This window comes from Micromonospora sp. NPDC007220 (assembly GCF_040634035.1).
Lineage (GTDB): Bacteria > Actinomycetota > Actinomycetes > Mycobacteriales > Micromonosporaceae > Micromonospora > Micromonospora reichwaldensis.
In genome coordinates, this window is the sequence record NZ_JBEYEU010000038.1 from 1 (window position 1) to 40,658 (window position 40,658).

At 73.6% G+C, this 40,658-nt stretch carries 38 protein-coding genes; 19 read left to right on the forward strand and 19 right to left on the reverse strand.

Translation table 11 applies throughout. The annotated features are described in order from the left end of the window. The first annotated feature begins 203 nt into the window (after positions 1-203). Genes ABZ573_RS30610 through ABZ573_RS30620 form a run of 3 tightly spaced genes read left to right on the forward strand, consistent with a single transcriptional unit; the run spans position 204 to position 2,081 of the window. Positions 204-1,106: an AraC family transcriptional regulator gene (locus ABZ573_RS30610; protein ID WP_327030964.1), complete on the forward strand. Its 903-nt coding sequence runs from the start codon at positions 204-206 to the stop codon at positions 1,104-1,106. Positions 1,107-1,113: 7 nt separating this feature from the next. Continuing rightward, positions 1,114-1,569: an Rrf2 family transcriptional regulator gene (locus ABZ573_RS30615; protein WP_121398934.1), complete on the forward strand. Its 456-nt coding sequence runs from the start codon at positions 1,114-1,116 to the stop codon at positions 1,567-1,569. After that, positions 1,569-2,081 carry a GNAT family N-acetyltransferase gene (locus tag ABZ573_RS30620; protein WP_358122520.1) on the forward strand — a complete coding sequence of 171 codons (513 nt, stop codon included), beginning with the start codon at positions 1,569-1,571 and terminating at the stop codon, positions 2,079-2,081. The genes ABZ573_RS30615 and ABZ573_RS30620 overlap by 1 nt, the downstream gene beginning before the upstream one ends. A 41-nt stretch (positions 2,082-2,122) precedes the next feature. Here the strand turns inward: ABZ573_RS30620 and ABZ573_RS30625 are convergent, their stop codons facing one another. After that, positions 2,123-2,671 (reverse strand): flavin reductase family protein, encoded by a 549-nt coding sequence (locus ABZ573_RS30625; protein ID WP_358122557.1) that lies wholly within the window; start codon positions 2,669-2,671, stop codon positions 2,123-2,125. A gap of 346 nt (positions 2,672-3,017) precedes the next feature. Here ABZ573_RS30625 and ABZ573_RS30630 point away from each other — a divergent pair, with 346 nt between their 5' ends. Then, positions 3,018-3,197, forward strand: a complete 180-nt coding sequence (locus ABZ573_RS30630) for a DUF4236 domain-containing protein (RefSeq protein WP_007075522.1) — start codon at positions 3,018-3,020, stop codon at positions 3,195-3,197. A 57-nt stretch (positions 3,198-3,254) separates the two neighbouring features. Here the strand turns inward: ABZ573_RS30630 and ABZ573_RS30635 are convergent, their stop codons facing one another. Next, entirely contained in the window at positions 3,255-4,145 is an 891-nt protein-coding gene (locus ABZ573_RS30635; protein ID WP_358122522.1) for a hypothetical protein, read from the reverse strand. Positions 4,146-4,327: 182 nt separating this feature from the next. Next, positions 4,328-4,849: a VOC family protein gene (locus ABZ573_RS30640; RefSeq protein ID WP_151457290.1), complete on the reverse strand. Its 522-nt coding sequence runs from the start codon at positions 4,847-4,849 to the stop codon at positions 4,328-4,330. Between the two features lie 50 nt (positions 4,850-4,899). Here ABZ573_RS30640 and ABZ573_RS30645 point away from each other — a divergent pair, with 50 nt between their 5' ends. Next, positions 4,900-5,361: a MarR family transcriptional regulator gene (locus tag ABZ573_RS30645; RefSeq protein ID WP_132240103.1), complete on the forward strand. Its 462-nt coding sequence runs from the start codon at positions 4,900-4,902 to the stop codon at positions 5,359-5,361. 57 nt (positions 5,362-5,418) lie between these two features. After that, positions 5,419-6,981 carry a tetratricopeptide repeat protein gene (locus ABZ573_RS30650; protein WP_151457291.1) on the forward strand — a complete coding sequence of 521 codons (1,563 nt, stop codon included), beginning with the start codon at positions 5,419-5,421 and terminating at the stop codon, positions 6,979-6,981. A 125-nt stretch (positions 6,982-7,106) separates the two neighbouring features. Here the strand turns inward: ABZ573_RS30650 and ABZ573_RS30655 are convergent, their stop codons facing one another. Together ABZ573_RS30655 and ABZ573_RS30660 are read right to left on the reverse strand one after the other, a co-directional pair. Continuing rightward, complete coding sequence (locus ABZ573_RS30655) at positions 7,107-8,609, reverse strand: ATP-binding protein (RefSeq protein WP_358122560.1); 1,503 nt, start codon at positions 8,607-8,609, stop codon at positions 7,107-7,109. A 53-nt stretch (positions 8,610-8,662) separates the two neighbouring features. Beyond that, the gene (locus ABZ573_RS30660; protein WP_132240027.1) at positions 8,663-9,319 is read right to left on the reverse strand and encodes a response regulator transcription factor; all 657 of its coding nucleotides are present in this window, start codon (positions 9,317-9,319) and stop codon (positions 8,663-8,665) included. 94 nt (positions 9,320-9,413) lie between these two features. Between ABZ573_RS30660 and ABZ573_RS30665 the strand changes: the two genes are divergently transcribed. After that, positions 9,414-10,523, forward strand: a complete 1,110-nt coding sequence (locus ABZ573_RS30665; RefSeq protein ID WP_358122525.1) for a sigma-E factor regulatory protein RseB domain-containing protein — start codon at positions 9,414-9,416, stop codon at positions 10,521-10,523. A 171-nt stretch (positions 10,524-10,694) separates the two neighbouring features. Further along, on the forward strand, positions 10,695-13,001 hold the full coding sequence (locus ABZ573_RS30670; protein WP_327030958.1) for an ATP-binding domain-containing protein: 2,307 nt from the start codon (positions 10,695-10,697) through the stop codon (positions 12,999-13,001). Positions 13,002-13,068: 67 nt separating this feature from the next. Here ABZ573_RS30670 and ABZ573_RS30675 read toward each other — a convergent pair whose 3' ends face one another. Beyond that, complete coding sequence (locus ABZ573_RS30675) at positions 13,069-13,476, reverse strand: hypothetical protein (RefSeq protein WP_151457334.1); 408 nt, start codon at positions 13,474-13,476, stop codon at positions 13,069-13,071. A gap of 386 nt (positions 13,477-13,862) precedes the next feature. On the opposite strand from ABZ573_RS30675, the gene ABZ573_RS30680 reads away from it, so the two are divergent. Then, positions 13,863-14,267: a hypothetical protein gene (locus ABZ573_RS30680; RefSeq protein WP_151455875.1), complete on the forward strand. Its 405-nt coding sequence runs from the start codon at positions 13,863-13,865 to the stop codon at positions 14,265-14,267. 69 nt (positions 14,268-14,336) lie between these two features. Here the strand turns inward: ABZ573_RS30680 and ABZ573_RS30685 are convergent, their stop codons facing one another. Further along, a complete protein-coding gene (locus tag ABZ573_RS30685; protein ID WP_327030957.1) occupies positions 14,337-15,302 on the reverse strand; it encodes a sporulation protein in 966 nt (321 codons plus the stop codon). Between the two features lie 328 nt (positions 15,303-15,630). On the opposite strand from ABZ573_RS30685, the gene ABZ573_RS30690 reads away from it, so the two are divergent. Continuing rightward, positions 15,631-16,065 carry a pyridoxamine 5'-phosphate oxidase family protein gene (locus ABZ573_RS30690; RefSeq protein WP_358122528.1) on the forward strand — a complete coding sequence of 145 codons (435 nt, stop codon included), beginning with the start codon at positions 15,631-15,633 and terminating at the stop codon, positions 16,063-16,065. Positions 16,066-16,182: 117 nt separating this feature from the next. On the opposite strand, the gene ABZ573_RS30695 is transcribed toward ABZ573_RS30690, so the two are convergent. Next, complete coding sequence (locus ABZ573_RS30695; protein WP_358122530.1) at positions 16,183-16,788, reverse strand: TetR family transcriptional regulator; 606 nt, start codon at positions 16,786-16,788, stop codon at positions 16,183-16,185. Positions 16,789-16,888: 100 nt separating this feature from the next. Here ABZ573_RS30695 and ABZ573_RS30700 point away from each other — a divergent pair, with 100 nt between their 5' ends. After that, a complete protein-coding gene (locus ABZ573_RS30700; RefSeq protein WP_358122532.1) occupies positions 16,889-18,055 on the forward strand; it encodes an FAD-dependent oxidoreductase in 1,167 nt (388 codons plus the stop codon). A 17-nt stretch (positions 18,056-18,072) separates the two neighbouring features. On the opposite strand, the gene ABZ573_RS30705 is transcribed toward ABZ573_RS30700, so the two are convergent. Together ABZ573_RS30705 and ABZ573_RS30710 are read right to left on the reverse strand one after the other, a co-directional pair. Then, complete coding sequence (locus tag ABZ573_RS30705) at positions 18,073-18,849, reverse strand: DeoR/GlpR family DNA-binding transcription regulator (protein WP_327030954.1); 777 nt, start codon at positions 18,847-18,849, stop codon at positions 18,073-18,075. A 22-nt stretch (positions 18,850-18,871) separates the two neighbouring features. Next, positions 18,872-20,893 (reverse strand): beta-galactosidase, encoded by a 2,022-nt coding sequence (locus tag ABZ573_RS30710; RefSeq protein ID WP_358122534.1) that lies wholly within the window; start codon positions 20,891-20,893, stop codon positions 18,872-18,874. 271 nt (positions 20,894-21,164) lie between these two features. Between ABZ573_RS30710 and ABZ573_RS30715 the strand changes: the two genes are divergently transcribed. From ABZ573_RS30715 to ABZ573_RS30730, 4 genes are read left to right on the forward strand one after another with little or no spacing between them, the layout of a single operon-like run. Further along, on the forward strand, positions 21,165-22,490 hold the full coding sequence (locus ABZ573_RS30715) for an ABC transporter substrate-binding protein (RefSeq protein ID WP_151455869.1): 1,326 nt from the start codon (positions 21,165-21,167) through the stop codon (positions 22,488-22,490). Positions 22,491-22,511: 21 nt separating this feature from the next. Continuing rightward, positions 22,512-23,468, forward strand: a complete 957-nt coding sequence (locus tag ABZ573_RS30720) for a sugar ABC transporter permease (RefSeq protein ID WP_358122536.1) — start codon at positions 22,512-22,514, stop codon at positions 23,466-23,468. Then, a complete protein-coding gene (locus ABZ573_RS30725; protein WP_358122538.1) occupies positions 23,465-24,376 on the forward strand; it encodes a carbohydrate ABC transporter permease in 912 nt (303 codons plus the stop codon). The genes ABZ573_RS30720 and ABZ573_RS30725 overlap by 4 nt, the downstream gene beginning before the upstream one ends. Next, complete coding sequence (locus ABZ573_RS30730; protein WP_358122540.1) at positions 24,373-26,514, forward strand: alpha-galactosidase; 2,142 nt, start codon at positions 24,373-24,375, stop codon at positions 26,512-26,514. The genes ABZ573_RS30725 and ABZ573_RS30730 overlap by 4 nt, the downstream gene beginning before the upstream one ends. A 90-nt stretch (positions 26,515-26,604) precedes the next feature. Here the strand turns inward: ABZ573_RS30730 and ABZ573_RS30735 are convergent, their stop codons facing one another. Beyond that, positions 26,605-28,392 carry a trypsin-like serine protease gene (locus ABZ573_RS30735; RefSeq protein WP_358122542.1) on the reverse strand — a complete coding sequence of 596 codons (1,788 nt, stop codon included), beginning with the start codon at positions 28,390-28,392 and terminating at the stop codon, positions 26,605-26,607. A 493-nt stretch (positions 28,393-28,885) separates the two neighbouring features. Next, positions 28,886-30,274 carry a cellulase family glycosylhydrolase gene (locus ABZ573_RS30740; RefSeq protein WP_327030948.1) on the reverse strand — a complete coding sequence of 463 codons (1,389 nt, stop codon included), beginning with the start codon at positions 30,272-30,274 and terminating at the stop codon, positions 28,886-28,888. 239 nt (positions 30,275-30,513) lie between these two features. Here ABZ573_RS30740 and ABZ573_RS30745 point away from each other — a divergent pair, with 239 nt between their 5' ends. Then, positions 30,514-31,476: a TIGR03557 family F420-dependent LLM class oxidoreductase gene (locus tag ABZ573_RS30745; RefSeq protein ID WP_327030947.1), complete on the forward strand. Its 963-nt coding sequence runs from the start codon at positions 30,514-30,516 to the stop codon at positions 31,474-31,476. Positions 31,477-31,502: 26 nt separating this feature from the next. Next, the gene (locus ABZ573_RS30750) at positions 31,503-32,330 is read left to right on the forward strand and encodes an alpha/beta fold hydrolase (protein ID WP_358122545.1); all 828 of its coding nucleotides are present in this window, start codon (positions 31,503-31,505) and stop codon (positions 32,328-32,330) included. 382 nt (positions 32,331-32,712) lie between these two features. Here ABZ573_RS30750 and ABZ573_RS30755 read toward each other — a convergent pair whose 3' ends face one another. The 7 genes from ABZ573_RS30755 to ABZ573_RS30785 all read right to left on the reverse strand — a co-directional run bounded on the left by ABZ573_RS30755 (position 32,713) and on the right by ABZ573_RS30785 (position 39,368). Continuing rightward, the gene (locus tag ABZ573_RS30755; RefSeq protein ID WP_358122547.1) at positions 32,713-33,486 is read right to left on the reverse strand and encodes a hypothetical protein; all 774 of its coding nucleotides are present in this window, start codon (positions 33,484-33,486) and stop codon (positions 32,713-32,715) included. Between the two features lie 317 nt (positions 33,487-33,803). Then, positions 33,804-34,613 carry an endonuclease/exonuclease/phosphatase family protein gene (locus ABZ573_RS30760; protein ID WP_358122550.1) on the reverse strand — a complete coding sequence of 270 codons (810 nt, stop codon included), beginning with the start codon at positions 34,611-34,613 and terminating at the stop codon, positions 33,804-33,806. An 8-nt stretch (positions 34,614-34,621) separates the two neighbouring features. After that, positions 34,622-36,112: a phosphatase PAP2 family protein gene (locus ABZ573_RS30765; RefSeq protein ID WP_151457565.1), complete on the reverse strand. Its 1,491-nt coding sequence runs from the start codon at positions 36,110-36,112 to the stop codon at positions 34,622-34,624. 79 nt (positions 36,113-36,191) lie between these two features. After that, positions 36,192-37,193, reverse strand: a complete 1,002-nt coding sequence (locus ABZ573_RS30770; protein ID WP_151457564.1) for a YihY/virulence factor BrkB family protein — start codon at positions 37,191-37,193, stop codon at positions 36,192-36,194. After that, positions 37,186-38,193: a diacylglycerol kinase family protein gene (locus ABZ573_RS30775; protein WP_151457563.1), complete on the reverse strand. Its 1,008-nt coding sequence runs from the start codon at positions 38,191-38,193 to the stop codon at positions 37,186-37,188. Before ABZ573_RS30775 ends, ABZ573_RS30770 begins: the two co-directional genes overlap by 8 nt. A gap of 360 nt (positions 38,194-38,553) precedes the next feature. Further along, on the reverse strand, positions 38,554-39,132 hold the full coding sequence (locus ABZ573_RS30780; RefSeq protein ID WP_358122553.1) for a Clp protease N-terminal domain-containing protein: 579 nt from the start codon (positions 39,130-39,132) through the stop codon (positions 38,554-38,556). Further along, positions 39,132-39,368: an HTH domain-containing protein gene (locus ABZ573_RS30785; protein ID WP_089001290.1), complete on the reverse strand. Its 237-nt coding sequence runs from the start codon at positions 39,366-39,368 to the stop codon at positions 39,132-39,134. The genes ABZ573_RS30780 and ABZ573_RS30785 overlap by 1 nt, the downstream gene beginning before the upstream one ends. Before the next feature lie 131 nt (positions 39,369-39,499). Between ABZ573_RS30785 and ABZ573_RS30790 the strand changes: the two genes are divergently transcribed. Both ABZ573_RS30790 and ABZ573_RS30795 read left to right on the forward strand, forming a co-directional pair. Further along, on the forward strand, positions 39,500-39,934 hold the full coding sequence (locus ABZ573_RS30790; RefSeq protein ID WP_151457780.1) for a VOC family protein: 435 nt from the start codon (positions 39,500-39,502) through the stop codon (positions 39,932-39,934). A 109-nt stretch (positions 39,935-40,043) separates the two neighbouring features. Further along, on the forward strand, positions 40,044-40,658 hold a 615-nt coding region (locus ABZ573_RS30795; RefSeq protein ID WP_358122555.1), incomplete at its 3' end, for a protein phosphatase 2C domain-containing protein.

A 40,658-nucleotide genomic window follows, 5' to 3' on the forward strand; every position in this document is an offset into this window, starting at 1 on the left:
TGACGTGTGCTTTGCCGTTCTCCGGGGGGTGGGCCGGGGCGCGGCCCGCCGCCCGCCCGCCCCCCCCGCCCCCCGGCCGGCCGGCGGGCGCCCGCCGGCCGGCCGGCCAGTGGGCCGGGCCCGCAGTGCGACCGGCCGCGCGCGTTACCTGGGAGGCGCTCCCGGGATGCATTGGCCGTCGCTCCGGGCTACCGTCGCAGGCGATGGTCTCTTCCGGTCAGCTCTCCCCCGCTCCGCCCGGCAACCCGGCGACCGCCCCCGCCGAGATCGACACGGTCGCCCTCGGTGACCTCGCCCCCGAGCCGCGCTGGCGTCGTCCGGTGCTGCTGGAGAAGGACCTGCTCGTGCTGACCACGGGCGGACACGGCACGGCCGAGTTGGACTTCCGCGCCCTGCCCTGCCGCCCCGGGACGCTGCTGCGGGTGCGCGCCGGCCAGGTGCTGCGCTGCGCCGGCCCGCAGCTCGACGCGACGGTGGTGCGCTGGGATCCGGCGGCGCTGCGCGGGCTCGACGTCGATCCGGACGCCGTCCCGGCCTGGCTCCAGCTCGCCGGCGAGGACGAGGACGCGGTGATCAACGAGGTGAGCCAGCTGGCGGTGGACTGCCAACGGCACCGGGGACTCGCCGTCGCGCGCGGACTGCTCCGCCACCAGCTCGCCGTGCTGCTGCTCCGGCTGTCGATGCTGCCCGAACGCGCCCACCCGGCGACCCGGGCGGAGGCCGCCACCTTCCATCGGCTGTGCCGCGAGGTCGAACGCGGCTACCAGCACACCCGCCGGGTCGAGGACTACGCCGCCCGGCTGGGCTGCTCGGTGCGTACGCTCACCCGGGCCTGCCTGGCGGTGACCGGGCGCAGCGCCAAGCAGGTGGTCGACGAGCGGGTGGCCCTCCAGGCGAGCCGGCTGCTGGCCGCCACCGACGAGCCGATCGCCCGCATCGGCCGGCGGCTGGGCTTCTCCGAGCCGACGAACTTCGGCCGGTTCTTCACCCGGGAGGTCGGGGTGAGCCCGGGCGCGTTCCGCGCGGCCCGCGAGCAGCCGGTACCCGGGCCGGTCGTCCGGCCCCGCCCGCCCGCCGACGCGACCGGCCGACCGCGCGGGGCATGATGTCGGGGTGCAGATCTCCGCGCGCGGCGACTACGCGGTACGGGCGGCCCTGAGCCTCGCCACCGCGTACCCTCGGCTGCTGTCCACCCAGGCCATCGCCACGGAGCAGGACATGCCGCGCAAGTTCCTGGAGGCCGTCCTGGCCGACCTGCGGCGGGCCGGCATCGTCCGGGCGCAGCGCGGCGCCGAGGGCGGCTACACGTTGGCCCGGCCGCCGCGCGAGGTGACCGTCGGCGCGGTGCTGCGCGCCGTGGAGGGTCCGCTGGCCGGGGTGCGCGGGCTGCGCCCGGAGGAGACCAGCTACGAGGGCGCGGCGGAGAACCTGCCCGGGCTCTGGGTCGCGGTGCGGGCCGCCGTGCGACGGGTGGTCGACGAGGTGAGCCTCGCGGAGATAATCAGTGGCCGGCTGCCCGCCCACGTCCGTAGGTTGACGGCTTTGCCCGACGCCTGGGAGCCGCGCTGATGCCCACCCCCGTCCTGCACACCGACCGCCTGCTGCTGGAGCCCTACCGGCCGGACGACGCCGAGGACGCCGTGTCCCTGCTCGCCGACCCGGAGGTGGGCCGGTTCATGGGCGACGGCCCGCTGAGCGCCGAGGCGGCCGGCGCCCTCTTCGGGCGGATCTTCACGAAGGTCTACGCGGAGGACCTCTTCGACGTCTGGGCGGTGCGCCGGGACGGTCGCTACGTCGGGCACGCCGAGATCAAGCGGACGGACCAGGTCGACGGTCACGAGATCATCTACGCGTTGGCGAAGCCGGCCTGGGGCGCCGGTCTCGGCACGGAGCTGGCCCGGGCCCTGGTCCGCCACGGCTTCGACGCCCTCGGCCTGCCCCGCGTGTACGCGACGGTCGCCGACGCCAACCACGCGTCGCTGTCGCTGCTGGCCAGGATCGGCTTCGTCCACGAACGCGACATCGCCGAGGACGATGGCAGCGTGACCCGCGTGCTCGTCGTCGACCGCGCCCCCGCCTGACCAGGGCCGGCCGGCCGCGCCGTGGGGCGGGCCCGGCCCGGTCAGGGCCGCGCCAGCGGGCCCGTCGTGGTGTAGCCGCCCCGGTGGTGGACCAGCGGGTCCCCGTCCTCGCCGCCGCCGAGCGCGAGCGGCTCGACCACGAAGAGGGTGTGGTCGCCGACCGGCACCCGGTGCACGACCCGGCACAGCAGCCGGGCCAGCGCTCCGGTCAGCAGCGGCACGTCGAACGGCCCCGGCGTCCAGTGCGGATAGGCGGCGAACCGGTCGATCCCGCCGGTGGCGAAGACCCGGGCGGCCTCCCGCTGGTGGGCGCCGAGCAGGTGCACGGCGACGTGCTCGGCCCGGGCGAAGACGGGCCAGCTCGACGAGACGGTCCCGAGGCAGAACGAGACCAGCGGCGGGTCCAGCGAGACCGACGTGAACGACGTGGCCGTGAAGCCGGCCCGTACGGGCCCGCCGGAGGCGTCCGGGTGGGCCGGGGCGACCGCGGTGACGACGGTGACGGTGGCGGCCTGCCGGCGCAGCAGCGCCCGGAACAGGTCCCGGTCCACCGGCAGCAGGTCGGCATCGCCCTGCCTGGACCACTCCACGGTGGTCACGCCGGCTGCGGAGTCGGGTGGGCGCCGGAGGTGCGGGGCAGCCCTCCGTCGACGGGCAGGCGAGCCGCGTGGAGAAGATCGTCCCGCTGCGTCATCGCCCCATGCTGCCGGGGGCCGGGGCCCCGGTCAATGCCCCTATCGGAGGCGGGATCGACGTCGGCCGACACCGCCCCGGACCCCTATTGCCGGCGGGTGGGGTTCGACCCCCTCGGACGCACAGGATTCGTCACCGCCCCTCGACGCCGTCCAGAGCGGACGGACAGGGGTTTCACGATTCGGCGATCCGGGCATGTTCGGGTTCGACAGGGCAGGGAAGGGAATCGAAGGGAGTCCGACGATGGGTCTGATGTTCCGCAAGCGCAAGAAGTACGGTCCGATCATCCTGAACTTCACCGAGAACGGCTTCTCCTCCTGGAGCATCAAGATCGGTCGCTGGTCCTGGAACTCGCGGGCCAAGGCGCACCGGGTCGACCTGCCGGGTCCGCTGTCCTGGAAGCAGGACAAATCCCGGGCGTGAGGTCCCGAGGTCGAGCGGGGTGCCGGTGATCCACCGGCACCCCGCTCGACGTTCGCGTCAGGACGCCGGTCCGTCCCCGTGCGCCGAGACGACCACGTCCCCGCCGAGCCGGCCGTGCTCCGGGTCGCGGGTCGCCTCCCCCGCGTCGAGCAGGCCGGTCAGCGCCCGGACGGCGTCGGACGACCGGTAGACGGTCGCCGTGAGGGCGTGCCGGCGCAGCTCGGTGACCGTACGCGGGCCGGAGCGCGCCAGCTCCGCCAGCAGCTCGCGGCGCAGCGGGCCGGGCTCCGGGGCCGCGACGACGTCGAGCAGCCGCCCCGCCGGGTCGCGGTAGCGCACGCCGGCGGCACCGTCGACCGCCCAGAGCGCCTCCTTGAACGCCTCCAAGCTCTTGTCCGACCCCGTCGCGAAGGCGAGCAGCCGCGCCGGAGCCCCGTCGGCGGGCACCAGTTCCAGCTCGGTCGTCAGCGGGAACCCGGCGTCGGCGAGGGCGGCGCGCGCGGGGGTGCCGACGGCGGTGGCGAGCAGCACGTCCGCCGGCTTGCCGATCGCCGCGGCGGTCAGCACGGCGGGATCGGCGGCGTCGTCGTCCACGACGGACAGCAGGGGCGCGCCGGCCGCGCCGGCCGCCTTGACCGCCACCGGCAGCCGGGCCGGTCCGCCGGGCACGAGGTGCACGGCGACGCCCGCCGGCAGTTCCGCCTCCACGGCGCCGAGCCGGGCCGGCAGCTCCTCGGTGCCGTCGGCGAGCACCAGCACGGTGAGCTGGCGCCCCCGCAGCCGGTCGGCGTGCCGGGCGACCACCCGCAGCGCGGCCTCCGCGGAGCCGGCGTCGCCGCCGGCGTACGCCAGGGCCAGGGTGGCCCGCCGGGCGCGGTGCAGCGCCCCCGGCAGCCAGGTCTCCAGGTGTCGGACGAGCAGCTCGCGCAGGACGGCGTCGGTCGGCATGCTGCCGTTCTACCGCACGCCCGCCCCGGGCCGGGCACAGCTCCCCCCATCCGGGCCGGACGGCGCGGCGCGCGGTCGGGGCGGCGCGCGGTCGGGGCGGCGCGCGGTCGGGGCGGCGCGCGGTCGGCGCGGCGTCCCGCCCCGAGCCGGTCAGGACGGGACGCCGTCGGATCCCGGTCGGGTCAGGCCGGGACGGAGACGCCGACGCCGCCACGGGTCTGGCCGCCGTAGCGCCGCCGCTCGGCGTCCAGGTCGAGCCGGCCGATCCGCTTGCGGGCGGCCAGGGCGGCGTCGTCGAGCCGGTCGGCGGGCACCAGCCAGACGATCTCGAACTCCAGCCCGTCCGGGTCCTGGCCGTAGAGGCTCTTGGTGGTGCCGTGGTCGGACGCGCCGCCCAGGGCGCCGGCGGCGGCCAGCCGCTGGGCGGTCACCTCCAGCTCGTCGAGGGTGTCGACCTCCCAGGCCAGGTGGTAGAGCCCGACGGTGCCGCGGCCGGCGGTGGAGGGGCCGGTGCCCGCGCCGACCTCGAACAGGCCGAGGTCGTGGTCGTTGGTGGAGCCGGGCGCCTGGAGGAAGGCGGCGCCCCGGAAGCCGTCCGGCGTCATCGGGATCGGCCGGAAGCCCAGCACGTCGCGGTAGAAGCCGACGCTGCGGGCGAGGTCACTGACGTAGAGCACGGCGTGGTTCAGACGGTGGATTCCCATGCCACCGACGCTAGCGCGATTTTGTTGAACGTTCAACTATCTGGCGTATGATGGGCGTCATGACCCGCTGGCTGGACCCCGACGAGCAGCGCACCTGGCGCGCGTACCTGACCGCCTCCCGGGCGCTGATGGAGGCGCTGGACCGGGAGCTGCAACGCGACGCCGGGATGCCGCACGCCTACTACGAGATCCTGGTCCGGCTCTCCGAGGCGCCGCAGCGGCGGCTGCGGATGAGCGACCTCGCCGAGGCCAGCGGCTCCTCGCGCAGCCGGCTCTCGCACGCCGTGGCCCGGCTGGAGGCGGCCGGCTGGGTCCGCCGCGAGGAGTGCCCCACCGACCGGCGCGGGCAGATCGCCGTCCTCACCGACGAGGGATTCGCCACCCTCGCCGCCGCCGCACCCGGCCACGTCGAGGGGGTACGCCGGCACCTCTTCGACGCGTTGAGCCCGGCCCAGGTGGACCAGTTGCGTCGGATCAGCGAGACGCTCGCCGCACACCTGACCGGTTCTTGACCAATACACTCCCGCTCGGGTCTTGTACTTACCGTCGTCGGATGAGCACGATGGGGCGTGCCTTACGGCTTCGGTGAACTGACTGACCAGGCGCACCACCTGGTGTCCTCCGGCGACCTCGCCGGTGCCCAACGGCTGCTCGCGGACGCGCTGACCGACGCCGACCCGCGTCCGGCCAACGCCACACCCGAGCTGGCCGAGGCCGCCAGCCTCCAGGCCCGCGTGCTGGTCGCCCTCGGCGAGCCGCACTCGGCCCGGGGCTGGGCCGCCTTCGCGTACGCGGCCGCGACCCGGCTGCACGGGCGCTCCGACCAGCGCACGGTGGCCGCCGCGGCCACCCTCGCGGCGGTGCTGCACCGGGTCGGCAGCTGGTCCCGCGCCGCCCGGCTCTACCAGGAAGTGATCATCGAGCTGACCGCGCTCGACGGTCCCGAGTCGCTGCGGGTGCTCGCCGCCCACGCCGACCTCGCCACCGTGGAGTACGCGCGCGGCCAGTGCCAGGTGGCCCGCGACCGGCTGCTGGACGCCTGGGAGCTGCACCGCGAGGTCTACGGCGACGGGCACCCCAGCGGCATCAAGATGCTGGCCCGGCTCGGGGCGATGCGGCGCGACTGCGGGCAGTTCGCCGAGGCGCACGACAACCTGGCGCTGGCCCGGGAGCTGTGCCGACAGCACCTGCCGGCGGACGACCCGCTGGCCACGCAGGTGGCGGGGCTGGCCAGGGCGGCGGCCAACCCGGACCACGTCTGCGCCGACACCGCACCCGTCGGCCGGGACGGTCCGATCGTGCCATCCGCGCGCACCCCGCCTCCGGGCGACGGGCCGGCGACGGCACAGCACCCCTCGCAGGCGGGCTACCGCCCGGCGGAGCCGGACCCGTACGCCGGGCCGCCGCACGTGGTGCCGACGCCCCGGCAGCCGACGGAGGACCCGCCGCCCGGCTGGTGGCCCCCCGAGGCCGACGCCGGGGACGGGCCGGCCGACAGCGCCGTGCCGCCGGCGGTCGTCCCCCTGGCCAACGGCGCCACCGAGGAGGCCGAGGGGGTGCACCGGGTCCGCCAGCCCGGCGCGCCCGAGGAGCCCTACCAGCCGTCGCGGCTGCTGCCGGTGCCGGTGCACCGCGCGCCGTCCCGGCGCACCAACCGGCTGCTGCCGCTCGCCGTCGGTGGCGTCGCGGTGGTGCTGCTGGGCACGGTGGCGGTGATCACCGGGGTGGCCGGGATGGACGGTGCCCCCGACCCGGCGCCCCCGGCAGCCACCGGCGCACCGGCCTCCACGCGGGCCGGGGACCCGGCCGGCACGGGCGCCCCGTCGGCCGCCGGCCCCACGGCCGGGGCCGTGGCCTCCCCCGGCAGCCCGCCGGGCTCGGTGACGCTGCGGGACAACCGCGACAACGTGGCGCTGCGCTGGACGTACCCGGCCGGCGGCGAGGGCCCGGTGGTCATCTCGGGCGGCCGGGTCGGCCAGGCGCAGACGGCCTTCGCCAACCTGCCCGCCGGCACCACCGCCTTCGTCGTCTACGGACTGAACCGCAGCACCGACTACTGCTTCACGGTCGCGGTCGTGTGGTCGACCGACACGATCGCCCGCGCCCAGCAGGTCTGCACCCGCCGCGGCTGAAGGCCCGTCGCGACTGACGGCCCGCTCCGGCTGACGGGCCGCCGCGCGGGTCCCGGGTGGCGCGGCGCCGATCGTGGGCGCGCCGGGCGGTCCGGCCGGACCATCGCCCGGCGCGGCCCGGTCCGTCAGGGCCGCTCCGGGTCGGGCAGGGCCGGCAGCAGCAGCCGTACCCGCAGCCCCGGACCGCCGTCCCGGCCGGGGTGGGCGTCGGTCAGGACGATGCCGCCGCTGGCCCGGCGGACCAGCTCGCGCACGATGGCCAGCCCGAGGCCGGCGCCGCCGTCGTCCCGGGCGCGGGCGTCGTCGAGCCGGGTGAACCGCCCGAAGACCCGCTCCCGGTCCGCGGCCGGGATCCCCGGCCCGTCGTCGGTCACCGTCACCAGGTGGTACGCCCCGTCGCCAGCGCCGCTGCCGCCCGTTCCCCTGCCGGCCGTCCCGCCGTCCGCCGCTCCCCGGCCGGCCGTCCAGCCGTCCGGCGCTCCCCGGCTGGGCAGCCCGCCGTCCACCGCTCCCCGACCGGCCAGCCCGCCGGCGCCGCCCGCCTCGTCGGCGCCCGGGCCGGCGGTCAGCACCACCTCGCCGTGGGCGTGCCGGACCGCGTTGTCGACCAGGTTGGTGAGGATCCGGCGCAGCTCGTCGGGGTCGCCCTCGGTCCACAGCGGCATCGCCGGCGCGTCGAGGCGCACCGGCGGCGCCGCATACCGGGCGGCCACCGCCGCCAGCAGGGCCCCCAACTCGACCGGCCCGGTGGCCCGTGCCGTCGGCCGCTCGTCGAGCCGGGCCAGCAGGAGCAGGTCGTCGACGAGCCAACCGAGCCGCTCGGTGTCGGCGAGCAGGTTCGCCGACACCGCCGGCCAGTCCGTCCGGTCGGCGAGCCGCCGGGCGACCTCCAGCTCGGTACGGATGTTCGTCAGCGGGCTGCGCAGCTCGTGGGCGGCGTCGGCGACGAACGCCCGCTGCCGGTCCCGGGCGGACTCCAGCCGGCCCAGCATCCCGTTGAGCGTCACCGCCAGCCGGTGGATCTCGTCCTGCGACGCCGGTACGGGCAGCCGCCCGCACCCGTCCCGCCCGGTGATCTCCTCGGCGCCCCGGCGCAGCGCCTCCACCGGGCGCAGGGTCGCGCCGACCACCCGCCAGGCCACGGCGGCCAGCACCGCCACCAGCAGCGGAAAACTCACCAGCAGGATGGTCCGTACGACGTGCGCGCTGTGCCGTACGTCCGCCAGCGACCGGGCCACCAGGACGGTGCGCGGGTCGGCGGCGGTGCCCGCCGGTACGGTCACCACCCGCACCGGCCCGGCCAGGCCGACCCGCTCCCCCGACACCGTCAGCCGCTGCCGCGCGCCGGTGTCGATCCGTTCCGGCGACACCATCGGCACCAACCGGTCGGCGTCGATCGAGGCGGCCCGCACCCTGCCCTCGGCGTCGATCACCTGCACCCGGACCTGTCCGCCGGCCACCGGCAGCGGATCGGGCAGGACCTCCTCGGCGGCGAGCAGCGCGACCGCGTCGGCGGTCTGGAACGCCTCGGTGTCCACGGCGCGTTGCAGGGCCCAGCCCAGCACGGCGAGCAGGACGAGCCCTCCGACGGCCAGTCCCCCCGACACCCCGAGCACCCCGACCACCATCAGCCGCCCGCGCAGCCCGAGCGCGGCACGCAGGCGCCCGCGCGCCCCCCGCGTCACGGGGCGAGCCGATAGCCGGCGCCCCGGACCGTCTCCAGACGCTCCCGGCCGATCTTGCGCCGCAGGTATCCCACGTAGACCTCGACGGCGTTGGGCGCCGTCTCGACGCTGGCGTCCCAGACGTGGTCGAGCAGCTCCGTCTTGGAGACCACCTCGCCGGGGCGGCGCATCAGGTAGTCGAGCAGCGCGAACTCGCGGCTGGTCAGCGCGACCTCGGCGTCGGCCCGGGTCACCCGCCGCCGGGCCGGATCGAGCCGGAGGTCGCCGACCGCGAGGACCGTGGGGCGTTCGGGGGCGCCGCGACGCAACAGGGCCCGCAGCCGGGCCAGCAGCACGACGTACGAGAAGGGCTTGGTGAGGTAGTCGTCGGCCCCGCAGTCCAGCCCGTCGGCCTGGTCGTACTCGCCGTCCTTCGCCGAGAGCATGAGCACCGGGAGCCAGTGCTCCTCGGCGCGCAACCGGCGCACCAGCTCGTAGCCGGAGAGGCCGGGCAGCATCACGTCGAGGATCATCGCGTCGTACCCACCGTGCCGGGCCGCGTCGAGCCCCGCCGGGCCGGTCGCCGCCACGTCCACCGCGAACCCCTCGGCCTGCAGACCCCGTTGCAGGGCGGACGCCAGCCGCGACTCGTCCTCCACCACCAGCAACCGCACGGGGTCAAGGGTGCCACCCGTGCGGGCGGTCGTACGGTCGTCCTCAGCGCCCTCACAGCGTCGGGGAGGCAGGATGTCCGGCAGGAGGTGTCACATGTCCGTCCTGAAGAGCCGTCCCGTCCTACGCTGGCTGGTCCCGGTGACCGCCGTCGTGACCGTCATCGGCGGCGGCGCCGCGCTCGGCACGTTCGCCGCCCAGGCCGAGCCGAGCCTGCCGCCGCGTACCGCCGCCCAACTCCTGGTCGACCTGCAGACCTCCCGGCTGGAGGGGCTCTCCGGCACGGTCGTGCAGCGCGCCGACCTGGGCCTGCCGCCGCTGGCCGGCCTGGTCGCCGGCGACGGCCCGGCCGGCCTGCTGACCGGCACGCACACGCTGCGGGTCTGGCACTCCGGGCCCGACCGGCAGCGCATCGCCCTCGTGGACACGCTCGGCGAGCGGGACGTCATCCGCAACGGCCGCGACGTGTGGGCCTGGAACAGCCGGTCCAACACCGCCACCCACCGCACGCTCCCCGAGGGCGCCGGCGGGACCGGGAGCCCGGAGTTGCCGGTCACCCCCGGGGAGGCGGCCGACCGGGCCCTGGCGGCGATCAGCCCGAGCACCGAGGTGAGCGTCGGCCGGTCCGCCACGGTCGCCGGCCGGGACGCGTACGAGCTGGTGCTCGCCCCGCGCGACGCCGCCTCGCTGGTGTACCAGGTGCGCATCGCCATCGACGCGCGCCAGCACGTGCCGCTGCGCTTCGAGGTCTTCGCCGACGGCAGCGACAAGCCGGCCTTCGAGATGGCCTTCACCCAGGTGTCGTACGCCCGGCCGGACGCCGAGCAGTTCACCTTCAACCCGCCGCCCGGGGTGAAGGTGACCGAGGAGACCGCCGGGAACAAGCCCGCCGACGCGCCCGGGAAGCGACCGGCGCACGGCGAGCGGCCGGACGTGCGTACCGTCGGCGAGAGCTGGGCCACGGTGGTGGTCGCGCGGCTCGACGGTGCCGGCACGCCCGCCGACCGGGCCGGGACCGCCCCCGCCGGGGACGGGTCGACCGGCGACCCGGCGGCGCTGCTCGGCAAGCTGCCGAAGGTCAGCGGCGACTGGGGCAGCGGCCGGCTGCTGACCGGGAAGCTGTTCAGCGCGCTGCTCACCGACGACGGCCGGCTCATCGCCGGAGCGGTGACGCCGGAGCGGCTCTACGAGGTCGCCAGGGGCTGAGGACCGGCAGTCCGGGGGCCCGCCATGCGGCGGGCCCCCGCTGTCTCTCCGGGGCGGCCTGTGGCGTGGCCCGGCGCGCTTGGTCGCGACGGCCGGCGCACGGTATCTTTCTCAGTTCAGGCAACAAAAAGAACGGCCATCGAAAGCCGTTCCGAGAGAGATGCTAACCAAATGGGAGACGGCTTGTCAAGGCATTCCGCCGATTCCGCCGAATTGCAGTCCGATGACGAAATCGGCCGCGAACAGGAATATGTCTCGATGCTCTACCGCCGGCTGGACGAGCTGCGCGAGCAGGCGTCCCGACGGCTGACCGAGGAGCTGCGGGCGACCGGCGGCACCCTCCAGGCCCGCTCCCAGCGCGACAGCGCGGTGCGGATGTACGCCGACCAGGTCGAGCAGCTCTCCGCCGTCGAGAGCGGCCTCTGCTTCGGCCGGCTCGACACCGACGACGGCGGCCCGCACTACATCGGCCGGATCGGCATCTTCGACACCGGCGGCGACTACGACCCGCTGCTGATGGACTGGCGTGCCCCCGCGGCCCGCGCCTTCTATCTCGCCACCGCGGCCAACTCCCAGGGAGTGCGCCGCCGCCGGCACCTGCGCACCCGGGAGCGGAAGGTGATCGCCCTCAACGACGAGGTGCTGGACCTGGAGACCGCCTCCCCCACCGCGCACGAGGAGCTGACCGGCGAGGCGTCGCTGCTCGCCGCGCTCAACGCCGGGCGCACCGGCCGGATGCGCGACATCGTCGAGACCATCCAGGGCGAGCAGGACCGGATCATCCGCGCCGACCTGCCGGGCGTACTGGTCGTGCAGGGTGGCCCCGGCACCGGCAAGACCGCCGTCGCGCTGCACCGCGCGGCGTACCTGCTCTACACCCACCGCGAGCAGCTCTCCACCCGGGGCGTGCTCATGGTCGGCCCGAACGCCACGTTCCTGCGCTACATCTCCCAGGTGCTCCCGGCGCTGGCCGAGACGGGCGTGCTCCTGCGGACGCAGGGCGACCTCTTCCCGGGGGTCAGCGCCCGCCGGGCCGAGCCCGCCGCGACCGCCGCGCTCAAGGGCCGCGCGGTGCTGGTCGAGGTGCTGGCCGCCGCCGTACGGGACCGGCAGTGGGTGCCCGACGAGCCGCTGGAGATCGAGCTGCCGCAGCAGGAGGTGCTGCTGCTCGACCCGGAGACCGTCCGCGCCGCCCGGGAGCGGGTCCGCCGCTCCGAGCGGCCCCACAACCTGGCCCGGGCGCTCTTCGACGTCGAGATCGTCCACGCCCTAGCGGCCCAGGTCGCCGAGCGCATCGGCGCGGACCCGCTGGGCGGGGAGAACCTGCTCGACGAGGCCGACGTGGCGGAGATCCGCCGCGAGCTGCGCGAGGAGCCCGAGGTGCGGGCCGTGCTGGACCAGCTCTGGCCGGTGCTCACCCCGCAGCGCCTGCTCGCCGACCTGTACGCCTCCCCCGACCGGATCGCCGTCGCCGCGCCCATGCTCACCGAGGCCGAGCGGGCCATGCTGCACCGCGAGCCGGGCGGCTGGACGCCGGCCGACGTCCCGCTGCTCGACGAGGCGGCCGAGCTGCTCGGCGAGGACGAGCGGGCCGCCGCCGCCCGCCGGGAGCGGATCCGGGCCCTGCAACGGGAGTACGCCGAGGGCGTGCTGGAGATCGCCCGGGGCTCCCGCTCCATCGACGTGGAGGACGAGGCCGACGGCGGTGAGATCCTCGGCGTCACCGACCTGATCGACGCCGACCGGCTGCTGGAGCGGCAGGAGGAGGCGGACCGGCTGACCACCGCCCAGCGGGCCGCGGCCGACCGGGGCTGGGCGTTCGGGCACGTGATCGTCGACGAGGCACAGGAGCTCTCGCCCATGGCCTGGCGGCTGCTGATGCGCCGCTGCCCGAGCCGCTCGATGACCATCGTCGGCGACGTGGCGCAGACCGGCGCGCTGTCCGGCACCCCGTCCTGGGCCGACGCGCTGGAGCCGTACGTGGCGCAGCGCTGGCGGCTGGAGGAGCTGACGGTCAGCTACCGCACCCCGGCCGAGATCATGGCGGTCGCCGCCGACGTGCTCACCGAGATCGACCCTGCACTGCGCCCACCCCGCTCCGTACGCTCCAGCGGTGTCCCGCCGTGGGACCGCGCGGTGGCACCGGAACGCCTGGCGGCGGAGCTGGTCGCCGCCACCACCGGGGAGGCCGCCGGCCTGGACGACGGCCGGCTCGGGGTGATCGTGCCGGCCGGTCGGGTCGACGAGCTGGGCGCCGCGCTCACCGCCGCCCTGCCCGAGGCGGCCATCGGCGAGGACCCGGAGCTGGAGAGCCGCGTGGTGGTGCTCACCGTCGGCCAGGCCAAGGGCCTCGAATTCGACTCGGTCCTCCTGGTCGACCCCGACCGCATCGTGGCGGAGTCGCCCCGGGGTCGCAGCGACCTCTACGTCGCCCTCACCCGCGCCACCCAACGCCTGGGCATCCTCCGCCCCGCCTGACCCGCCGGCCCCGTTGCGCCCGCCGGCCCCGTTGCGCCCGCCGGCTCCCTGCGACCTGGTCGGCGGGTCACTCCGGGGTGAAGTCGCCGACCTGGCTGGCGGTGCCGGACTGGTCGCTGGTGGAGCCGCCCGCCGGGGTGCTCAGGCCGCCGGTGGTGGCGTCGCCCGTGGTGGTCGGGGCCACCTTGCCCGGGTGCCGCTCCGGCTGGCGTGCCACCCGGCGCACGCTGGCCGGGCCGGCGGTGCCGCCGGTCGTGGTCACGGCGCCCTGACCCCGGGTCGGTCCGCCGTCGCGCAGCACCTCCGGGTCGACCGGAACGTGCGCCGGGTCGTCCGGGTCCTCGTCCTGGATGACCCGCTGCACGTCGGTAGGGGGCACGGTCACCTCGTCGAGAACGCCCTCGCCGTACACACCACCGGCGATCCGCTCCTCGGCCCGCCGGGCGGCGTCCTGTCGCACGTCGTCCTCACGCATGTCCATCACCTCACAGGAGTGGTCGGTCCGACCTGCGTGCCCGCCACCCCCACCGACAAACCCGCCCCACCTGTCGCCCCGCCGTCCCGCCCGCACCCGGCGTCGATCATGCAGTCGTGGTGCCCGTCAGATACCCGTTCAGGCGTTTTGTACCCCACCGCAACTGCATGATCGACGCCGGCTTCGGGGCGGGGCGGGGGTGGGTTTGGTGGGGGTGGGGTGCAGGGAGCGGGGCAGGTATCCGGGGTGCCGGGGGTGTTACTGCCCCCGTCGGGTCGGGTAGACGGCGGGTGCCCCCGCCATGCACGCGAACCGTGCCGTGGCCGACACGCGGTAGCGGGGCGAGGGAACGCAGGTACGACTCATCGCATCCTGAGGAGGACAAGATGAGCACGCAGGCTGCTTCCACCAGGCCGATGAACCGGCCGACGCAGGACGCGCCCAACCGGGCGATGCAGGACCGGGCCATGCAGGACCGGGCCATGCAGGAGACGCCCACCCGCCCGATGCCGATGATGCATGACGGGCACCGGGAGGCCATGCAGGCACCCGGCACGGAGACCAAGCCGTCGCTGCGTACGACCGAGTTCTGGGTCTACATCGCGGCCGTGATCGGCGTGCTGGCCGCCTCGCAGCTGGTCGGCCAGAACTCGACCGGCGTGGACATCTTCCGGGCCGACAACGCCTGGTTCATGATCACGCTGCTGACCATCGGTTACCTGGGTAGCCGCGGTCTGGCCAAGGCCGGCAGCAACTGGCGCAGTGGCGAGGAGCGCAAGGCCCGGCACTGACCGGGCGACGCACCACGGCAACGGTGGCCCTCGGGACTACGGTCCCGGGGGCCACCGTCGTGAGTGGTCCTACTCCTCGAAGCCGCCGAAGTCCTCGCCGTCGCCCTCGAAGGCGTCGCCGATCATGTCTCCGACGATCATTCCCCCGACGGCTCCCATCGCGGCACCGGCGACGACGCCACCCATGCCGACGCCTCGGCCGTGACCGTGCCCGTGACCGTGACCGTGGCCGCCGAAGCCGTGGGCGCCGCGCAGGCTGCCGTAGCGGGAGGTGGTCTCCCGGAGCCAGCCGTCGACGACCTGGACCCAGTCCGTCTTGTCGGCGTCGGCGTGCGAGAGCCGGTAGTGGCCGAAGGCGTCGTGCCCGGGGGTCAGGAACCCGCCGCGCTTGTCGCACTCCAGGATGACCTCGACGCCGTGCGGGCTGGTCACGAAGGTCAGCTCGACCTCGTTGATGGTGCTCGCGTACTGGGGCGAGGCGAAGAACTCGATCTCCTGGTAGAACGGCAGCGTCTGCTGCGTGCCACGGATGTGACCGCGCTCCAGGTCGGCGTGCTTGAACCGGAAGCCGAGCCGCTGGAACGCCTCCAGGATCCGCTCGTGCACCGGCAGCGGGTGCACGTTGACCTGGTCCAGGTCGCCCTTGTCGACCGCCCGGGCGATGGCCAGCTCGGTGCGCAGCCCCATCGTCATGCCGCGCAGCCGCTGGCCGTAGACGTCGGTGATCGGCGTCTCCCACGGGACCGGGAGCTGGAACGGCAGGGAGAGCTGCTGCTTCGGGGCGAGCTGGAACGCGCCGCTGACCGGCAGCCGGTGGAACTCCATCACGCCGGCGTACTCGGTGTCACCGCCCTCGATCTCGACCCGGGTGACCAGGCTGACGACGACCTGCTCGACGTTGGCCGGGGCGTCCCCGCCCTGCAGGTTGACCTGCCCCTCGAGGGTCAGACCGGGGCGGGTGTTCGGGTTGGTCAGGACGGTGTCGACGCTCGGCCCGCCCACTCCGAACGCGCTCAACATCTTCTTGAAGACCATCGGAACTCCCGTGCAAAGACACCGCACTCCACCCTGGAGCCGGTCGCTGACTCGTCGGGACACTACGCGGAAGCGCTGTGAAGTGCCTGTGAGAGTGCACCACGACGGCGCAGACCGCAGGTGGACCGGCATCCCCGCGAGCCTCCCGGTGATCAGGACACCATGGACCCTAAAACGGCGGGATAAGGTCCATGGCGTCCTGATCACCATTGGACGGACCGGGGCGGCGGTGCGGCACCACAGCCCCGCCGCAAGACGCCGTCGGGGTCAGGCACCTCTCGGGCATGCGGCAGATCTGGGCAGGGGGTTGGGCGTGGAGGTTTCGGGCGTGGGGGCGAGCATCGGGCGTACGGGTCTGCCAGAGCCGCAGGCAGCGGTCCCACCGGAGGTCGCGGCTCGCCTGGCCCGGGAGTTGAGAGTCTGGCTGTGCACCCTGCGCCGCGACGGTTCGCCGCACGTGACGCCGGTCTGGTTCGTCTACGTCGATGACACGTGGTGGATCGGTTGCGGGGGCGAGAGCGTCAAGGCCCGCAACGTGGCGGCGGATCCACGGGTGTCGCTGGCCCTGGAGGGCGGGGAAGCCCCCGTCGTGGCCGAGGGTCTCGCCCGGGTGCGCCGAACCGACTTCCCGGACCCGATCGTCAAGGCTTTCGCGACCAAGTACGGAGGGTGGGATATCCGCGAGCCGGTCGCCCCGGAGAGCTTCCGGGTGTTGCTGGAGATCCCCGTACGACGCTGGTTGCTCGCGGGCGTGGCCCGTTGAATTCGGCTCCCCGGGAAGCGGAGCGCGTCGCGCTGATGTCGTAGACGGCTCAGCTCGACAGCGCCGAGCCGTCTGGTAGCCCGCGCATCCGCAGGAGCGGAACGGTCAGGGTGCGGATCACGCCTTCGGGGCGGCGATGGCGGAAAGGTCTCCGGTGAGTGCGGCCACTGCCCGCTGGATTCGAAGCGGGGCCGCTGGATCGGGGCCGCCCGTGAGGGCGACGTGGTGCAGCACGCCGACCACCGCCAGGGCCAGCGCCTCCACGTCGGCGCCGACGGCCACCCGTCCGAGTTGCCGCTCGGCGGCCAGGTAGCCGGCGACGGCACGCTCGACCGCCTGCAGGCCGGCGGTCCCACCGCCCAGCACCGTCTCGACCTGTGTCACCAGGTCGGGCCGGAAGGCCATCAGCCGGGCCAGTGCCAGCAGCGTCTCCATCGGCGTAGCCAGGATGGCCTGGTTGAGGTTGCCGGCGACCGTGCCGGACCCGGCGCGCTCCGGGAGGCCGGCCACCGCGCCGGAGACCACGAAGGACCGGTCGATCCAGTACCCGGCCAGGAAGTCGTCGAAGTTCGCGAAGTGCGCGTAGAGCAGCCCGGTGGCGACGCCGGCCTCGCGCGTCACGGCCCTGCCGGTGAGCCGGCTCGGTCCGTCTCGCACGATCAGCCGCTCGACGGCGGCGAAGAGCTGCTGCCGAATCTCCGGGATGGCTACTCCACGCGGCATGTCCGAAGTCTAGGCGGTGACGCCGTCCCTCGTTGCGCCCGGTATGAGCAGTCGCTCATACTAGTTTGAGCGAACGCTCATTCTGACTCGGGAGTGCTGGATGAAACGTGCAGTGATCGTGGGAGCGGGCATAGCCGGGCTGGCCACCGCGCTGCGACTCGGACGCGACGGATGGCACACGGTCGTGGTGGAACGCGCCCCCGCCCGACGCAGCAGCGGCTACATGGTCAATCTGATAGGCCCGGGCTACGACGCCGCCGAGCGCCTCGGCCTGCTCACCGCGCTGTCCGCGTACGACCTGGGTCTGTTCACCACCGTGCTCGTCCGCGCCGACGGACGGCCCAAGTTCACGGTGCCGTCCAGCCTCGCCGAGGCCGCCCTCGGCAACCGGGCCGTGTCGGTGTTCCGCGGCGACCTGGAGTCGACGCTGTACGAGGCGGTGCGCGACCGCGCCGACATCCGCTTCGGCACCACCGTCACGGCCCTGGAGCAGGACACCGAGCGGGTGCGGGTGGTGCTGAGCGACGGCACCACGGAACACGCCGACCTGCTCGTCGGCGCCGACGGGGTGCACTCCGCCACGCGGACGGCCGCGTTCGGCTCCGGCTTCCAGGTCGATCTGCCGTACGTCGTGGGCGCCTTTCCCCTGGCCGACCCGGTGGCGGGCGTGCCGGACTCCTCAGCCACCACGTTCATCGGCCCGGGACGCACGGCGGCGATCGTCAACCTGGGCCCGCGGCGATCGTCGGCGTTCTTCACGTACCGCAGCGCGGACCCGGCCGCCGACCTGCGGCGCGGAGCGGTGGAGGCGCTCGACGCGGCGTTCGGGGATCTCGGCGGGGGTGTCCCCGACGCGATCCGCCACCTCGGGAAGGACCCGGCCGGCGCCTACTTCGACGCGATCAGCCAGGTGGTGATGCCACGCTGGAGCACCGGCCGGATCGTGCTGCTCGGGGACGCGGCCTGGTGCGTCACGCTCTTCGCCGGGCACGGGGCGACCCTCGCGCTCGCCGGCGCGGACCAGCTCGGCGCCGCCCTGCAACGGCACGACGACGTGCCGGCGGCACTGACCGAGTGGGAGGCGGGACTGCGCCCGGAAGCCATGAAACGGCAGGCGCTCGCCCGTCGAGGAATGCTCCAGTACGCGCCGCCGAGCCGGTTCCACGTGTGGATGGGCGACGTGACCATCCGGGCGATGACCCTCCCGGGTGTGCGCGGTCTCGTCCGGCGCGGCATCGAGCGCGCGAACCGCAAGGCCGTGCCGTGACCACGAGCTCGGGCCGGTCAGTCGATTCCGACGACGATCAGCTCGCCCACCTGGCCCGCTAGCTGGTCGCGCGCCTCCTCGGGCAGCCCGGCGTCGGTGACGAGCACGTCGGCCTCGGAGAGCGGGGCGATGGTGGCCATTCCGATCGTCTCCCACTTGGTGTGGTCGGCCAGCACCACCAGGCGCCGAGCCGCGCCGACCAGGCAGCGGTCGGTGCCCGCCTCCAGCAGGTTCGGCGTGGTGAATCCGGTGCGCGGGCTCATCCCGTGCACGCCGAGGAAGAGCACGTCGACGTTGAGGGCGCTGATCGCCGCCTCGGCCACCGGCCCGGTCAGGGCGTCCGACGGGGTACGGATCCCGCCGGTCAGCACGACCGTCTGGTCGGCACCCGGGTGCTGGTGCAGGGCCTCGGAGACGGGGATGGAGTTGGTCACCACGGTCAGGCCGCGTACGTCGGCCAGCAGGGTGGCCAGCGCGGCGGTCGTGGTGCCGGCGGAGAGCGCGACGGCCATGCCGGGCTCGACCAGGGCGGCGGCCCGTTCGGCGATGGCCCGCTTCTCGGCCCGCTGCCGCAGCGACTTCGCGGCGAAGCCGGGCTCGTCGCCGGGTCCGGGGCCGACCAGGGTCGCGCCGCCGTGGACCTTGTCGACCAGCCCCCGCTCGGCCAGCACCTCCAGGTCGCGCCGGATCGTCATGTCCGAGACGCCGAACCGGCTCACCAACTGGCTGACCCGCACGCCGCCGCGCTGCCGGATCATCTCGAGGATCACGGCCTGTCGCTGTCGGGCCAGCATCCGGAGGACCTCCTTCGCGCCGTCACGCCGCAGACGAGCGGGCCGCCGCGGCGGCGGTCGGCGCCTCGCGGATGACGGCCACCTCGCCGGCCGGCACGACCAGGTCACCGGCGCAGGTCGTGCCTGTCAGCAGTTCCACACCGGTGGCGTCGAGCCGGGCGCCGGCGTCGGTGTGGTTGATGACGAAGAGCCAGGTGCGGTCGCCGGCGCGCCGCCGGACCACCTCCACCTCGGCGGGCACCCGCGCCGCCGGGCGTACCCCCGACTCGGCCACCAGCCGGGCCACCAGCCGGTCCGTCGCCGCCGCGTCCAGCCGGGTGCCGACGTACCAGGCCGCGCCCGCGCCGACCGGGTGCCGGGTCAGCGCCGGCACGCCCGGCAGGGGCCCGTCGGCGTACGCGGCGAGCACCTGCGCGCCCTCGGGATGCAGCCACTCCGTCCACACGTCGGCGACCGAGCCGTCGTCGAGGGTGACCCGCTCCCCCGCCCGCAGCGGGAAGAACTCCTCGACGCGGACGCCCAGCAGTTCCCGGAACGCCCCCGGGTAGCCGCCGAGGCGGATGTGGTCGTGCTCGTCGACGATGCCGCTGAAGTACGTGACCAGGGCGGTCCCGCCGGCCTCGACGTACGCGCGCAGCGCCGCGGCGTGCGCGTCGCGCACCAGGTAGAGGGTGGGCGCCAGCACCAGCCGGTAGCGGGACAGGTCGGTGGCCGGGTGCACGACGTCGGCGGTGATCCCGGCCCGCCACAGCGCGTCGTGCAGCGCGCCGAGGCGGTCGGCGTACGTGACGTCGACGGTGGGGTGCGAGTCGAGCTCGGCACCCCACCACGCCTCGTAGTCGAACAGGATCGCCACCTCGGCGTCGACCCGGCTGCCGCGTACCTCGGCGAGGGCCCGCAGGTCCGCGCCGAGCCGGCACACCTCGCGGAACACCTTGGTCTCCGGGCCGGCGTGCGGCAGCAGCGCGGAGTGGAACTTCTCCGCCCCGGCACGGGAGGCCCGCCACTGGAAGAAGAGCACCCCGTCCGCGCCGCGCGCCACGTGCGCCAGGCTGTTGCGGCGCAACTGGCCGGGGGCCTTGGCGACGTTGCGCGGCTGCCAGTTGACGGCGCTGGTGGAGTGCTCCATGAGCAGCCACGGGTCGCCGCCGGCGACGCCCCGGGTGTGGTCGGCCGCGAGGGCGAGCCCGACGTGGGCGCGCGGGTCGGCGGCGGTGAGGTAGTGGTCGTTGGCGACGACGTCCACGTCGGACGCCCAGGAGTGGTAGTCGAGGTACTTGATGCCGGTGCCGATCATGAAGTTCGTGGTGACCGGCTGGCGGACCAGGCGCGTGAGCACCTCGCGCTCGGCGCGCAGTTGGGCGCGCTGCTCGTCTGAGGAGAAGCGCAGGAAGTCGAGTTGCTGGGTGGGATTGGCGAAGGTCGGCGCCGTGCGCGGCGGGTTGATCTCGGCCCAGTCGCCGTAGCGCTGGCTCCAGAAGGCGGTGCCCCAGGCGTGGTTGAGCCCGTCCAGGTCGCCGTAGCGCTCGCGCAGCCAGCGGCGGAACGCCTCGGCGCTGACGTCGCAGTAGCAGTGCACGTTGTGGCAGCCCAGCTCGTTGGAGACGTGCCACATGACCACGGCGGGGTGGTCGGCGTACCGGGTGGCGAGGGCCTCCACCAGAGCCAGCGACCGCTCGCGGAACACGGGCGAGCTGGGGCAGTACGCCTGCCGGCCGCCCGGCCAGAGGATCGCGCCGTCGGCGCGCCGGGGCAGCGTCTCCGGGTGCCGGTGGGCCAGCCACGGGGGCGGGCTGGCGGTGGCGGTGGCCAGGTCGACCGAGATCCCGCCGCCGTGCAGCACGTCGATCGCCCGGTCCAGCCAGCCGAACTCGTACGCGCCGGGGGCGGGCTCCAGCAGCGCCCAGGAGAAGATCCCCACCGACACCAGGTTGACCCCGGCCCGGCGCATCAGCGCGACGTCCTCGGCCCAGGTGGACTCGGGCCACTGCTCGGGGTTGTAGTCGGCACCGAACCAGATGTCGTCACCCTGCCATCGCCGCATGAATGCAGAGCGTGCCCGGCCGAGGCGGCCAAGTCAACACGTTCCAACATCGATCATCTTTACAACGTTTACCTCTCAACGGCCTTGTCGTGACGGGGTTGTCGGGAGATTGCCGCCCCCTTGACACCGCCCGGAGGACGAGTAGCTTGAGGCGCCACTGGCAATTCGTGTTCGCCAATGTGGATTCGCGATGGATCCGGGTGTGTGTTCACGATTGCCGGGACACCGCCACCGACGGCCCTCGGGCACCTCTTCATCCGCAGGAGGCACCATGTCCCGTCCCCGCACCCGAGCCGAGTACCTCGCCCGGCTCGTACCCCCCTCAGTGGCCGGCCTCAACCGTCGTTCGCTGCTGGCCGGCGCGGCCGGCACCACCGCGCTGCTCGGCACGGGCCTGCTCGCCGGCTGCGGTTCCGACTCCGGCGGCTCCGACGCCAAGACGGTGTCGCTGGGTTCCAACCAGTCCGACCCGAAGCCCAAGGAGGTGATCGCGAAGGTCATGGACGGCTTCCGGACCTCGTCCGGCCTCGAGGTCGCCGTCAACACCGTCGACCACAACACGTTCCAGGAGAACATCAACAACTATCTCCAGGGCAAGCCGGACGACGTGTTCATGTGGTTCGCCGGCTACCGGATGCGCTTCTTCGCCGCCCGGGGCCTCGCCGGTGACCTCAGCGACGTCTGGGGCAAGCTCTCCGGGATGTCCGACGCGTTCCGCAAGGCGTCGACCGGCGACGACGGCAAGCAGTACTTCGTGCCGTCGTCGTACTACCCGTGGGCCGTCTTCTACCGCAAGTCGGTCTGGCAGCAGAACGGCTACCAGGTGCCGAAGACCCTCGACGACCTGACCGCGCTCGCCGGGGAGATGAAGAAGGACGGGCTCACCCCGATCGCCTTCGCCGACAAGGACGGCTGGCCGGCGATGGGCACCTTCGACATCCTCAACCTGCGGATCAACGGCTACCAGTTCCACATCGACCTGATGGCCGGCAAGGAGTCCTGGACCTCCGACAAGGTGAAGAAGGTCTTCGACACCTGGCGCGGCCTGCTGCCCCTGCACCAGCCCGACAGCCTCGGCCGGACCTGGCAGGAGGCCGCCCAGTCGTTGCAGCAGAAGAAGAGCGGCATGTACCTGCTCGGCCTCTTCGTCGGCCAGCAGTTCGACGGCGCCGACCTGGCCGACCTCGACTTCTTCACCTTCCCCGAGATCGACCCGGCGATCGGCGCCAAGGCCCTGGACGCGCCCATCGACGGCTACATGATGGCCCGCAAGCCGAAGCAGGAAGCCAACGCCAGGAAGCTGCTGGAGTACGTCGGCTCGAAGGCGGCCGCGGACATCACCGTCAAGAGCGACCCGAGCACGCTGGTCGCCAACAGCGAGGCCGACACCAGCGGCTACAGCGCCCTGCAGAAGAAGGCCGCCGAGCTGGTCGGCTCGGCCACCGAGATCGCCCAGTTCCTGGACCGCGACACCCGCCCGGACTTCGCCTCCACGGTGATCATCCCGGCGCTCCAGCAGTTCATCAAGGACCCGAAGGACATCGACGGGCTGACGTCGAGCATCGAGAACCAGAAGAAGTCGATCTTCACCGACTGACGGCGAGAGGGTGAGGGCACCGTGTCCGACCTGCCCCTGATCCAAGCGGATCGCGCCGCGCCGCCGCCGGCCGCGGCCACCTCCACGGGTGGTCGCCGCCGGCGCGTACGGCTGCTGTCCCGCACCGACCGCGTGGTCGTCGCGCTCATGGTGGCCGTACCGCTGCTGCTCGTCGTCGGCCTGGTCTGGCTGCCGGCGGGCGCCACCGTGCTGCTCTCCGGCACCGACTGGGACGGCATCGGCCCGGTCTCCGAGATCGAGTGGGTCGGCGGCCGCAACTACGCCGACGTGGTCCAGAACTACCCGCCGTTCGTGCCGGCCGTGCAGAACAACCTGCTCTGGCTGGCGGCGCTGTTCGTGGTGGCCACCCCGTTCGGCATGTTCCTGGCCGTCCTGCTCGACAAGGAGCTGCGCGGCACCCGCTTCTACCAGACCGCGCTCTACCTGCCGGTGGTGCTCTCCCTGGCGCTGATCGGCTTCGTCTGGCAGCTGCTCTACTCCCGCGACCAGGGCCTGGTCAACGCCGTCCTCGGCACCGACGTCGACTGGTACGGCGACCCGGACGTCAACATCTGGGCCGTGCTGGTGGCGGCCGGCTGGCGGCACGTCGGCTACATCATGCTGCTCTACCTGGCCGGGCTGAAGGGCGTCGACCCGTCGCTGCGGGAGGCCGCCGCCGTGGACGGCGCGTCGGAGGGCCGGACGTTCTTCAAGGTGATCTTCCCGGTCCTGCGGCCCATCAACATCATCGTGCTGGTGGTGACGGTGATCGAGTCGCTGCGCGCGTTCGACCTGGTCTGGGTCATCAACAAGGGCCGCAACGGCCTGGAACTGATCTCGGCGCTGGTCACCCAGAACGTGGTGGGCGAGGCGAGCCGGATCGGCTTCGGCTCGGCGCTGGCCACCATCATGCTGGTCGTCTCGCTGGTCTTCATCACCGTCTACCTGGCGACCGTGCTGCGGGAGGGACGCCGATGAGCACCGCGACCGTGCCCCGGGAGGGCCGGACCGCCCCCGCGACCGAACGCCGCCCGCCGCCGCGCCCGGCCCGGGTGGTGCTGCACGTGTTCCTCGCGGCGGTGGCGATCGGTTGGCTCTTCCCGATCCTCTGGGCCGTGCTGACCTCGCTGCGCTCCTACGAGTACACGGCCACCAACGGCTACGTCTCGCTCGGCGGGTGGACCCTCGACAACTACGTCACCGCCTGGCGGACCGCCGAGTTCGGCAAGCACTTCCTCAACTCCGTCTACATCACCGTGCCGGCGGTGCTGCTGACCCTCTTCCTCGCCTCGTGCGTGGCGTTCGTCATCGCCCGGTTCAGCTGGAAGACCAACATCGTCCTGCTCGGCCTGTTCACCGCGGCGAACCTGCTGCCCCAGCAGGCCCTGCTCATCCCGCTGTTCCGGCTCTTCACGCAGGTGCCGCTGCCGGCGTTCATGAGCGACTCGGAGCTGCTCTACGACAGCTACTGGGGGCTGATCCTGGTCAACGTCGCCTTCCAGTGCGGCTTCTGCGTCTTCGTGCTCAGCAACTACATGAAGGCGCTGCCGCGCGACCTCTACGAGGCGGCGATGGTCGACGGGGCGAGCGTCTGGCGGCAGTACTGGCAGGTCACCCTGCCGCTGTGCCGGCCGGCTTTGGCCGCGCTGGCCACCCTGGAGGTGACCTGGATCTACAACGAGTTCTTCTGGGCTACCGTGCTGATGCGCACGGGCGACAAGTTCCCGGTGACGAGTTCGCTCAACAACCTGCGCGGTGAGTTCTTCACCGACAACAACCTGGTCTCGGCCGGCTCGGTGCTGGTCGCGATCCCGACCCTGGTGATCTTCTTCCTCCTGCAGAGGCAGTTCGTCCGGGGCCTGACCCTGGGGGCTTCAAAGGGATGACCATCGTCCACCTACGCCGTGCCCGGACCAGCCTGGTGCTCGACGCGCGCGACCCGGGGCTGCCCCGGGTCGCGCACTGGGGGGCCGACCTCGGCCCCGTCCCCGACGGCGACCTGCCCGCCCTGGTCGACGCCACCGTCGCGCCGGTCGTACGCAGCAGCTTCGACGCGCCGACGGTGCTGTCCCTGCTGCCCGGGGCGTCCGCCGGCTGGGGCGGCCGGCCGGCGCTCGCCGGGCACCGCGAGCGCCGGGACTGGTCCACCGCCTTCCGGCTGACCGGTCTCGACGTCGCCGACGACGGCACCGGCTCCGCCCGGGTCACCGTCCGGGCGTCCGACGGCGGGGCCGGGCTGTCGCTGACCGTCGAGATCGCGCTCGACCCGACCGGCCTGGTGCTGCTGCGGCACCGGCTGCGCAACGACGGCGACACGGCGTACGAGCTGCGGGAGCTGACGCCGGTGCTGCCGGTGCCGGCGGTCGCCACCGAACTGCTCGACCTGACCGGCCGGTGGTGCCGGGAGCGGTCCCCGCAGCGGCACCCGTGGCCGATGGGCGCCTGGGTGCGCGAGGGCCGGCACGGCCGTACCGGGCACGACGCCACCCTGCTGCTGGTCGCCGGCACGGCCGGTTTCGGCTTCGGCCACGGCGAGGTGTGGGCGGTGCACACCGCGTGGAGCGGTGACCACGTGACCGTCGCCGAGCGGCGGCCGACGGGCGAGTCCACCCTCGGCGGCGGCGAGCTGCTCACCCCCGGCGAGGTGCTGCTCGACCCCGGCGGGGAGTACGCCACCCCGCTGCTGTACGCGGTCTTCTCCGCCGACGGGCTGGACGGGCTCAGCGACGTCCTGCACACCCACCTGCGCGCCCGCCCGCAGCACCCGGCCACGCCCCGCCCGGTCACCCTCAACGTCTGGGAGGCCGTCTACTTCGACCACGACCTGGACCGGCTCCGCACGCTGGCCGACCAGGCGGCCGAGGTCGGGGTGGAACGCTTCGTGCTCGACGACGGCTGGTTCCGGGGCCGCCGCCACGACCGCGCCGGCCTCGGCGACTGGTACGTCGACGACACCGTCTGGCCGGACGGCCTGCACCCGCTCATCGACCACGTACGCGGGCACGGGATGCAGTTCGGGCTCTGGGTGGAACCGGAGATGGTCAACCCCGACTCCGAGGTGTTCCGGGCCCACCCGGAGTGGGTGCTGTCGGCACCGGGCCGGCTGCCGCCCGCCTGGCGCCACCAGCAGGTGCTCGACCTGGCCCAGCCGCCGGCGTACACCTACCTGCTGGAGCGGCTGGACGCGCTGCTCACCGCGTACCCCGGCATCGACTACCTCAAGTGGGACCACAACCGGGACCTGACCGAGGCGGGGCACCAGGGCCGCCCCGGGGTGCGCGAGCAGACCCTCGCGGTCTACCGCCTCCTCGACGAGCTGCGCCGCCGCCACCCGGGGGTGGAGATCGAGAGCTGCGCGTCCGGCGGCGCCCGGGTGGACCTGGAGATCCTGCGACGGACCGACCGGGTGTGGGCCAGCGACTGCAACGACGCCCTGGAGCGGCTGGCCATCCAGCGCTGGACGGGGCTGCTGCTCCCGCCCGAGCTGGTCGGCAGCCACATCGGGCCGGAGCGCTCGCACACCACCCAGCGCGTGCACGACCTGGGTTTCCGGGCGGCGACGGCGCTCTTCGGCCACCACGGCATCGAGTGGGACATCGGCGCGATCGACGCGGCACAGCGCGGCGAACTGGCCGCCTGGGTCGCGCTGCACAAGCGGCTCCGCCCGCTGCTGCACGCCGGCCGGGTGGTCCGGGTCGACCACCCGGACCCGGCCGTCTGGGCGCACGGCGTCATCGCCCACGACGGTTCCCACGCGGTGTACGCCGTGGCGCAGCTGGCCACCTCGGTGACCCAGGCGCCCGGGCCGGTCCGACTCCCCGGTCTCGACCCCCGCCGGCGGTACGCGGTGCGGCCCGCCGCCGGAGTGCCGGAGCCCGCGACGCTCCAGCGGGCCGCCCCGGGTTGGCTGGCGAGTGGCCGTGGGGTGACGCTCGGCGGCGCGGTGCTGGCGACCGTCGGGCTCCAACTGCCGGCCCTGCATCCCGAGCAGACCCTGCTGCTGGAGGTCACCGCCGCCGACTGAGCCGGTTCGCGGGCAGCGGTTGTCGTGCACGCCAACGGACGGTGTCCCCCTGCGCAGTGAGGCGCAGGGGGACACCTCAGGCAGAGAGGGTCACTGGCCGTGCAACCTCATGCTCGGCCACCAGCCGTACTCTGCGGGTCCCACGGTCCACGACTGCACCGGCGGGTTGAAGCCGCCGTCGGTCTTCGCGGTGAACGTGTGCAACCCGATGCCGTCGCTGGGGTACTGGTAGAGGACGGCGAGGTCGTCGCGTTTGTCGCCGTTGTAGTCGCCGGAGACAATCTTGATCCTGGCGAACTGGCCGAAGATGGTCGACGTCCAGGAGGCCAGCGGCGCCTCGAAGTTGCCGTCCGCCTTGGCGATCCAGGTGAACAGGCGCAGGCCGTTGTCGTTGAGCAGGACGGCAACGTCGTCGCGGCCGTCCCCGTTGAAGTCGCCGTCCACGACCTTCATCGAGGTGAGCGACGTGAACGGTGCGCTGTTCGGGGTCGACCAGGAGGTGTAACCGGTGCCGAACGTGCCGTCAGCCTTGCCCGGCCAGGTGATCAGCGCCATGGCCGTGCTGTTGTTGTACCGGTAGAAGAGGCTCGCGTCGTCCCGGCCGTCGCCGTTGACGTCACCGGCGAAGACCGAGGTGGTCGTCCAGCTACCGAAGTTGGACGCCTTCCACACCTCGACCGGTTCTTCGAAGCCCCCGTCCGGTCGGGCGATCCAGTTGAACCATCCCTCGTCGCCGTTGGCGTATCCGTAGAAGGCGGTCAGGTCGGTCCGGCCGTCGCCGTTGAAGTCACCGGAGGCCATCTTCATGTTTTCCATGTGGCCGAAGTTGTCGTCCGTCCAGGACCTGATCGGCGCGCTGTACTTGCCGTCCGGTCGGGTGATGAACGTATCCAGGTAGAAGTTGCCCCCGGCGCGCTTCGACATGACGGCGACGTCCCTGACGCCGTCGCCGTCGAAGTCGTCGTTGAAGACCTTGACCTGTTCCTTGTAGGCCCCGTTGCCGCCCGACCACTCGCCGAGCGGCGCGGTGAACGCGCCGGTGGAGGTCGCGGGGAACGTCTGCGGCGCGCCGTCGCCGGTGGCGTACACGTAGAGGAAGTTGATGTCCTCGTACTGGTCGAGCGCCGGGCCCTGCGGGATGTTCGCGGTCAGCCAGGAACCGAGATCGTCGACGCGGGTCTCCACCGCCTCGCGGCGCGTCTCGGTCTCGGCCAGGCACCCGCCCTGCCAGGACGTGTGGTGCAGGGCCACGAGCTGCGGCTGGCCGTTGACCATGCGGACGGTCGGCCCGCCGAGGTCACCGCGGCAGATGGCGGCCTGCCCGCTGCCCAGGATCGCCAGCGTGCCGGCGTTCACGCCCTGCACGGAGAAGGTGCCGGTGTGCAGCTGGTCCGGCACCCAGGTGGTGGCGGTGCGACCGAAGCCGGCCACGGTGAGCTGCTCGCCCACGGTGGGGGCGGCGCCCAGCGGCACCGGAGCCGCGTCGACCCGCGCGGCGAGCCGGACGAGCACCACGTCACGGTTGGGGTGCGGCACGATCCGGAAGACCGGAACGACCGCGCCGCTCGACGCGGTGAGGTCGGAGCGGCCCACGGTCACGGTGGCCGGCTTCGCGGGCGTGCCGGCGACGACCGGCTGGCCGTCGACGCTGAAGCAGCTCTTGGCGGTCAGCACCCACCACGGGTCGACCAGCGCGCCGCTACAGGCCTTGAGGCCTGGCCCCACCTCGATCTTCGCGGCGAACGCGAAGGAGCCGTCGCTGACGGCGGCACCTCCGGTGACCGCCTGGGCCGGCGAGACGCCGAGCAACCCGGCCAGCAGGGCGGTGGCGAGCAGGCCGGCAATCCGGGCTGTCCGCCGACGGTACGACGATGGCACAGACGATCCCTTCCGGATCAACTGGCGGGGGCGATGTACGACAGCGACGACGACAGGCGTCGAAGCGCGACTATGGTGTGCCGGACGACGCTCTCATGGGCGGCCGGCGCGTACAGCCAGGCGTGGCACCATGCAGACTCGTGCCCAACCGTGTGGCTGGGCACGATCGCGAACGATCATGCACGACAAGGACCCCCGTGTCCCTTGCGGACTCGCGACCACCAGAAGGCGATTGCAGGGTCACCGTAGGCATTCCCGCCTTCGGCTGCTGCCCACTCAACGGTGCGGTATCCCACATCGTCGATGTCTTGCGTCGTCTCCGATCCGCCCCTATGGTCAGCGGCCTCCCGGGGGCGGCGCATCGGGCCGGCCAGCCCCGACCCGTCCGGCGCCCTGCGACCGCCCGTGCGGCACCCCGGCTCTTCGCCGATGTCACGAGGAAGAAAGGTGGCCGGGCCCGCGCGGGGCCCGGCCACCGGTGGTACGGGGAATCTCAGCTCGCGGTGCAGGTCACCGCAGGCGTGGCGTTGGTGCCGTTCCAGCTGGCGATGAAGCCGAAGCTGGTACTGGCGCCGGCGCCCAGCCGGCCGTTGTAGTCGGCGTTGCGGGCCGTGACGGTCGACCCGCTGCTGCTCAGGACTGTGCTCCAGGACTGGCTGACGGTCTGGCCGTTGGCGAACGTCCACTTCGTCGTCCAGCCGGTGATCGCCGCCGAGCCGGCGGTCACCTTCACCTCACCCTGGAAGCCACCCTGCCACTGGTTGCTCACCGTGTACGTCGCCGTGCAGCCGCCCGGCGGCGGGGTGCTCGGCGGCGGGGTCGTGGGCGGGGGCGTGGTGGGCGGCGGGGTCGTGGGCGGAGGCGTCGTCGGCGGCGGAGTGGTCGGCGGCGGGGTGCTGCCGAAGACCGTCGCCTCCTTCGCGGTGGCCTTGATCCCGTTCGCCCCGTTGAAGATGCGCTGGCCCCAGGTGCTCAGTGCGGCGGGGTTGAAGTTGGTGACCATGTCGAGGTACTCGACGCCACCGCCGTTGCCGCTCCACGACCAGCCCAGGTAACCGATCCCGTTGGCCTGGCTGTAGGAGAGGATGGTGTCCTCGTCGGGGTTGCCGTCGGAGTGGTCGAAGCCGAACTCGCCGACCACGATCGGCAGCTTGGCGGCGCGGAACCGGCCCAGGTAGTCGCTGATCTCGGCGGCGGTGTCGAAGACGCCGTACATATGGATGGAGAAGACCGTGTTCTTCTGCGGGTCGGCCGCGAACACCGACGCGGCGTTGTCGCGCATGGTGAACGACCAGTCCTGACCCCAGTTCGGGGCGTCGACCATGATGGTGTGCGTCAGGCCGCCCGTACGCAGGCGCTTGATGGCGTTGGCGGTGTCGGTGGCCCAGGTGCCGTAGCCCTGGTTGCCGTACGGCTCGTTGCCGATGTTGACGATGACGTACTTCTCCTGGCCGGCGAGGGCGCTGGAGACGCTGAGCCAGTAGTCGACCGCCTGAGCGAGGGTGGCCGCCCCGCTCTGCTCGCCGTAGCCGGTGGTGTCGTGCACCTCCAGTACGCAGATCAGCCGGTTGGCCTTGCACAGCGAGATGACGTTGGCGACGTCGGCGGTGTCGTTCTTCGCCCACCGCTGGCCGCTGGCCAGCACCACCCGCACCGTGTTCGCCCCGAGCGCCTTGATGTTGGCGAAGGAGCTGGTCTGCTGCTGGTACCAGGTGTGCGCGTGGTTCACGCCACGCATGACGAACTCGCTGCCGTTGGCGTCGTAGAGCTTGCCGTCGGCGACGGAGAAGCCGGTCGCGGCCCGCGCGGGCTGACCGAACGCCAACACGGCGACCAGCAACGCGAGCAGGGCCGCACCGGCGGCGGAGAGTCTCTTCTTCATGGCCTTCCTCAAAGGGAGGACCCCCGCTGCCCAGGTGGGGGTGGGACGTCACAGGGGATGGCGGCTGCAGCCCGACAGCCGCCGCCCGGCTCCCGGCGGCGCAGGGATCAGCGTAGGCCGGTCGGGCCGGTCACGCAATGAACCGGTTAAGCAGCGGACCGCCGACACCGGACGCGAGGGTTGACCCGACCTGGCAGGGGTATCCGGGGATGATCCGCCCGGGTCGGAAGGAGACACCCATGGTCAAGGTCGGCTACACCCTGATGTGCGAGCAGGCCGGTCCGAAGCAACTGGTCGACTACGCGGTGCGGGCGGAGGCGGCCGGCTTCGACCAGCTCGTCATCTCCGACCACTACTACCCCTGGCTGGACTCCCAGGGCCACTCCCCGTACGCCTGGTCCGTGCTCGGCGCGGTCGCGCACGCCACCAGCCGGGCGGAGCTGATGTCCTTCGTCACCTGCCCGATCCGCCGCTACCACCCGGCGGTCGTGGCGCAGAAGGCCAGCACGATCGGGGTCCTCTCGGACGGCCGGTTCACCCTCGGCCTCGGTGCGGGCGAGAACCTCAACGAGCACGTGGTCGGCGGCTGGCCGCACGTGCAGCAGCGGCACGAGATGTTCGAGGAGGCCCTCCAGATCATCCGGCCCCTGCTCAACGGGGAGACGCTGACCTTCTCAGGCAACCACTACGACGTGCCCGACGCCTACGTGTGGGACCGGCCGGCCCGCCCGGTGCCGATGGCCGTCGCCGCCTCCGGCCGCCAGTCGGTCACCCTCGCCGCCGAGTACGGCAACGGCCTCGTCGCGACCGAACCGGACCCGCACATCATCGAGATGTACGACGAGGCCGGCGGCGCCGGGCAGCCCCGCTACGGCCAGGTGGCCATCTGCTACGGCCCGGACGAGGCGGAGTGCCGCAAGATCGTGCACGACCAGTTCCGCTGGTTCGGGATGGGCTGGAAGGTCAACGCCGACCTGCCCGGGCCGGAGTCGTTCGCCGCCGCCACCCAGTTCGTCCGCGAGGAGGACGTGGCCGAGGGGATCTCCTGCGGGCCCGACGTGGACCGGCACGTCGAGGCGTTCCGCAAGTTCGTCGACGCCGGCTTCACCCACGTGGCGATCGTGCAGGTGGGCGGCGAGACGCAGCCGATGTTCCTGGACTGGGCGCAGGAGCAGCTCCTGCCGAGGCTGCGCGAGCTGTGAGGGCGGCACCGGTCCGGCGTCCCCGGGTGACCCCGCCGGGCCGCTTCGGTCCGGCGGAGCTGCGCCTCGCGCTGGCCGCCCCGAAGCCGGCCGCCGGGCTGACCAGCGAGTGGCGGCTGGTCGACGGGATCCGTACGCACACCCGCCGCGCCGGCGACCCCGGCACCGCCGCCACGCCGATCGTGCTGGTGCACGGGCTGGCGGTGTCCCACCGCTACCTGACCCCGCTCGCCCTCGCGCTGGCCGACACCCACCCGGTGTACGCGCCCGACCTGCCCGGCTTCGGGCTGACCGAGCGCCCCGGCCGCGCGTACGACGTGCCCCGGCACGCCGCGCACCTGGCCGCCTGGCTGGCCGCGTACCGGATGCCGCCCGTCTGCCTGCTCGGGCACTCGTTCGGCGCGGAGGTCGTCGCGGCGCTCGCCGCCCGGCACCCCGACGCGGTCGCGGCGGTGGTGCTCGCCGGCCCGACCAGCGACCCGGCCGCCCGGTCCCGGCGGGGACAGTTCGGGCGCTGGCTGGTCGACACCCTGCGGGAGGCGCCGTTGCAGGCGCCGATCCTGCTCCGGGACGTCCTCGACGCCCGCCCCTGGCGGGTCCACGCGACGCTGTCGCACTCGGTGCGCAACGGCATCGAGGCGGACCTGGTCCGCATCGCCGCGCCCACCCTGGTCGTGGCCGGCTCCCGGGACCCGGTCGTGCCGCCGTCCTGGCGCGCGCAGGTGGGCCGGCTGGTGCCGCACGCCCGTACGGTCACCGTGCCGGGCGCCGCGCACAACGTCGTGACCACCGCCCCGGCGCAGGTCGCCGACGCGGTCCGCGCCCTGCTGTCCCCCACACTCACGAACAGGTGACGAGATGCGTATCGGCAACACGGAGATCCGTCCGGCCGGCGGCGGCCTGGGCTGCCTGCTGATGATCCTCTTCTCGATCGTCGCCTCGGTCGTCCTGACCGTGGTGCTCAACCTGCTCCTGTAACCCTGCCCGGGGCTCGCGCTCGGGCTCGGACTCGCGCTCGGGCTCGGACTCGGGCTCCGGCTCGGGCTCGGACTCCCGCTCCGGCTCCCGCTCCCGCTCCCGCTCCGGCTCCGGCTCCGGCTCCGGCTCCGGCTCCGGCTCCGAGATCTTGGTATGGGAGTGCCCCTGGAGGGGCCGTTTCTTGCCAAGATCTCGCTCGGGCACCGCTCGTCGGGCAGCGCTCATCGGGTACCCCGCCGTCGTCACGGCGTCGGCGGGTCAGCCGCGCAGGCCGAGGGCGGTCAGCGCCTCACGGGTCGCCTGGCGAACCGGGTCCACGACGGCGCGGCGCACCCAGCGGACGGCCGGCGACACGGTCGCCCGCCACGCGGCGGCCACTGCCCGACCCACCGGGCGGACGGCGTGCCGCCACAGCCAGCGCGCCCCGAGCACGAAGGGCCGCAGCGTGAGCGCGTAGCACCACCAGAGCAGCCGGCCGGCGGCCCACCACGCCCAGCCGAGCGCGCCGAGCAGCACCCGCCCCACCGCCGCCAGCCACCGCCCGACCGCCGCGAGCCCCGCCACCAGCAGGCGTCCGAGCGGCGCGAGGAGCCGGGCCAGCCAGCGCAGCGGAACCCAGATCAGGTGGTACGCCAGCCAGGCCAGCGGTATCCACACCACCGTCCGGGCCAGCCAGGCCAGCCCCCGTGCGAGCCACACCAACGGCACCCAGACCAGCGTGCGCAGCAGCCAGGCCAGGCCAAGGCCGAGCCACCGCAGCAGCCAGGCCACGCCGCCGCCGAGCCAGCTCAGCGGCACCCACACCAGGATCCGCAGCAGCCAGCCCAGCGGGCGCAGCAGCCAGCGGTCCAGGAACCGACCGAGCGGCGCGAGCAGCCAGCGGTGCAGCCACCGGCCGACGGCGGCGACCACCTCCCAGGCCAGCCGGACGGGCACCACCACGACCAGCGCGATTCCCCGAACGACGGCGACCAGCAACGGGGTGGGTGGGGACCCGGCGTTCCCCGGGTCCGCGCTCGGCGAGTCGATCACCGGCTCACGGTAGTCAGCACCGACAACGCGCCGCCCTCCCGGCCCTCGGGGGCGGACCGGGGTCGCCCTGCCAGGCCGGGCGGGGCATGCGGTCAGGCCGGGCGGGGCGGGCGGCCAGGCCGGGCGGGGCGGGCGGCCAGGCCGGGCGGGGCGGGCGGCCAGGCCGGGCGGGGCGGGCGGCCAGGCCGGGCGGGGCGGGCGATCAGGCCGGGCGGGGCGGACGGTGAGCGCGGGCGGTCAGGCGCGGGCAGAGCGGTCAGGCCGGGCGGGCACGCGAGGGCAGAGGGTCAGGCCGGGCGTAGGCAGGGGCAGGGCGGTCAGGCGGGGTCGAGGTCCAGGTCCAGGTCCGCCACCACCGGATAGTGGTCGGAGGCGTACTCGGTCTCGCCGCCCCGCGGCACCCGGCAGTCGCGCACCCGGCCGGCGAGCGCCGCTGTGCCGAGCAGGTAGTCCAGCCGCATCCCGGAGAACTCCGCCCCGCCGCCGTGCCGGGTGGGCGCGGTCAGCCCGCCGCCGGGCGCCCTCGCCGTCGCGTACAGATCGACCAGGCCGGCGGCGAGCAGCCGGGCCACCGCGCGGGTCTCCACCGTCCGCCCGTCCCGGCGCAGGTGACGGCGGCGGTACGCGGCCGGGAGCCGGGCGATGCGGTCGGTGTGGTCGGCGACCGGGTCGAGGGTGTTGAGGTCACCGGCCAGCAGCGCCAGCTCCCCCGGCGCGCGGCGCAGCGCGGCGGCGGCCCAGCCCGCCTCGATGCGCCGCCGCAGCCCCGAGTACGGGTCGAGGTGGACGCTCAGCACCGTCAGCGGGCCGGCGGTGGTCGCCACGGTGACCCGCTGCGCGGCATGGTGGAACGGCCGGCGTACCCGGGTCGCGGTGAGGGCGCGCAGCGGCGGGCGCAGCAGCACCGCCACCGGCTGGCCGAAGCAGGAACGGGCCAGGTGGGGACGCATCCCCACCCGGCCCGCGAAGTCGGCGAGCACGTCGCCGGAGTCGAAGTGCCGCAGTTCCTGCAACGCCAGCACGTCCGGCCGCTGGTCGGCGACGACCCGGACCAGCAGGTCCCGACGGTCGGCGCCGCCGGAGTCCCGTCCGCCGGTCCGGATGTTCCAGGTCATCGCCCGCAGCATCGGCGGCGTCAGTCCGCCCGACCGGCCTTGGCCAGCTCGTCGTCGAGGGTGTGCACGTCCTCGGACTCGATGCTCGGCCGGTTGCCCTCGTGGACGTCCTCGTTGGGGCGGAGCACCCAGTAGAGCAGCCCGATCCAGAGGGTGGTGAGGATGATCGCGCCCATGAAGTCGGTGGGGTGGTGCATCCCCCGGTACATCCGGCTGATCGCCACCCCGGTCGGCATCACGACCGCCAGCGCCACGAAGAGCCACCGCCACCACCGGTCGGTACGCGGAAAGACGATCACCGCGATCGCCACCCAGACGCAGAGCGTGGCGGCGATGTGGCCGGACGGGAAGGAGGAGGTCGGCATCGGCCCGTCGAGGTTGCCGACGGGCGGTCGCGGCCGGTCGACCGCGGCGGCGGAGGCGAGGAAGAGGCTCAGCTCGCCGAACATGGTCAGTGCCACGAAGAGCACCGGCCGCCAACGCCGCCACACGGCCAGCACGATCGGGCAGAAGACCAGCGAGATGAGCAGGATGGCGTGGGTGTCGCCGACCTTGCTCCACCAGTAGCTGAAGTCGTCCCGGCCGGGGGTGCGGTGCTCGGCGAACCACCTCGGCACGTCCGTGTCCAGGGTGGCGAAGAAGGTACCGCCGGCGTGGTAGCTGACGAACATGCCGAAGCCGTAGAGCGCGCCGAGGATCAGCACCCAGCCGACGATCAGCTCGAACACGGCGGCCCGGGGGTGCGGCAGCAGGTGCGCCTCGTCGGGGGCGGGCGCCACGTCGTGCGCGGCCTCCGGCTCCAGCCCCTCGGTCAACGCCGGGACCGGCCGGCCGCGCTCCAACCGCCAGAGCCGGAAGGCGTACGCGGTGACGCCGAGCCAGGCGGCGCCGAGCAGCCAGGCCCCCAGCACGTCCGAGACGAAGTGCACGCCCAGCGCGATCCGGGTCAGTCCGATGAGGAAGACGACGAGGGCGACCAGGGCGATCGCGGGCTTGCGCCAGCGGCGCGACATGGCCGGCAGGAAGACCAGCAGCAGCGCCCCGTACGCGACCATCGAGCCGAGCGCGTGGCCGCTGGGGAAGCTGTCCCCGGCGTACGTGCCGATGGGCACGTCCACCTCGGGGCGCAGCCGGTCGACAAGCGTCTTGAGCGCCGGGTCGAGGACGAGGGCGCCGACGCCGGTGACGATCAGGAACACCGCCAGCCGGCCCTGCTTGCGGATCAGCAGGCCGACCACGGCGACCGACACCAGCCAGATGATGACCGCCCGCCCGCCGAGGTCGGTGAGCGCGTTGAGCACGGTCACCAGCGGCCCGTGCGGGGCGACCAGGTCGTTGAGCCACTGGGCCACGCCGTGGTCGACGTCGTGGAGCGGGGACCACCGGGTCCGGACGAGGACGAGGAGAATCCCGAACCCGACCCCGGCACCGAGCACGATCGCCAGTCCGGCGAGCGTACGTTCGGTGAAGTGACCCAAGGGTCGTCGTAACGCCTCTTTGACCGCGCCCACGGCAGCCTCCCTCTCGCTTCTGGCGTGCCGCATTACCCGATCGGCGCTCCGCGTACACCGAGGGATGTCCGATGCGGAGCTAGAGGGAGCTCATCTCGCCCGTGTCGTGGATCTCCTGGCGCTCGGCCTCGGGCTCCCAGAGGTCGGGCTGGGCGGGCTCGCGCGCCCCGATGCGCAGCGCCTCCAGCTGGGCGGCGAAGGAGAGTCCACCGAAGAGCGCCATGCCGGTCAGGTTGGCCCAGAGCAGCAACGCCATCATCCCGGTCAACGCCCCGTACGTCTGGCCGAACCCGCCGCTGAACCGCACGTACGCGGCGAGCAGCAGGCTGGCCAGCCACCACAGCGCGGTGGCGATGCCGGCGCCGAAGAAGAGCCAGGACAGGCCGGGCTGCTTGCGGCGGGGGGCGTGCCGGAAGATCACCGCGACGGCGAGGACGGTCAGGCCCAGGCTGAGCGGCCAGCGCACCACGTTCCAGAGGCCGTTGGCGAACTCGCCCCAGGCGTAGTGTCGCTGCACCGAGTCGCCCATCGGGCCGCCGCCGACGAGGATCAGGAAGCCGGTGAGCGCCGGTACGCCGGCGGTGAGGGCGAGGACGCTGGCGCGGACGTACTTCCACAGCGCGGGCCGGTCCCGCTCCACGCCGTAGATCCGGTTGGCGCCGCGCTCGATCTGGGCCATGGTGGTGGTCAGCGCGACCAGGCCGGTGAGCATGCCGAGGCCGAGCGCCAGCTCCCCGGCGCGTTCGGTGCGGTCTCCCTCGCCGAGCAGCTCGGCCACCATCGGTTCGCTCGCCCCGGGGGTGAGGGCCAGGACCGTGTCGGCGACCACCCGGCCGCCCTCCTCCACGCCGAGTTCGCTGATCAGGCCGGTCAGCGCGATCAGGAACGGCACCACGGCGAGGCAGAGTTGCAGCGCGAAGGCGCGCGAGTGGCTGAACCCGTCGCCGTAGCGGAACCGGATGAACGCGTCGCGCAGCAGGTGCCAGCCGCCCTGCCGGCGCAGTGTGTGCCAGGCGTCGTCGGCGTTGAGTTCCTCGTCGGACATCAGCCGGGTCTCCGGCACGATCCGGGTGCTACTCACGGCGGGCTTCCTCGATCAACTGCTCACCACGCTCGGCGGCCGCCTGCGCGTCCTCGGCCAGGTCGGGATCCTGCGCCGGCTGCGGCACGCAGAGCCACAGCGCCCGCCGCCGGATCTCGGCCTTCAGGGTGCGACCCGGCTCGATGAGATCGCCGTCGAGCTCCCGGGGCTGGGCCCGGTTGCTGGTGATCTCCACCCGCCTGGCCTTGAAGACCTCCATGCGGGGGACGCGGTCCTGCCGGCGTACGACCGCCCAGCCGAGCGCCAGCCATTGCCGCAGCGTGCGCGGGGTGAGCACCGCGACGTCGAGGTAGCCGTCGTCCGGTTCGGCGTCGGTGAGCAGCCGCACCCCGCCCTGGAGGCGGCCGACGTTGGCGACGAGGACGGAGCGGGCCCGGCGGCGGATCGGCTGCTGGTCATCGATGCGGATCGAGACCCGCATCGGTCGGTCGCGCAGGTGCCGGGCGGCCCCCACGACGTACGCCGGCCAGCCGATCCGCTTCTTGGTGGTCTCCGAGGTGTCGGCGAGCATCTGGGCGTCGAAGCCCATGCCGGCCATCACCGTGAAGTAGTGGTCCTCGACCGCGCCGACGTCGAGCAGCCGGCGGCCACGCTCGACGGCGACCTCCAGCCCGGCGGCCAGGTCACCCGAGAGGCCCAGGTTGGCCGCGAGGAGGTTGCCGGTGCCCTGGGGCAGCACGGCGAGCGCCACCTCGGTGCCGACCAGGCCGCTGACGCAGGCCATCACGGTGCCGTCGCCGCCGCAGGCGAAGACGACGTCCACGCCGGCCTCCACCGCCTCCTGCGTCTGGCCGCGGCCCGGGTCCTCGACCGTGGTCTCGAACCACAGCGGCTCGGGCCAGCCGGCCGCCGCGAGGGCGTCGTGGACCGTCTGACGCAGTTCGTCGAGGTCGGCCACCTTCACCGGGTTGACCACCACGGCGGAGCGCAGGCCACCGCCGTCGGGTGCCGCGCGTCGCTTGTCCTGTCGAGGGTCCACGGCGCCAGTGTGCAGCAGATCCGGCACGGCAGCGACCCGGCGGCGCGGTGATGTTACGCGCAGCGCAAACGCGTTTGCCCCCGCCCCGACCGTCCCCCACCTCCCACCCCACCCGCACCCCCTCTCCACCCCGCCGTCGGCCCGCCGATCATGAGGTCGACCGCGGCGCTTGAGATCGACATCCCCGCCAACCTCATGATCACCGGGCCGGGCCGAAGGTGCGCCGGAGTGGGCCGGGCCGTGGGTGGGGGTGGGGGTGGGCCGGAGGTGAGGTGGGCCGAGGGTGCGCCGGCCGGAGTGGGCCGGGCCCAGCCGCGGGTGGGGTGGGCAGGACGTGGGGTGGGTGAGGTGAGGGTTTGGTCAGGCGGGGGTGCGGAGGGCGGTCTCGACGCGGCGGCGCAGGTCGTCGAGGTCGGCGCCGGCCTCGGTGAGCACCCGTGCGCCCAGCCCATGACCCTCGCGGAGCACGCCGAGCAGGATGTGCTCCGTGCCGATGTGGCGGTGGTGCAGTCGCAGCGCCTCACGCAACGCCAGCTCCAGCACCTTCTTGGCGCGCGGGGAGAAGGGGCCGCCCGCGTACCGCCGGCGACCCCAGCGGCGGCGCGGCGCCGGCGCGGCCTCGCGCAGCGCGTCCGGGCCGAAGGACTCCTCGATCCGGGCCACGATGGCGGCCAGGTCGATGCCGATCTCGTGCAGGGCCGCGGCGTCGGCGTCGGCGAGGCCGGTGGCTCCCCGCACGGTGTGCCGGCGGACGCGGGCCCGCAGGTCGTCGGCGCGGAGGCCGGCCTCGGCGAGCACCCGGGCGGCGAGGTTGTCGCCGTCCGAGAGCAGGGCGAGCAGCAGGTGCTCGGTCCCGACGGGCCGGTCGCCCTCGGTCCGGGCCTCGTCCCGGGCGTACCGCACGACCGTGCGGGCCCGGTCGGTGAACCGTTCGAACATCACGCCTCCCAGGAAGATCCGACCGCCGGACGACCGGCGTGCTTCTTGTGGACCGCCTGCCGGCTGACCTCGAGCTCGTCGGCGATCTCCTGCCAGGACCAGCCCTGTCGACGGGCGTTGTCCACCTGGACCACCTCGAGCCGTTCGAGCAACCGGCGCAGCGCGCGGACGGCGCGCAGCCCGACCCGGGGGTCGGTGCTGCCGGCTGCCGCCGCGAGTTCCGTTGCCTGACTCATGTCGTCAACTTACGTTGACATCGCCGCACTGTCAACCCATGTTGACAACTTCGTCCGGGCACCGGGTGCCAGGCGTGGGTGCGCAGCGAAACCGGGGAGACGACGGAGGATCCCGCCTCTATGGTGGTCCGATGGCGTCGGTCAAGCAGGTCCAGGTCACCTTCGACTGCGCAGAACCTGAGCGCGTCGCTCGTTTCTGGTGCGAGGCGTTGGGATACGTCGTACCGCCTCCACCTGAGGGGTTTGCCACCTGGGACGACTTCGATCGCGCGCTGCCGCCTGAGCGGCAGGGCTCCGCGTTCGCATGCGGCGATCCCACAGGCGTGGGCCCGCGACTGTTCTTCCAGCGCGTTCCCGAAGGCAAGGTCGTCAAGAACCGGCTGCACCTCGACGTGCGGGTCGGCACCGGGCTCGTGGGTGAGGAGCGCGTGGCCGCGCTTGAGGCCGAATGCGCACGACTGGTCGCGCTCGGCGCGGTGCGCGTGCGACTACTGACTGCCGACGGCTACGACGAGTCGTGCCTCGTGATGCAGGACGTCGAGGGCAACGAGTTCTGTCTCGACTGAGTGGCCGCGAACGTGGCAACCCGGACCACCTGCGCCGGCAACCCACAGTACGATCCGCCGGTGCCCCTCCTCCGCCGGCCGCCGCGCCGAGGTCACCGTGCCCGGTGACGTGCACCGTCTCCCGCTCGGCGAGGTCACGCTGGAGTTCGCCGGCGGCAGTGTGGTCGGCAACCGCTACCCGGCCAACTTCGACGTGCTGCACGTCGACCCCGCCCTGCCCTTCGCCGCGGTGGTCGACGGCATGGGCGCCGGCGAGGGCAGCCGCCGGGCCGGCACGACGGCCATGAGCACTTTCGTCGCGCAGGTCCGGGCCGCCTGGCCCGCGGTCGACGCGCGCCAGTTACGCGCCGCCGTGGGCCACGTCCAGTCAGCCGTACGCGCCGCCGGCGCACAGTTGGCGGAGCTGACCGGCTGCACCCTGACCGCCCTGCTCGTGGAGCCCGACGGCGGGCAGGGCTGGCTCGTCCAGCTCGGCGACTCCCGTGCCTACCGCCTGCGCGACGGCCTGCTGGAACTCCTCACCGTCGACCACACGGCGGCCTGGCTGGGCGTACTGCACGGCTGGTACCCGGTCGGCTCCCCCGCCGCCGATCGCGCCCGCTACCAGCTCACCCGCTACGCCGGCCATCCGGACGAGCCGGAGGCGGACCTGCTCGCGGTGTCGCTGCGCCCCGGCGACGTCTGGCTGCTCTGCACCGACGGCGTCAGCGACCAGGTCGACTAT

Excerpts from the sequence above, each read along its gene's own strand:
- ABZ573_RS30780 (WP_358122553.1), bottom strand. The coding sequence starts at position 39,132 with ATGTTCGAACGGTTCACCGACCGGGCCCGCACGGTCGTGCGGTACGCC.
- ABZ573_RS30790 (WP_151457780.1), top strand. The coding sequence starts at position 39,500 with ATGGCGTCGGTCAAGCAGGTCCAGGTCACCTTCGACTGCGCAGAACCT.
- ABZ573_RS30665 (WP_358122525.1), top strand. The coding sequence starts at position 9,414 with ATGTCCGTCCTGAAGAGCCGTCCCGTCCTACGCTGGCTGGTCCCGGTG.
- ABZ573_RS30710 (WP_358122534.1), bottom strand. The coding sequence starts at position 20,893 with ATGCGGCGATGGCAGGGTGACGACATCTGGTTCGGTGCCGACTACAAC.
- ABZ573_RS30695 (WP_358122530.1), bottom strand. The coding sequence starts at position 16,788 with ATGCCGCGTGGAGTAGCCATCCCGGAGATTCGGCAGCAGCTCTTCGCC.
- ABZ573_RS30715 (WP_151455869.1), top strand. The coding sequence starts at position 21,165 with ATGTCCCGTCCCCGCACCCGAGCCGAGTACCTCGCCCGGCTCGTACCC.
- ABZ573_RS30655 (WP_358122560.1), bottom strand. The coding sequence starts at position 8,609 with ATGGTGGTCGGGGTGCTCGGGGTGTCGGGGGGACTGGCCGTCGGAGGG.
- ABZ573_RS30630 (WP_007075522.1), top strand. The coding sequence starts at position 3,018 with ATGGGTCTGATGTTCCGCAAGCGCAAGAAGTACGGTCCGATCATCCTG.
- ABZ573_RS30730 (WP_358122540.1), top strand. The coding sequence starts at position 24,373 with ATGACCATCGTCCACCTACGCCGTGCCCGGACCAGCCTGGTGCTCGAC.
- ABZ573_RS30675 (WP_151457334.1), bottom strand. The coding sequence starts at position 13,476 with ATGCGTGAGGACGACGTGCGACAGGACGCCGCCCGGCGGGCCGAGGAG.
- ABZ573_RS30745 (WP_327030947.1), top strand. The coding sequence starts at position 30,514 with ATGGTCAAGGTCGGCTACACCCTGATGTGCGAGCAGGCCGGTCCGAAG.
- ABZ573_RS30680 (WP_151455875.1), top strand. The coding sequence starts at position 13,863 with ATGAGCACGCAGGCTGCTTCCACCAGGCCGATGAACCGGCCGACGCAG.
- ABZ573_RS30645 (WP_132240103.1), top strand. The coding sequence starts at position 4,900 with ATGGGCGTCATGACCCGCTGGCTGGACCCCGACGAGCAGCGCACCTGG.
- ABZ573_RS30700 (WP_358122532.1), top strand. The coding sequence starts at position 16,889 with ATGAAACGTGCAGTGATCGTGGGAGCGGGCATAGCCGGGCTGGCCACC.
- ABZ573_RS30640 (WP_151457290.1), bottom strand. The coding sequence starts at position 4,849 with ATGGGAATCCACCGTCTGAACCACGCCGTGCTCTACGTCAGTGACCTC.
- ABZ573_RS30635 (WP_358122522.1), bottom strand. The coding sequence starts at position 4,145 with ATGCCGACCGACGCCGTCCTGCGCGAGCTGCTCGTCCGACACCTGGAG.
- ABZ573_RS30740 (WP_327030948.1), bottom strand. The coding sequence starts at position 30,274 with ATGAAGAAGAGACTCTCCGCCGCCGGTGCGGCCCTGCTCGCGTTGCTG.
- ABZ573_RS30620 (WP_358122520.1), top strand. The coding sequence starts at position 1,569 with ATGCCCACCCCCGTCCTGCACACCGACCGCCTGCTGCTGGAGCCCTAC.
- ABZ573_RS30725 (WP_358122538.1), top strand. The coding sequence starts at position 23,465 with ATGAGCACCGCGACCGTGCCCCGGGAGGGCCGGACCGCCCCCGCGACC.
- ABZ573_RS30610 (WP_327030964.1), top strand. The coding sequence starts at position 204 with ATGGTCTCTTCCGGTCAGCTCTCCCCCGCTCCGCCCGGCAACCCGGCG.
- ABZ573_RS30670 (WP_327030958.1), top strand. The coding sequence starts at position 10,695 with ATGGGAGACGGCTTGTCAAGGCATTCCGCCGATTCCGCCGAATTGCAG.
- ABZ573_RS30785 (WP_089001290.1), bottom strand. The coding sequence starts at position 39,368 with ATGAGTCAGGCAACGGAACTCGCGGCGGCAGCCGGCAGCACCGACCCC.
- ABZ573_RS30685 (WP_327030957.1), bottom strand. The coding sequence starts at position 15,302 with ATGGTCTTCAAGAAGATGTTGAGCGCGTTCGGAGTGGGCGGGCCGAGC.
- ABZ573_RS30760 (WP_358122550.1), bottom strand. The coding sequence starts at position 34,613 with ATGCTGCGGGCGATGACCTGGAACATCCGGACCGGCGGACGGGACTCC.
- ABZ573_RS30705 (WP_327030954.1), bottom strand. The coding sequence starts at position 18,849 with ATGCTGGCCCGACAGCGACAGGCCGTGATCCTCGAGATGATCCGGCAG.